This window comes from Prauserella rugosa (assembly GCF_000719975.1).
Lineage (GTDB): Bacteria > Actinomycetota > Actinomycetes > Mycobacteriales > Pseudonocardiaceae > Prauserella > Prauserella rugosa.
The window spans coordinates 1-53,292 of record NZ_JOIJ01000022.1; the positions used below are offsets into that span (position 1 = coordinate 1).

The 53,292-nt window shown below is 67.2% G+C and carries 41 protein-coding genes, 1 tRNA gene, 2 pseudogenes and 2 riboswitches; of the genes and pseudogenes, 29 read left to right on the forward strand and 15 right to left on the reverse strand.

The window, feature by feature from the left end:
* Nucleotides 1-278: 278 nt before the first annotated feature.
* Nucleotides 279-905 (forward strand): annotated as a pseudogene (locus IF64_RS0121770) (class I SAM-dependent methyltransferase); the annotation flags it as partial.
* On the opposite strand, the gene IF64_RS27305 reads toward IF64_RS0121770, so the two are convergent.
* Together IF64_RS27305 and IF64_RS26750 are read right to left on the reverse strand one after the other, a co-directional pair.
* Nucleotides 883-1,302, reverse strand: coding sequence for a DDE-type integrase/transposase/recombinase (locus IF64_RS27305; protein WP_145600405.1), 420 nt, complete (start codon nt 1,300-1,302; stop codon nt 883-885). The pseudogene IF64_RS0121770 and the gene IF64_RS27305 sit on opposite strands and share 23 nt — an antisense overlap.
* A 234-nt stretch (nt 1,303-1,536) precedes the next feature.
* A complete protein-coding gene (locus IF64_RS26750; RefSeq protein WP_345968979.1) occupies nt 1,537-1,896 on the reverse strand; it encodes a transposase in 360 nt (119 codons plus the stop codon).
* Between the two features lie 321 nt (nt 1,897-2,217).
* Between IF64_RS26750 and IF64_RS0121775 the strand changes: the two genes are divergently transcribed.
* The 9 genes from IF64_RS0121775 (at nt 2,218) to IF64_RS0121815 (ending at nt 14,407) form a co-directional block, all read left to right on the forward strand.
* Nucleotides 2,218-3,492 carry a hydroxymethylglutaryl-CoA reductase, degradative gene (locus IF64_RS0121775; RefSeq protein WP_030534023.1) on the forward strand — a complete coding sequence of 425 codons (1,275 nt, stop codon included), beginning with the start codon at nt 2,218-2,220 and terminating at the stop codon, nt 3,490-3,492.
* 53 nt (nt 3,493-3,545) lie between these two features.
* Nucleotides 3,546-5,600, forward strand: a complete 2,055-nt coding sequence (locus tag IF64_RS0121780; protein ID WP_030534024.1) for a hydantoinase/oxoprolinase family protein — start codon at nt 3,546-3,548, stop codon at nt 5,598-5,600.
* Between the two features lie 59 nt (nt 5,601-5,659).
* Complete coding sequence (locus tag IF64_RS0121785) at nt 5,660-7,825, forward strand: hydantoinase B/oxoprolinase family protein (protein ID WP_030534025.1); 2,166 nt, start codon at nt 5,660-5,662, stop codon at nt 7,823-7,825.
* Nucleotides 7,822-9,069 carry a CaiB/BaiF CoA transferase family protein gene (locus tag IF64_RS0121790; RefSeq protein ID WP_051758060.1) on the forward strand — a complete coding sequence of 416 codons (1,248 nt, stop codon included), beginning with the start codon at nt 7,822-7,824 and terminating at the stop codon, nt 9,067-9,069. The genes IF64_RS0121785 and IF64_RS0121790 overlap by 4 nt, the downstream gene beginning before the upstream one ends.
* Nucleotides 9,069-9,872 (forward strand): enoyl-CoA hydratase/isomerase family protein, encoded by an 804-nt coding sequence (locus tag IF64_RS0121795; RefSeq protein ID WP_036877517.1) that lies wholly within the window; start codon nt 9,069-9,071, stop codon nt 9,870-9,872. Before IF64_RS0121790 ends, IF64_RS0121795 begins: the two co-directional genes overlap by 1 nt.
* Before the next feature lie 75 nt (nt 9,873-9,947).
* Nucleotides 9,948-10,913 (forward strand): hydroxymethylglutaryl-CoA lyase, encoded by a 966-nt coding sequence (locus tag IF64_RS0121800; protein WP_030534028.1) that lies wholly within the window; start codon nt 9,948-9,950, stop codon nt 10,911-10,913.
* Entirely contained in the window at nt 10,910-11,677 is a 768-nt protein-coding gene (locus tag IF64_RS0121805; RefSeq protein WP_030534029.1) for a CoA transferase subunit A, read from the forward strand. The genes IF64_RS0121800 and IF64_RS0121805 overlap by 4 nt, the downstream gene beginning before the upstream one ends.
* Entirely contained in the window at nt 11,677-12,330 is a 654-nt protein-coding gene (locus IF64_RS0121810) for a CoA transferase subunit B (RefSeq protein WP_030534030.1), read from the forward strand. The genes IF64_RS0121805 and IF64_RS0121810 overlap by 1 nt, the downstream gene beginning before the upstream one ends.
* 130 nt (nt 12,331-12,460) lie before the next feature.
* Nucleotides 12,461-14,407, forward strand: coding sequence for a helix-turn-helix domain-containing protein (locus tag IF64_RS0121815; protein ID WP_030534031.1), 1,947 nt, complete (start codon nt 12,461-12,463; stop codon nt 14,405-14,407).
* A 454-nt stretch (nt 14,408-14,861) separates the two neighbouring features.
* Here the strand turns inward: IF64_RS0121815 and metE are convergent, their stop codons facing one another.
* The 3 genes from metE to IF64_RS0121830 form a co-directional block, all read right to left on the reverse strand.
* Nucleotides 14,862-17,147 (reverse strand): 5-methyltetrahydropteroyltriglutamate--homocysteine S-methyltransferase, encoded by a 2,286-nt coding sequence (gene metE / locus IF64_RS0121820; RefSeq protein WP_030534032.1) that lies wholly within the window; start codon nt 17,145-17,147, stop codon nt 14,862-14,864.
* A gap of 133 nt (nt 17,148-17,280) precedes the next feature.
* Nucleotides 17,281-17,510: riboswitch (cobalamin riboswitch) on the reverse strand.
* Nucleotides 17,511-17,721: 211 nt separating this feature from the next.
* The gene (locus IF64_RS0121825) at nt 17,722-18,801 is read right to left on the reverse strand and encodes a ribonucleotide-diphosphate reductase subunit beta (protein WP_051758061.1); all 1,080 of its coding nucleotides are present in this window, start codon (nt 18,799-18,801) and stop codon (nt 17,722-17,724) included.
* A 50-nt stretch (nt 18,802-18,851) separates the two neighbouring features.
* A complete protein-coding gene (locus tag IF64_RS0121830) occupies nt 18,852-21,410 on the reverse strand; it encodes a ribonucleoside-diphosphate reductase subunit alpha (RefSeq protein WP_281292241.1) in 2,559 nt (852 codons plus the stop codon).
* 130 nt (nt 21,411-21,540) lie between these two features.
* A riboswitch (cobalamin riboswitch) is annotated at nt 21,541-21,757 on the reverse strand.
* Between the two features lie 476 nt (nt 21,758-22,233).
* Here IF64_RS0121830 and IF64_RS28325 point away from each other — a divergent pair.
* Nucleotides 22,234-22,299 (forward strand): mannosyltransferase YkcB-related protein, encoded by a 66-nt coding sequence (locus tag IF64_RS28325; protein ID WP_484266851.1) that lies wholly within the window; start codon nt 22,234-22,236, stop codon nt 22,297-22,299.
* A gap of 308 nt (nt 22,300-22,607) precedes the next feature.
* Here IF64_RS28325 and IF64_RS26755 read toward each other — a convergent pair whose 3' ends face one another.
* From IF64_RS26755 to IF64_RS26295, 5 genes and pseudogenes are all read right to left on the reverse strand, one after another.
* Nucleotides 22,608-22,961: a CoA transferase gene (locus IF64_RS26755; RefSeq protein ID WP_145600400.1), complete on the reverse strand. Its 354-nt coding sequence runs from the start codon at nt 22,959-22,961 to the stop codon at nt 22,608-22,610.
* A gap of 13 nt (nt 22,962-22,974) precedes the next feature.
* A pseudogene (locus IF64_RS0121835) lies at nt 22,975-23,457 on the reverse strand (hypothetical protein); the annotation flags it as partial.
* The gene (locus IF64_RS0121840; RefSeq protein ID WP_030534036.1) at nt 23,454-23,780 is read right to left on the reverse strand and encodes a hypothetical protein; all 327 of its coding nucleotides are present in this window, start codon (nt 23,778-23,780) and stop codon (nt 23,454-23,456) included. The gene IF64_RS0121840 and the pseudogene IF64_RS0121835, both read right to left, overlap by 4 nt.
* Nucleotides 23,777-24,145 carry a WhiB family transcriptional regulator gene (locus IF64_RS0121845; RefSeq protein ID WP_084706029.1) on the reverse strand — a complete coding sequence of 123 codons (369 nt, stop codon included), beginning with the start codon at nt 24,143-24,145 and terminating at the stop codon, nt 23,777-23,779. The genes IF64_RS0121840 and IF64_RS0121845 overlap by 4 nt, the downstream gene beginning before the upstream one ends.
* Nucleotides 24,142-24,456: a helix-turn-helix domain-containing protein gene (locus IF64_RS26295; RefSeq protein WP_051758062.1), complete on the reverse strand. Its 315-nt coding sequence runs from the start codon at nt 24,454-24,456 to the stop codon at nt 24,142-24,144. Before IF64_RS26295 ends, IF64_RS0121845 begins: the two co-directional genes overlap by 4 nt.
* 79 nt (nt 24,457-24,535) lie before the next feature.
* On the opposite strand from IF64_RS26295, the gene IF64_RS28165 reads away from it, so the two are divergent.
* From IF64_RS28165 to IF64_RS0121860, 3 genes are read left to right on the forward strand one after another with little or no spacing between them, the layout of a single operon-like run.
* Nucleotides 24,536-25,147, forward strand: coding sequence for a helix-turn-helix transcriptional regulator (locus IF64_RS28165; protein ID WP_342779922.1), 612 nt, complete (start codon nt 24,536-24,538; stop codon nt 25,145-25,147).
* Nucleotides 25,148-25,149: 2 nt separating this feature from the next.
* Nucleotides 25,150-26,730, forward strand: coding sequence for a hypothetical protein (locus IF64_RS0121855; protein ID WP_030534039.1), 1,581 nt, complete (start codon nt 25,150-25,152; stop codon nt 26,728-26,730).
* Nucleotides 26,715-27,074, forward strand: a complete 360-nt coding sequence (locus tag IF64_RS0121860; protein ID WP_246134750.1) for a DUF4198 domain-containing protein — start codon at nt 26,715-26,717, stop codon at nt 27,072-27,074. Before IF64_RS0121855 ends, IF64_RS0121860 begins: the two co-directional genes overlap by 16 nt.
* Before the next feature lie 12 nt (nt 27,075-27,086).
* On the opposite strand, the gene IF64_RS0121865 is transcribed toward IF64_RS0121860, so the two are convergent.
* Together IF64_RS0121865 and IF64_RS0121870 are read right to left on the reverse strand one after the other, a co-directional pair.
* A complete protein-coding gene (locus IF64_RS0121865; RefSeq protein WP_157575531.1) occupies nt 27,087-28,637 on the reverse strand; it encodes a tyrosine-type recombinase/integrase in 1,551 nt (516 codons plus the stop codon).
* A 112-nt stretch (nt 28,638-28,749) separates the two neighbouring features.
* Nucleotides 28,750-28,822: transfer RNA gene (locus IF64_RS0121870), tRNA-Arg, on the reverse strand.
* Nucleotides 28,823-29,000: 178 nt separating this feature from the next.
* Here IF64_RS0121870 and IF64_RS0121875 point away from each other — a divergent pair.
* Nucleotides 29,001-29,921 carry a cation diffusion facilitator family transporter gene (locus IF64_RS0121875; RefSeq protein WP_030534042.1) on the forward strand — a complete coding sequence of 307 codons (921 nt, stop codon included), beginning with the start codon at nt 29,001-29,003 and terminating at the stop codon, nt 29,919-29,921.
* A gap of 3 nt (nt 29,922-29,924) precedes the next feature.
* On the opposite strand, the gene IF64_RS0121880 is transcribed toward IF64_RS0121875, so the two are convergent.
* A complete protein-coding gene (locus IF64_RS0121880) occupies nt 29,925-30,746 on the reverse strand; it encodes a DUF305 domain-containing protein (RefSeq protein ID WP_030534043.1) in 822 nt (273 codons plus the stop codon).
* Nucleotides 30,747-30,801: 55 nt separating this feature from the next.
* Nucleotides 30,802-31,611: a thioredoxin-like domain-containing protein gene (locus tag IF64_RS0121885; protein ID WP_030534044.1), complete on the reverse strand. Its 810-nt coding sequence runs from the start codon at nt 31,609-31,611 to the stop codon at nt 30,802-30,804.
* Between the two features lie 191 nt (nt 31,612-31,802).
* On the opposite strand from IF64_RS0121885, the gene argS reads away from it, so the two are divergent.
* The 6 genes from argS (at nt 31,803) to rho (ending at nt 40,680) form a co-directional block, all read left to right on the forward strand.
* Nucleotides 31,803-33,464, forward strand: coding sequence for an arginine--tRNA ligase (gene argS / locus IF64_RS0121890; RefSeq protein ID WP_030534045.1), 1,662 nt, complete (start codon nt 31,803-31,805; stop codon nt 33,462-33,464).
* A 7-nt stretch (nt 33,465-33,471) separates the two neighbouring features.
* Nucleotides 33,472-34,911, forward strand: a complete 1,440-nt coding sequence (gene lysA / locus IF64_RS0121895) for a diaminopimelate decarboxylase (RefSeq protein WP_030534046.1) — start codon at nt 33,472-33,474, stop codon at nt 34,909-34,911.
* 70 nt (nt 34,912-34,981) lie between these two features.
* Nucleotides 34,982-36,277 (forward strand): homoserine dehydrogenase, encoded by a 1,296-nt coding sequence (locus IF64_RS0121900; RefSeq protein WP_030534047.1) that lies wholly within the window; start codon nt 34,982-34,984, stop codon nt 36,275-36,277.
* Nucleotides 36,274-37,377: a threonine synthase gene (thrC, locus tag IF64_RS0121905; protein WP_051758063.1), complete on the forward strand. Its 1,104-nt coding sequence runs from the start codon at nt 36,274-36,276 to the stop codon at nt 37,375-37,377. The genes IF64_RS0121900 and thrC overlap by 4 nt, the downstream gene beginning before the upstream one ends.
* The gene (gene thrB, locus IF64_RS0121910; RefSeq protein ID WP_030534049.1) at nt 37,374-38,285 is read left to right on the forward strand and encodes a homoserine kinase; all 912 of its coding nucleotides are present in this window, start codon (nt 37,374-37,376) and stop codon (nt 38,283-38,285) included. Before thrC ends, thrB begins: the two co-directional genes overlap by 4 nt.
* A 388-nt stretch (nt 38,286-38,673) precedes the next feature.
* Nucleotides 38,674-40,680, forward strand: a complete 2,007-nt coding sequence (rho, locus tag IF64_RS0121915) for a transcription termination factor Rho (RefSeq protein WP_030534050.1) — start codon at nt 38,674-38,676, stop codon at nt 40,678-40,680.
* A 75-nt stretch (nt 40,681-40,755) separates the two neighbouring features.
* Here rho and IF64_RS0121920 read toward each other — a convergent pair whose 3' ends face one another.
* Nucleotides 40,756-41,388, reverse strand: a complete 633-nt coding sequence (locus IF64_RS0121920) for a GntR family transcriptional regulator (protein WP_030534051.1) — start codon at nt 41,386-41,388, stop codon at nt 40,756-40,758.
* Nucleotides 41,389-41,514: 126 nt separating this feature from the next.
* Here IF64_RS0121920 and IF64_RS0121925 point away from each other — a divergent pair, with 126 nt between their 5' ends.
* From IF64_RS0121925 to IF64_RS0121960, 8 genes are all read left to right on the forward strand, one after another.
* Entirely contained in the window at nt 41,515-43,266 is a 1,752-nt protein-coding gene (locus tag IF64_RS0121925) for an IlvD/Edd family dehydratase (protein ID WP_030534052.1), read from the forward strand.
* Between the two features lie 57 nt (nt 43,267-43,323).
* Complete coding sequence (locus IF64_RS0121930; protein ID WP_030534053.1) at nt 43,324-44,679, forward strand: GntP family permease; 1,356 nt, start codon at nt 43,324-43,326, stop codon at nt 44,677-44,679.
* 213 nt (nt 44,680-44,892) lie between these two features.
* The gene (rpmE, locus tag IF64_RS0121935; RefSeq protein ID WP_030534054.1) at nt 44,893-45,120 is read left to right on the forward strand and encodes a 50S ribosomal protein L31; all 228 of its coding nucleotides are present in this window, start codon (nt 44,893-44,895) and stop codon (nt 45,118-45,120) included.
* A 129-nt stretch (nt 45,121-45,249) separates the two neighbouring features.
* The gene (gene prfA / locus IF64_RS0121940; RefSeq protein WP_030534055.1) at nt 45,250-46,320 is read left to right on the forward strand and encodes a peptide chain release factor 1; all 1,071 of its coding nucleotides are present in this window, start codon (nt 45,250-45,252) and stop codon (nt 46,318-46,320) included.
* A gap of 239 nt (nt 46,321-46,559) precedes the next feature.
* Nucleotides 46,560-49,313: an AAA family ATPase gene (locus IF64_RS0121945; RefSeq protein ID WP_051758064.1), complete on the forward strand. Its 2,754-nt coding sequence runs from the start codon at nt 46,560-46,562 to the stop codon at nt 49,311-49,313.
* 65 nt (nt 49,314-49,378) lie between these two features.
* Nucleotides 49,379-50,629 carry a class I SAM-dependent methyltransferase gene (locus tag IF64_RS0121950; protein ID WP_030534057.1) on the forward strand — a complete coding sequence of 417 codons (1,251 nt, stop codon included), beginning with the start codon at nt 49,379-49,381 and terminating at the stop codon, nt 50,627-50,629.
* Nucleotides 50,626-51,597 (forward strand): NAD-dependent epimerase/dehydratase family protein, encoded by a 972-nt coding sequence (locus IF64_RS0121955; RefSeq protein WP_246134749.1) that lies wholly within the window; start codon nt 50,626-50,628, stop codon nt 51,595-51,597. Before IF64_RS0121950 ends, IF64_RS0121955 begins: the two co-directional genes overlap by 4 nt.
* A gap of 142 nt (nt 51,598-51,739) precedes the next feature.
* Entirely contained in the window at nt 51,740-53,197 is a 1,458-nt protein-coding gene (locus tag IF64_RS0121960; protein WP_036877521.1) for an NDP-hexose 2,3-dehydratase family protein, read from the forward strand.
* The last annotated feature ends 95 nt before the right edge of the window (nt 53,198-53,292 follow it).

Genomic DNA, 53,292 nt, shown 5'->3' on the forward strand with positions numbered 1-53,292 from the left:
CGATATCGTCGGGGTCGGAGGCGATGCTGTCCGGTGCGGAGCTGTCCGCTGTGGACGTGGACGGAGTTGCCATCGGGGTGACTTCCTTTCCGCAAGCCGTCGAACCCGGTCTTGAGATTTAGGCTAGCCTAGCCTAAGCTTCTGTCGAGTTGGGGGCGGTTGGTGCGAGGAAGGCTTCAGTCGAGCTGACGACCCCGCGTAAGCGGTGGTAGGGGCGCCGGTCGGTGTCGCCCCACGGGGCGACACCGACCGGACCATGACGCGAATGGTGGTGTCGGCGTGGGTGCATCGACGAGTGGGTCCGGCAATTTCTGAGTGAGCATCCAACGGGCACCGTCGTCGAGTTGGGCGCGGGCTTGAGCACGCGTTCCACGAGATTGGACAACGGGCGAGCGTGCTGGTTCGACCTCGACTTGCCTGACGTGATCGCGTTACGCAGGCGGTTCTTCGACGACACCGCTCGTGTGAGGATGTTTGAGGGGTCGGTTCTGGACATCGACTGGTTTGACGTCGTCGGAAGGTTGCCGGGTCCTTACCTGTTCGTCAGCGAGGCCGTGTTGCTATACCTCGTGGAGGGTCAAGTGCAGGAGGTTCTGCGCAACCTTGTCGACAGATTCCCCGGTATGACGATGCTGTTCGACACGGGTGGCCGTGACATGATGAACAACCAGGACATGAATCCGGTGTTCCAGGCCATTCCGGCGCGTATGCGGTGGGTATGCGATCACCCGGCCGACCTGGAGCGTTGGGGGCTACGTTGGGTCGAGAGCAGGACGCTTGCTCAGCCTCAGCCCAGAATCGCACGCACCTGGCCGCGTCGTTATCGGGCCGGGCTTCCATTATTGGCGCGGATCGCACCGGCGATCGTCAACACCTACAAGCTCAACCGATTCGAACTGCGATGAACCGACTCCATGGCGGCGTTGTCACCGGCGCGCCGGCCTGGCCCATCGAGCCGCGCATGTGGTGGCGCCACAGGGCTTGTTGCAGTTTCTTGCTGCGAAACTGGCCTCCACGATCGCTGTGTAGCCGACAATCGGCGACGGTGCCGCCCCGTCGGGCGATGGCGGGCTCGAGTGCGTCGAGGCCGAGTTGGGAGGTCGATGGAGTAGCCCATGATCCGGTTCGAGAACACGTCCTTGATCGCACAGAGTAGATCTTGCCCTCGCCGGTGGGGTGTTCGGTGATATCGGTCAACCACAGGCGATTCGGTGCCTCCGCGGTGAACTCGCGGCGCACCAGATCCTCGTGCGCCGACTGGCCGGGCAGGGCCTTGCGGGAACGGCGTTTCTTGCCGAACATGCACCACCATTGGTTGTCCGGGCAGATCTTCCACACCGTCCGACCCGAAACCTCGATCGCCGTGGCGGCGACCTCGTCGTGTAACAGTCGGTAACCGGAATTCGGGGCCCTCGCGGTGAGCGTCGACGAGTGCGTTCGCCAGGTACGCTTCGGCGAGTTCGGTGTCGGTGACCGGCCTGCGCAGCCAGGCGTAGTAGTGATGGTGGTGGAGCTTGAACACCCGGCACGAGGCCGCTACCGGCACCGGTTCGGTGCGTCGGGGCGGCCAACTCCTTCACGAGCCGGGGAATCTTTTCCCAGCAGATTGCCTTGCGACAGATACGCCGCAGCCCGCCTCAGGGCCTCGTTCTCCTGTTCCAACAGACGATTACGAGTCTTGAGCTCCCGCAACTCAGCAGCCGCGTCTGAAGACAGACCCGGCTTGGTACCGTCCTCGACCTCGGCCTGACGCAGCCACTTCTGCAACGTCATCGGGTGCACCCTGAAGTCCCTGGCGAACTGCCCGATCGTCACACCAGGCCCGCGGTTACGCGCGTCCCGGAGGAACTCACGCGGGTAAGACTTGGACACGATGGCATCCTTCCACGCCTGCACATCAGCAAGTGAACTCAGATGTCACACATCCCTACAGCAGCCCCTCCTTGCCGGTGTTGGGGTGGATCAAAGCGAGTGGCGCTGGGTGAACGTGCCGCGGCGGGAGCCCTGCCCGGACAGCCGCAGCGGCCCATGGCCAGGGAAGCGAAGTACACATGCTGACCCTGAAATTTACGTGTGATTTAGCCGTGTTGCTCGGCTCACTTGCTTCCTAGGGTTGGTTGCAATTGAGCGCAGCGCTGCACCAGGCGGGGGACCTCGTCCGACTGCCGGTCAGGCGCAGTCCTGAGCGACGTCGCTCGGGAGTGAGTGGAGGTATCGGTGGCGGCACAGAGCAGGATTCCCGGTTTCCGGGACGAGTCCCCGAGTGGTCGGCGGGCTTTGGCGGCCGAGTGTGCGGGTGTTCCGTCGGATGCCCTCGAGGCTTGGGAATCAGGTGGGCTGGGTCTGGAACAGGCCGATCATATGATCGAGAACGTGGTCGGGACGTTCGGCATGCCGATCGGAGTGGCCACGAACTTCACCGTTAACGGGTCAGATGTTCTGGTTCCGATGGTCACCGAGGAACCTTCGGTCGTTGCGGCGGCCAGCAACGCGGCTCGGATTGCGCGCGAGCGGGGCGGGTTCCGCACCAGCAGCTCCGCGCCGATCATGCAGGCACAGGTCCAGGTGCTGGATGTGGCCGACCCGGACGGTGCCCGGGTGCGGCTGCTCGAGGCTGCCGAAGAACTGATTCTCTTGGCCAACGACCAGGACCCGAAGTTGGTCTCTCTCGGCGGCGGAGCACTGGATCTCAAGGTGCGCACGGTCGAAGGACGCAACGATCGGTACGTCGTTGTGCACCTCGTGGTCGACGTGCGCGATGCGATGGGTGCGAACGCCGTGAATACCATGGCGGAAGCTGTGGCCGATCGAGTCGGGCAGATTGCCGGCGGCCGAGTGCTGTTGCGCATACTGACCAACAAGGCTGATATGCGGTTGGCCCGAGCGCGAGCGGTGTTCAGTGCCGAGGCACTGGGCGGTGCGGAGGTCGTAGGCGACCTCGTGCACGCGGCGAAGCTGGCCGAGATTGATCCCTACCGTGCCGCGACGCACAACAAGGGCATCATGAACGGAGTCACCGCCGTAGTGCTGGCTACCGGCAACGACACGCGGGCAGTCGAGGCAGGAGCGCACTCCCACGCGGTCGGAGCGCGGGGTCAGTACACCGCTTTGTCCCACTTCGAAGTCGATAGAGACGGTGACCTCGTCGGCACGCTCGAACTGCCGATGCCGGTGGGACTGGTCGGGGGAGCGACGACCGTCCACGCGGCAGCACAAGCGGCAGTCCGGATGCTCGGAGTCGGCAGCGCATCCGGCTTGGCTGAGATCATCACCGCCGTCGGATTGGCCCAGAATTTCGCCGCGCTGCGGGCCTTGGCCACCGAGGGGATCCAACGCGGCCATATGTCACTGCACGCCCGCAACATTGCGATCTCGGTGGGCGCCACCGCGGAAGAGATCCCTGAGGTCGTGGGCCGGTTGATTGCCGACCGAGCTATCCGGACGGACAGGGCAGAGCAGGTACTCGCCGATATTCGATCTTCCGGCAGCTGAACCGTCCAGTCAGCCGGCCAACCGCATCGAACGTCAAAGGAGACGGAGCAATCATGACCCTGCATGTGGGAATCGACGTGGGTGGCACGTTCACGGACGCGGTCGCCGTTCACGACGGCCGCGCCGTGCGCGGCAAGGCGTTCTCCACCCCCGATGTTACAACCGGCATCCTTGATGCCCTCGCCGTTCTCGAGAATCGGCTCGAGGTCGGCGAGCGCGCCTTCTACCCGCAGATCGACCGGTTCGTGCTCGGGAACACGATCGTCACTAACGCCGTCGACGAACACAAGTACTCGGCTGTCGGCCTGCTGACCACGCAGGGTTTCCGTGACACGCTGCGGATTGCCCGTTCCGCGCGGGACGACGAGCGGGATCCACACCGCATGACGCCGCCACCGGAGATCGTTGATCGCAATCGGATCGTCGAGGTTCCTGAGCGCGTCGATGCTCACGGTGAGGTGCTGGTACCCCTGGACGAAGACGCCTTGGGCCAGGCTGTCAATCGCGTCGTGCAGGCGGGAGCTGAATCGCTGGCCGTGTGCCTGTTGTGGTCGTTCCGCAATCCTCAGCATGAGCAGGAGGTCGGCAAGTACCTGGAGATCCACCATCCGGGACTGCCCTACACGTTATCCAGCTCGCTGACGCCCGTGTACCGCGAATATGAGCGGATGGTCACGACCACGTTGGATGCGGCGGTCAAACCGATCGTGGCGAAGCACTTCGATCATCTCGCCAACGAACTCGCCCAGCGGGGCTTGCGCACCCGCGTGCAGATCATGCAGGTCCACGGTGGTTTTCTGTCAGTTGAGGAGACCAGCAAGGCGCCGATTGGCATGTTCAACTCCGGACCAGTAGGCGGCGTGACTGGCGCGCGCCTGCTTGGTCATCACCTGGGTCGGCAGCGGGTGCTTACCGCGGACATGGGCGGTACAAGCTTGGACGCTGCCGCCATCATCGACGACGAGTTCCGCGTGCTGCCGCGTGCCGAGATCGGCTCCTTGCCCACGAGCCTTACCGCGGTGGATATCGAGACGATCGGCGCTGGCGGGGGGAGTCTTGCGTGGGTCGACAAACGAGGCGTCTTGCGGGTCGGCCCGCAAAGCGCTGGGTCGGTTCCGGGGCCCGCGTGTTATGGAAAGGGTGGTGAGCTGCCCGCCGTGACGGACGCGACGCTCGCTATGGGCTTGCTCAATCCCGACTACTACCTTGGCGGCACGGTCACGCTCTACGAGGAGAAGGCCCGTGAAGCGGTGCTGCGCCACCTCGCCGAGCCGCTGTCGTTGACTGTCGACGACGCGGCCCACGGTGTCTATCGCCTTGCCGTGTCGCAGATGGCTAATGCGGTCCGCAAGATAACTGTCAACCGCGGGCACGACCCTCGCGAGTTCACGCTCGTCGGGTTCGGTGGGGCGTGTGGGCTGTTCGCGGCTGCTATCGCCGCCGAGATGGGCGTGGGAGAAGTGATCATCCCGCGGGATGCCGCGGTGTTCTCCGCTTACGGCCTCATGCACGCCGACTCCGTGTTCTCTGCCGTGCAGACCACGCCGTGGACGTTCGCGGATCCGGCGTCGGACTTGGAGAAGGAGTTCGCCTCGCTGGAAGCACGTGCGGAGGAATGGTTCGAGTCCGAGGGCATCAGCGAGCAACAGCGTGAGGTCTACCGCGAGGCGGACATGAAGTTCGTGGGCCAGATCTTCGAGGTCACCACGCGGTTGCCCAGCAAGAACTTCAAGGAGCAGGACAAGGACCTGCTGCGCCAGCGCTTCATCGCGGACTACGAAGCGGAGTTCGGCTCCGGCACGGCCTGGACCGAAGCCGAAATCTTGCTGGTCAATTCCCGTGTCCAGGCGATCGGACGTACGGAGGCTCAGCAGATCACCGACAACGGTCGCGGCGGTGAACAACACAGCACCGACCGAAGGGACTGCATTGACCCTGCGACCGGACAACGGCGCAGCATCGAGGTACACCGAGGTTTTGCCGCCCTCGGCAAGGCTCAAGGACCCTGTCTGCTGGAGGAGCCCGACACCACCGTGTACGTGCCCGCAGGGGCGGATGTGGAAATGGTCGACGGTGGCCACTTCCTGATCCGCCAGAACGCCAGCTGAGGCGTTCTGGTCATCCCGCCGCCCGCTGAACCCGTCGCCCTCATTTCCTGGAGACAGCCATGACCATGAGTTCCTCCTACGTTCCCGCCGGCTACGACCCCGTCACGCTCGAAGTGCTCCGGATGCGCCTGGATTCCATCGTCGAGGAGATGGGGAGTGCGATGATCCGCTCCTCCGGGTCACCGGTGATCACCGAGTCCGGTGACTACAACACGGCCCTGTTCGATCCCGAAGGACGGATTTACTCGTACTCGGATGCCGTGCAGTTCCACATCGGCTCCGGCAGCGTCGCAGTGCAGAATCTGGTCGCTGAGATCGCGAACGAACCGCTGCATCCCGGTGATGCGTTCATCTGCAACGACCCGCACACTGCCGGTTCGGCACACCCACCGGACACCAACATCATCTCGCCGATCTTCCACGGTGACGAACTCATTGGTTGGGCCCAATCGCAGGCTCACCTGGTCGACGTCGGAGGGATGACGCCGGGTGGCTTCGCCCCGGGCGCTTACGACTGCTACAGCGAGGCGTTGCGGCTGCCGCCCGGAGTGAAGGTCTTCGAACGCGGTGAGCCCGTCGAGTGGGTTCGCCGGATCCTGCTGAACAACGTGCGTGTGCCCACGCTGTTCTGGAATGACGTGCGTAGCCTGGTGGCCAGCAATAACACAGGAATTCGTCGCCTACAGAGCACGGTCGACGAGTTCGGGCTGGAGGAATTCCGGGACTACACGCGCGTCAACTTCGAGATCGCCGAGCGCGTGGTCCGTGAACGGATCGCGCTGTTGGCTGACGGCGTCTACGAGGCTGACGAGTGGACCGAGCACAACGGTCACGCCAACGACCTCTACCGAGTGCATTGCACTATGACGGTCGCCGACGATCAAATCACGATGGACTTCGCCGGTTCTAGTCCACAGACTGACGGTTTCATCAACCTCAGCTACGGCACGTTGGTGGGCAGCGTCGCTAGCGCGCTGGTGCCGATCCTTGCCTGGGATGTTCCGTTCAACGAGGGGGTGATGACCGCCTGCGAGGTACTGGCGGAACGTGGATCGCTGGTCAATCCCGAGCCGCCGGCACCCATCAGCAACGGTCACCTCACCACAGGTGCCCGGGTGAGCCGTTTGGTCACCAAGCTACTCAACGAAGCGGCGCGGTCCAGTGATAGCGAGGTGGTGTGGGCCCGCACGCAGGGCGTATGGGCAGATTCCTGGACCGGTGGCATCTCCGCAGGTACCCGAGACAATGGTGAGTATTTCGTCCTGTTCAACATGGACGGTGGCGGTATGGGTACCGGCGCACAGCCGGTGACCGACGGGCTCGACTGCGGCGGAATGATGACTCAGGTCAACAATTCGTTGCCGGACGTCGAGATGAACGAGATGCTCTACCCGGTGCTTTACCTGTGGAAGCGGCTCAACACCGCCAGTGCTGGACACGGGGCCTACCGGGGCGGGCAGGGGCACGAGTTCGCTTGGACATTGCATGGTGCTCATGAAGTGACCCAAACGGTGTTTGCCCCGAACGCTCAGGTGGTGGCGGACGGTTTTGGCGGCGGTATACCCGGTGGCGGCAGCGGGCACGCGCTGTGGCGGGACACCAACGTCAACGAGCTGATCAGCCGGGGGACGGTTCCGTCCGACGGCACGCTGACGGCCGGTACGCGAGACTTGTTCGAGATCAACCAGCAGGGCGTCACGATCGGTGCCGACGATGTGTTCGTCGAATGGATAGCCGGTGGCGGCGGCTATGGTGATCCGCTGCTGCGTGATCCGGCGTCAGTTGCCCGCGACGTGGCCGATGGATACGTGGCTGCGGATATTGCATCGCGAGTGTATGGAGTACAGGTCGTTGATGGCGACGTCGACATCCACGGGACCGAGGTCCAACGTGCAACTTTGCGTAGCGACAGGCTTGGCGGAAAGGTACCGCGACAGCCAGTCGCGCCCGATGCAACGCCCGACAGTTCAGCGCCTCGCCGAGACGAGCACGGCTGGTACTGCCCCGCGAGTGGTGTTCGATTGAGCAGCAGGGAGGACTGGCGAGCGGACGTTCTCGTGCGCACCAGCGTTGCCGCGGAGCGCTTGTCGGAGCTCGGCGTGAACGTACGTCCACGCGACACCAAGCCGGCTGTACTTCTCGATGAGTGGATCAGCCCGGAGTGCGGCACGCTGCTGGAGACGCGTATCCGCGTCGCGGCGCAAGAGGAGGTCGGAGCCCAATGACTAAACATTCCATGTTTGCGGGCCGTGAAACCACTCCACGGGGCCCCCTGGCGGGGGTGGTTGTCCTCGACATCACCCGCGTGGTGGCCGGACCGTTCTGTTCGATGATCCTGGCCGATCTCGGCGCGACGGTAATCAAGATCGAACGCCCCAGCGATCCGGACTACGCCCGGGACTTCCCGCCCTTCCTCGAATCCGCCGACGGCGATCGGTTCAGCGCGTTCTTCGGCCAGTACAACCGCAACAAGCTCGGCCTTACACTCGATCTCGCCGCCGAGGACGGCAAGGAGGTGCTAAAGACGCTCGTCGAACGTGCTGATGTGCTCGTCGAGAACTTCCGTCCGGGCACGATGGACAAGCTCGGCCTTGGCTACGAGGAGCTACGACAGGTCAACCCGAGACTCGTTTACACCGCCATCTCTGGATTCGGACAGACAGGACCGAACCGACGGCGCCCGGCGTTCGACAACAGCGCACAAGCTGCCGGCGGTCTGTGGTCGATGAACGGGAGTCCGGATCAGCCTCCGATGCGAGTCGGGACGATCATCGGAGATCTCGCGGCCACGATGTACGGCGTCATCGGAACACAGGCGGCGTTGAGGCATGCTGAACGAAGCGGTGAGGGTCAGCTCGTTGACGTGGCGCAGCAGGACTCGGTTCTCTCGCTGACCGAGAACGCCGTCGTCTCCTACACCGTCGACGGCACTGTTGCCAAACCCTTGGGCAACGCCCACCCGTTCGTCCGGCCGTACGAGCTGTACCCGTGCAAAGACGGGTACGTGTTCTTCGGTGGCTACACGGACAAGTTCTGGAGACTTACCTGCGCTATGTTCGGCGAACCAGACACGGCCGATGACCCCGAGATCGACACGATGGCCAAGCGCTTCGACTCAGAGGTCTACGAGCGACGTGTCCGACCGTTGCTGCACCGGTGGATGGCGCAGCGGACACGCGCCGAGCTCGAGGAATTGGCTGGTGACGAAGTTCCCCTGACCGCGATCAAGGACATCGGGGATGTCGTCAATGACCCGCACATCGACGCTCGCGACATGATCGTCGACGTCGAGTATCCAGACTTCGGTGCGCTGGAGATGTTCGGCCAGCCCGTCCATCTCAGCGCCACACCGGCAGACCCTCGCGGTCTTGCGCCCAAACTTGGTGAGCACACCGACACGATCCTGCGCAGCATGGCGGACAAGTCCGACGACGAGATCGCGGCGCTGCGCGAATCCGGAGTGGTGTAATGAGCATCAACCTGGAGCGAGAAGGTTCCGTGGCGGTCATTCGGATAAACCGCCCGGACAAACTCAACGCCCTGACTCTGGCGATGTACGACGAGCTGGCCGCCGCGTTTGCCGAAGTACGCGACGACCCAGCCATCGATTCCGCAGTGCTGACCGGCGCCGGCGATCGAGCGTTCTGCGTCGGGGCGGATCTGGGTGAGTCCATCCCGGCTCTGGCCGAGGGGCGGTTCGACATCTCCCGATGGGACGGCGCGCACCAGAAGCACACCAACCTGCACAAGCCCGTCATCGGTGCGGTCAACGGTCTTTGCCTAGGTGGTGGATTCGAGATCCTGCTGTCGACGGACATGCGGATCGCTTCGGAACACGCCGAGTTCCAGCTTCCCGAACCCCGAGTGGGCGTCGTTCCCGCCGGGGGGACGCTAGTTCGGCTCACGCGCCAGATCCCGTATGCCTGGGCGATGCGTCTGCTGTTGCTCTCGGAACGCATTGGCGCGCACGACGCGCTTCGTTACGGGTTGCTGAATGCCGTGACACCAGCCGACGAGGTGCTGCCAACAGCAATGGAGTGGGCGGAACGGCTCTCGACGCTGAGTGGGACTGCTCTGGGCACGATCAAAGAAGCGGTCCTGCGACTGAGTAATCTGCCTCCTGAGGAGGCCTTTCACAGCGAGGCGCTTTATGGGCAGCGGGCCTTCACCTCGCCGGATGCCGAGGAGGGGCTGGCAGCCTTCAATCAGGCACGTGACCCGGTGTTCCCGTCTCGCACATCGCGGACGGACACCAGCAACGCCGAGCACTGACGACACTGCGCCGCAGAAGGCCATCGCGCGATTCGCGCCGTTGGTCGAACGGCCCCTGCGCACGGACAGGAGAACATGACCCCCTCGCCCAGCGCGTGTCCCGAGGACGGCTTGCCTGCTTCAGTGACGGTCTACGAAGTTGGCCCCCGGGATGGCCTCCAAGCTGAACAGCACGTTATCGACACAGCGACCAAAGTCGAACTCATCCGGAAGCTCGCCGCCTCAGGCCTGGACACGATCGAGGCCACCAGCTTCGTCTCCGCTCGCTGGGTGCCCCAGCTCGGAGACGCTTCCGACGTGCTGGCCGAACTCGATCTCGATGACTCGGTGCGTTACCCCGTCCTGGTACCCAACGAGCGGGGGATGAGCCGCGCCTTGGAATCCGGGGCCCGAGAGGTCGCTGTGTTCGCAAGCGCAACCGAGAGCTTCGCCCACAGCAACCTGGGACGAGGCGTGGACGAGGCCCTGGCGGCGTTCGCCCCGGTCGTTGCCGAAGCCCGACGACGCGACATGCCGGTACGCGGTTACATCTCGATGTGCTTTGGTGACCCGTGGGAGGGCCCGGTGTCGTTCGACGCCGTCGTGGCGGTCGCGCGAGAGCTGGTCGAGCAGGGCTGCTCGTGCATCTCGCTCGGCGACACTATCGGCGTCGCTACTCCCGGACATGTCAAGGCACTGGTCGCGGCTCTCGACGAGGGCGGTGTTCCGCCCGTCATGCTGGCCCTGCACTGTCACGATACTTACGGGCAGGCCCTGGCTAACGTGTACGCGGGCCTGCAGGTCGGCATCGGTCAGTTCGACAGCTCCGTGGGCGGTATCGGTGGATGTCCGTTCGCCAAATCGGCCACCGGGAACCTCGCGACAGAAGACCTGGTGTGGATGTTGCATGGACTTGGATACAACACCGGCATCGATCTGGACGCCCTCGTGTGCACGAGTTCATGGATGTCCACGATCTTGCAACGCCCCAGTCCCTCTCGTGTTGTCGCAGCGTTGAGCCGACCTGAGGATCAGTCAGCACAGATCGGGGGTACTCCATGACCCTGTCGAAGGTCGTGCTCACCGCGGCGGAAGCCGTCGCGGACATACCGACGGGCGCGAGCCTGGCCGTAGGTGGATTCGGGTTGTGCGGCATCCCCGCAGCGCTCATCGACGCCATCGACCAACAAGGCGTCAGCCACTTGGAAGTGGTATCCAACAACTGCGGTACGGATGACGCAGGATTGGGGATTCTACTTTCGGCCGGCAGACTGGACAGAGTCACAGCATCTTACGTCGGCGAGAACAAGGAGTTCGCACGCCAGTATCTCACCGGGGAGTTGGAAGTCGAGCTCTGTCCGCAAGGAACGTTGGCTGAACGCCTCCGTGCAGGAGGTATGGGTATACCTGCTTTTTACACCCCTGCTGGCGTGGGCACGCCCATCGCCGACGGCGGCATGCCGTGGCGTCACGGTCAGGACGGAAGCATCGCAGTGGCCTCACCCGCCAAGGAAACCCGCGACTTCAACGGCGCCGAGTATGTGCTCGAAACTGCGATCACCGCGGACTTCGCCCTCGTGCACGCTTCTGTCGGAGATACCCACGGCAACCTCGCCTTTGCCAAGGCGTCAAGCAACTTCAACCCGCTCTGCGCCATGGCAGGACGCACCACCATCGCTGAGGTCGAAACCCTCGTGGAACCAGGAGAACTCGACCCCGAGGCGGTCGACCTGCCGGGTGTATTCGTTCAACGCGTCGTTGCTGTCGGCCATACCGGCAAGCACATCGAGAAGCGCACCACCCGCATCGTCGACAAGGACACCTGATGGCTCGGACCCGCGAGCAGATGGCAGCACGCGCCGCCGCTGAGCTGCGCACTGGTCAGTACGTCAACCTCGGGATCGGACTGCCCACGCTCGTACCCAACCACCTCCCGGCTCATGTCGATGTGGTCTTGCACAGCGAGAACGGGATTCTCGGCACTGGTCCGTATCCCACCGACGACGAGGTCGACCCCGACTTGATCAACGCGGGCAAGGAGACCGTCACGGTGTTGCCCGGCGCTTCGTTCTTCGATTCCGCGCTCTCGTTCGGCATGATCCGCGGTCGGCACCTGGACGTGGCGATCCTCGGCGGCATGCAGGTCTCAGCGACCGGGGACCTTGCCAACTGGATGGTTCCGGGAAAGACCGTCAAAGGCATGGGCGGCGCCATGGACCTCGTCCATGGCGCGCGCACCGTCATCGTGCTCATGGAGCACTGCACTAAGGATGGGAGTCCCAAGATCATCAAGCAGTGCGATCTGCCACTGACCGGCAGAGCTGTCGTTGACACAGTGATTACTGACCTGGCGGTGCTGGATATCACGCGCGAAGGCGTAGTGCTCCGCGACCTCGCGCCTGGTGTCAGCGAGACCGAGGTCCGCAACGCAACCGAAGTGGACCTGCTGCCATCCACCCCTCATCTCGAAAAGCCGTGACCCGCCATCGTATTGGTTGGGCAACACGTTCGCCGCCTGACTCCAGCGGACTTTACGGTCGTGTGCTCACTGGACCGCTTCGTTGGGGTGGTCTTTACCGGGTGCTTTGCGGAGGAGCATCCTGGCGGGCGTGGTGACGAATGCCGACAACCAGGGTGCGAGTCTTGCGGTGACACAGGTGGTGGAGCTGCTCGACATTGTGGCTGAAGGTTCCGACGATGAAGCTGTTGACGCGTTCGAGAAGCTGACAGCAGAGTTGTCGGGCAGCCAGTCTGCAGAGCTGGTGAGCAGCCTCCGGAACCTTCGCTCCCTGCTGACGCGCTGGCGTCGTCGTGGACAGGAGCTGTCGGCGCTGTTCTCCAGTGCGCGCGAACTGGCTGAGCTGCGCGATACGGACGCGTTGCTGCACCGTCTGGTCGAGCGAGCGCACGCCCTGATGGGTACGGACGTCACGTACTTGTCCGAGTTCCACGAGGACGCCGACGAACTACGAGTGCGGTCGACATTGGGGACTGTGGCGTCGTCGTTTCGCGACTTGCGCGTACCTCCGGGCATGGGGCTGGCGAGCAAGGTGGTGCGCACCCGGTGCCCGCAGTGGACACCGGTCTACCAGGCCAACCACTCGATCCCGCACGAACAGGAGATCGACGCGGCTGTGGCTGCAGAAGGCCTCGTGTCGATGCTAGGTGTTCCACTGGCGGCAGGAGAACGAGTGCTTGGCGTGTTGTTCGCAGCCAACCGCAACAAGCATGAGTTCACACCCGATGAGATCGCCCTGTTAAGCGCATTCGCCGACCACGCAGCGGTGGTGCTGCAAACGACAAGGTTGCTGGAGCAAGCGCGTACCGCGGCTCAGCAAACTGAGCAGGCCAATTCCGTGTTGGCGAGCAACATCACGGCCATGGAACGCGCCAGTGCGGTGCACGAAGATCTCACGACGGTCGTGCTACGGGGAGGCAGTGTGGAGGGCGTCGCCGAGACGCTGGGAAAAGCGCTGCAACGTCCGGTGGTGATCTTCGACCGGGATCTCGCACCTGTGGCTCACGAGCCAGCCGAGGCCAGCGGGTGCCATTCCGCTGCAGACGATGGCCTTGATCCCGCCGTGCGTGAAGCGATCAATGCGAGCCGGCGTTCGGGGCGATGCGTATTCGTTGGCGATGGCCCCCCGCGTCCGGAGGTTTCTGTTGCCGTTGTGGCCGGAGAGACCTTCCTGGGCGCGGTCGTGGTCGGTTACGGCGAGTTGGAGCTCCGCGAGGTCGAGCAGCGTACTATTGAACGCGCCGCACAGATTGCCGCCTTGGTCGCGGTCAAGCAGGAAGCGGTCGCCGCCGTTGAGGATCGGGTCCGAGGGGAGTTGGTGGCCGACGTCCTGCGCGGTGGGCAGCACCGCTGGGGGGAGCTGCTGCTCCGGGCACGGGCGCGGGACGTGCGGCTGGAAGACTTGCGCTCGGTGATCGTGGTCGGAGTTTCCGCGGACGCTCGCAAAGGTGCTACCGAAGCGATGCGCAGGTCAGTTCCCGGAGGCCTGGTCGGGGAGCGGGATGGTCTGTTGGTGTTGCTCGCTCCGAGCGAGGATTCCATGTCGGTCGCTCGGGCAGCCTGGGATGCGATCTGCGCATCCCAGCGAGGTTCGGTACTCGTAGTAGCCGGCCCGCGTGCCGGATCGATGCAGCAATTGGGACAGTGTTTCGAGTCGGCGCGTCGGTGCGTTGAGGTTGTGCGGAAGCTGAATACCTCGGAAGAGGTCGTCGATTCACGGGCGTATGAGCCATACATGGCAATGTTCGGCACCGGTGGCAAGTACCTGCCCGAATTCATCGAATCGACCATCGGCCCGGTGCTGCGGTGGGACAGGGAGCGTCGCACGGAGCTGTTCCAAACGTTGTGCGCGTTCGTCGACTCTTACGCCAGCCCGAGCCGAACGGCGCGTGCTCTGCGCGTCCATATCAACACCGTCAGTCAGCGGCTCGAGCGGATTGGTGCGTTGCTCGGCTCGAGCTGGCGCGAGCCGGAATCTCTGTTCCGCATCTCGGTGGCTGTCCGTTTGCACTCCTTGGCTAGAACGTCGGAGGAGTAACTCGGCGCCTACGTGTCGCTCAAGAGATCGGAACGGATCAGCGGCAGCGGGTGACAAGGCCGTACATCGGCTCTTCCTTCGATCTGCGACCGCGCAGGTTCAGGTCACGAGCGACGGCCGTTGCCGGTCGATGTCGTCGGCCGGGCGCTCACCGAAGCCGGCTGTGAGCTGGGCGACTGACGGCGTTCGGTGACCGAAAGAGCGTAGGACAAGCGGTGGGCAACGAAGCCCCGGCACGACGAGGGCTCCGGCACATCGCGACGTTCTGTGGGAACTGCAACTGCGGCTACCCGGAGGGTGTACGTGGATTCGAACGCGGACGAGGGGTGGAGATAAGTCGGGAGCAGCTCGCCGTGCTCGTGTCCGATGTGAAGTCCGCTGTGGTCGAGCCGGCGGTGTGGGGCCGCCGATCGGTTCGGCGGCCCCACACCGGTGCTCCCGGGTGCTGGAGTGGTCAGCTCAGAGTTGCGCGTGCGCGTGTGGTCGCGGCGAGCATGTTCCGCAGCGCGTGGCCGACCTCGGTGTAACCGCGGGTCTTGAGTCCGCAGTCCGGGTTGACCCACAGCCGTTCGGCGGGCACGGCCTCCAGGGCTGCCCGCAGCAGTTCGGTGATCTCGGAGGATTCGGGCACTCGCGGGGAGTGGATGTCGTAGACGCCCGGTCCGATGCCCTTGGCGTAGCCGACGTCGCTCAGGTCGCGGAGGACCTCCATGCGCGAGCGAGCGGCCTCGATGCTCGTCACATCGGCGTCGAGCGCGACGATCGCGTCGATGACGTCGCCGAACTCCGAGTAGCACAGGTGGGTGTGGATCTGCGTGCCGTCGGTGACGCCGGAGGTGGCGAGCCGGAACGACTCGACTGCCCAGTCCAGGTACTCCTGCTGCCGTGCGGCCCGCAGCGGCAGGAGTTCCCGCAGGGCCGGCTCGTCGACCTGCACCACCCTGATCCCCGCCGCTTCGAGGTCGCGCACCTCGTCCCGGATCGCCAGCGCGACCTGTTGAGCTGTGTCCCCGAGTGGCTGGTCGTCGCGCACGAACGACCACGCCAGGATCGTGACCGGGCCAGTGAGCATGCCCTTCACCGGCTTCGACGTGAGGCCCTGGGCATAGGTGGTCCAGTCGACCGTCATCGGTTCCGGCCGGGACACGTCGCCGAACAGGATCGGCGGGCGAACACACCGGGATCCGTAGGACTGCACCCAGCCGTGGTGCGTGGAGGCGAACCCCTCCAGATACTCGGAGAAGTACTGCACCATGTCGCCTCGCTCGGGCTCGCCGTGCACGAGCACATCCAGGCCGAGATCCTCCTGTAGGCGGATCACCCGCTCGATCTCCTCGCGCATCCGCCGGCGGTAGGTGGCTTCGTCGATGCTGCCGCGGCGCAGCTGCGCACGAGCCTTGCGGACGTCTGTGGTTTGCGGGAACGAGCCGATCGTCGTGGTGGGCAGCGGTGGCAGCGCCAGCGCCGCGGCCTGTGCGTCGCGGCGCACCGGATATTCGGCGCGCCGGGAATTCTCGGGGCGCAGCGCCGCCACTCGTGATCGCACGTCGGAGTCGCGTACCCGATCCGCGGTGGCGCGGTCGGTGATGGCAGCGCGGGCGACGGCGAGGTCGGTGGCCACTGCGTCCCGGCCTTCGCGCAAGGCCCTGCCGAGGGTGACCACCTCGCGCACTTTCTGCGTCGCGAACGCCAGCCAGGATTTGACTTGGGGATCGATGTCCTCGGGCTCGACGTCGTAGGGCACGTGCAGCAGCGAGCACGAGGTGCCGACAGCCAGCTCGCCAGCACTGCCCAGCAGTTTCGCCGCCGTGGCGAGCGCCTTGTCGAGGTCGGTGCGCCAGATGTTGCGGCCGTCGACCAGTCCTGCGACCAGGGTCTTGTCCAGCAGGCCGGTCAGTGTCGGCAACGCGCCGACGGTGGCGGGGTCGGTGACGAGGTCGACGGCGACGCCGTCGACGGGGGAGGAGATCAGTATCTTCAGGGCGTCGCCGAGGTCGCCGAAGTAGCCCGCGACGAGGAGCTTCGGCCGTTCGGACAGGCCACCGAGCTGGCGGTAGGTTTCTCGGAGCGCGTCCAGCTCGGCCTGCGTGCGGTCGGCCGCGAACGCGGGTTCGTCGAGCTGTACCCACTCCGCCCCGGCACGCCGGAGCTCGGCGAGCAGGGCGGCGTAGACGTCGACGAGATCGTCGATGCGGTCCAGCGGTCGGAACCCGTCCGGTGCATCGTCGTCCGGTTTGGACAGCAACAGAAACGTGAGCGGGCCCACCAGCACCGGGCGAGTCGTGATGCCGAGTTCGGCGGACTCGCGGAACTGTTCGACCGCTGTCCGGTCGGAGAGCGAGAACGCAGTGTCGGGTCCGATCTCCGGAACGAGGTAGTGGTAGTTGGTGTCGAACCACTTCGTCATTTCCAGCGGCGGCGTCGATTCCACGCCGCGTGCCATGGCGAAATAGGTGTCCAGCGGGTTCAGGCCCAGCTCGCGGTAACGGTGCGGGACGGCGCCGACCGTGACGGCGGTGTCCAGGACCTGGTCGTAGTAGGAGAACGTGTTGCCGGGTACCGAGTCGAGCCCGGCGTTGTGCAGTGCGTGCCAGGAGTCGACGCGGAGTTTCCGCGCGACGTCACGCAGGTCGGCTTCGTCGGTCTCGGCCGACCAGTACTTCTCCAGGGCGCGTTTGAGTTCCCGGTTGGGTCCGATACGGGGATATCCCAGGACGGTGGATCCGATGGTGCCGGTCAAGGCTCTCTCCTCGCGAGCTCGACGATACGGACGCCGAGGTCTTCGAGAGGACACGCCGACCGGAGAGCGGCACACTTCGCCGCCAACCGGTCGTCCGTCAGGTCCTCCCGCGAGACCTCGGACCACGCGCGCCACGGCGCACGTACCGGTGGCAGGTCTTCGGACTCGCGGGCGTTGCCGGCGCTGCACGCCGGAATTCCTACCGGCCGTCGCTTCCCGGATCGCATCCAGTGCTTCTGACGGCTGTCGTTCCCGCTCACCGCTGCGGGGCAGTCCCGGATTCGCACCGGGTTCCCTCTTGCCTCGTCCGAACCCGACGCGACCGGGTCGTGATGGGGCACGGACGAACCACCAGCACCATCAGGCTAGTCGTGGTCAGCTCCATAACAAGCCCGCACGGCTCATCGGAGGGAACTTGCAAGGGCCTCGCTCGGGTCCGGCACGGCGCACGACGTCGGCTTTCCCGACCATCGGGCGGCGCCGGAGATGTCGATCACAACGACCCGTCGGTCCGGCGTGCGCCGAGGGACCCGGACCGGACACCGTGGCGACCGGCCCGGGTCGCGGGCGGGTGTCAGTCCCAGTCGAGGGTCGAGCCCGATTGGTACTCGATCACTCTGGTCTCGAAGAAGTTCTTCTCCTTCTGCAGGTCCATCGCCTCCGACATCCACGGGAACGGGTTGTCGACCTCGGCGAACACCGGTCGCAGTCCCAGTTGGGCACACCGGCGGTTGGTGATGAAGTGCATGTACTGCGCGCACAGCTCGGCGTTGAGCCCCAGGATGCCGCGGGGCATGGTGTCGCGGCCGTAGGCGATCTCCAGCTCGCATGCCTCGGTCAGCATCCGCCGCACTTCCTCCTGGAACTCCGGGCTCCACAGGTGCGGGTTCTCGAGCTTGATCTGGTTGATGCAATCGATGCCGAAGTTCAGGTGGATCGACTCGTCACGCAGGATGTACTGGTACTGTTCGGCGATGCCGATCATCTTGTTGCGCCTTCCCAGCGACAGGATCTGCGCGAAACCGGTGTAGAACCACATGCCTTCGAAGATCACGTAGAAGGCGACGAGGTCACGCAGGAACGCCTGGTCGGCCTCGGGGGTGCCGGTCGTGAAGTCGGGATTCTCGAGGTTCTGGGTGTAGTGCAGTGCCCACGAGTCCTTGTCGGCGATCGACGGGATCTCCCGGTAGGCGTTGAACAGCTCTCCCTCGTCGAGCCCGAGGCTCTCACAGATGTACTGGAACGTGTGCGTGTGTACGGCCTCCTCGAAGGCCTGCCGCAGCAGGTACTGACGGCACTCGGGGTTGGTGATGTGGCGGTACACGGCGAGCACGATGTTGTTGGCCACCAGTGATTCCGCCGTGGCGAAGAATCCCAGGTTGCGCGTGAGCATCAGGCGCTCGTCGTCGGTCAGTCCGTCGCGCGACTTCCACAGTGCGATGTCAGCCTGCATCGACACCTCGGTCGGCATCCAATGGTTGGCACAGCCGGCGAGGTACTTCTGCCACGCCCAGCCGTACTTCATCGGCAGCAGCTGGTTGACGTCGGCACGGGCGTTGAGCATCGACTTCTCGCCGACCTCGACGCGACCGGCGCGTCGGTCGATCGCGCCGAGTCCGGTCATCGCCGTGCCGGAGGTGGGTTTGACGGTCATGGAGCTCGCTTCCGTGGTCACGTGCGGTGTCTTGTGGTCTCGGGTGCCCGTCACTGGCAGACCTCGCACTCGGGGTCGTCGACCGAGCAGGCGCCGTTCGAGACCGCAAACGAGCCGGGTGGGTCCACCGCCGGAACGGCGTTGAGCCTGCCGTCCGTGCCGCGCAGCGTGCTCTTCTCGACGTGGGTGGCCCCGGTGGATCGCAGGTAGTACGTGGTCTTGAGCCCGTGGCGCCATGCGAGCCGGTACAGCTCGTCGAGTTTGCGGCCGCTGGCGCCCGCGACGTAGAGATTCAGCGATTGTGCCTGGTCGATCCATTTCTGCCGGCGCGCGGCGGCGGCGATCAGCCACGACGAGTCGATCTCGAATGCGGTCGCGTAGAGCTCCTTGAGCTCGGCGGGGACACGGTCGATGTCACCGAGACGGCCGTCGAAGTATTTCAGGTCGGCCACCATCGCCTCGTCCCATAGGCCACGTTGCCGAAGGTCGTCGACCAGCGACGGGTTGATCGAGGTGAAGTCGCCGGACATGTTCGCCTTGACGTAGAGGTTCCGGTAGAGTGGCTCGATCGACTGGGCGACGCCGCAGATGTTGGAGATCGTCGCCGTCGGCGCGACGGCCATGACGTTCGAGTTGCGCATCCCCTGTTCGCGCACGCGATCTCGCAGCGTGTCCCAGTCCAGAGTGGATGAATGGTCGAGCTGGACGTCGCCGCCACGGGCGTCCTCCAGTAGGCGCAGCGAGTCCAGTGGCAGGATCCCTCGGCTCCACAACGATCCTTCGAAGGACTCGTAACGGCCGCGCTCCTTCGCCAGTTCGGCCGAGGCCGCGATCGCGTGATACGAGATCAGCTCCGTACTGTGGTCGGCGAAGGTCACCGCTTCCGACGAGGACATCGGGATCCGCTGCCGGAACAGCGCATCGGCGTAGCCCATGAGCCCGAGCCCGATCGGGCGGTGTTTCAGATTCGACCGACTGGCCTCGGGAATAGTGTAGAAGTTGATGTCGATGACGTTGTCGAGCATGCGAACGGCCGTGCGGATGGTGCGTTCCAACCGGGCGTGGTCGAGGCCGTCGGCGGTGACGTGCGCGGCGAGGTTGATCGAGCCGAGGTTGCAGACGGCGACCTCGTCGGCAGTCGTGTTGAGGGTGATCTCGGTGCACAGGTTCGACGAGTGTACGACTCCGGCGTGTTGCTGCGGGGAGCGGAGGTTGCACGGATCCTTGAACGTGATCCAGGGATGTCCGGTCTCGAAGAGCATCGTCAGCATCCGGCGCCACAGTTCCACTGCACGCACGCGGCGAAACACCGCCACTTCGCCGCGATCAGCTGCGGCCTCGTAGGCTCGGTAGCGTTCGTCGAACTCGGTGCCGTAGACCTCGTGCAGGTCGGGCGTTTCGTCCGGTGAGAACAGCGTCCAATCGTCGTCAGCCTCGACGCGGCGCAGGAACTCGTCCGGTACCCAGTTCGCGGTGTTCATGTCGTGGGTGCGCCGTCGATCGTCGCCGGTGTTCTTGCGCAGGTCCAGGAACTCGTCGATATCGATGTGCCAGGTCTCCAGGTAGGCGCACGCCGCGCCCTTGCGTTTGCCGCCCTGGTTGACCGCGACCGCGGTGTCGTTTGCGATCTTCAGGAACGGCACCAGGCCCTGTGAGGTCCCGTTGGTTCCTTTGATGTGGGCGCCCAGTCCGCGAACCGGGGTCCAGTCGTTGCCGAGGCCGCCCGAGTACTTCGCGAGCAGTGCGTTGTTGCGGTATGCCCGGAAGATCGAGTCCAGATCGTCGTCGACGGTAGTCAGGAAGCACGAGGAGAGCTGCGGTCGGGTGGTGCCCGCGTTGAACAGCGTCGGTGTCGAGCACATGAAGTCGAACGACGACAGTAGCAGGTAGAACTCGATCGCCCTCGCTTCGCGGTCGTCCTCGCGCAGCGCAAGTCCCATCGCCACACGCATGAAGAACGCCTGCGGCAGCTCGAACCGGGTGCCGCCGTGGTGCAGTAGGTATCGGTCGTAGAGCGTCTGCAGTCCGAGGAAGTCGAACTCGAGGTCCCGATCCGCGTCGAGCGCGGCGCCGAGGCGTTCCAGGTCGAACGTGGCCAGCTCGGGATCGAGCGCCTCCAGTTTGACGCCGCGCCGCACGTAGTCCGCGAAGTAGTCGGGGTAGCGGCCACGGATCTGTTCCTGATCCGCCTCGGCCGGTTCGCCCGCGACGAACGACAGCGCTTCGCGTCGCAGCGTGTCCAGCAGCAGTCGCGCGCTGACGCGCGAGTACTCGGGGGCGCGCTCGACGAAGGTGCGTGCGGCCATGACGAGCGCTTGGTCGAGCTCGGCTGTGGTCATCCCGTTGTAGAGACCGCGCCGCAGCTCCTGCAGCACGGCCGGAACATCTACATCGGACAGGCCGGAGCTCGCCTGTTCGACCAGCGTGCACACGCGCGTCCAGTCGAGTGGGCGGGTTTCGCCGGCTGCATCGGTGATCGTCAGACGGGGAGCGAGAGCCGGGTCGGATTCGGTGGTGCCGTCATACGGCGGCTCGTGGTGTGGCCGGTGTCGAACGGCCGGCGGCGATTCCGGTGCGGTGGGGGATACGGCGGTCGCGCGTTGAGTCACGTCACTCTCTCCTCGCGAGTCGTGGACGGCGCTCGCGAGCAGCTGGACGTGCGACGAATCGGAGCACGGATCGCTGCCGTTGTTCGTCGTCCGCGTCAGCCTTCCCGCGAGGCCCGGGACAGCGCGCACGGGTGTGCGCGCGCCGATGGCAGGTCTTCGGACTCGCGGGCACCGGCACCGTGTGCCGACCTACCGGCCATCGCTTCCCGGACCCCTGTCGTGTCCAGTGCTTCTGACGGCTGTCGTTCCCGCTCACCGCTGCGGGGCAGTCCCGGATTCGCACCAGGTTCCCTCTTGCCCCACGAAGGCTATTGCAGACTCCGTGGACCACCAGCGGAAGCAATACTACATCTTGTGATCCACACTTCCGCATCACCCAAGATGGGCGTGTCGTAGCGGCACTCGCGGTCACCGCGGCGTGGGCGTTGGTACTGCTCGAGCGCACCCTGGACGGGCGTCCCGCGTTGCGGTGGATCGTGCTGGCACTGGGGTGTCCTCGCCGGGACGGCGATCGCCGTCGGCGTGCACCGATTCCGGAAGGCCGTCGTCGTGGTGGCTGTGGTGACCGCGTTGGCGGGACTGTCGGCGACCGGAGCCTATGCGCAGACGACAGCGTCGGTTCACACACCGGCTCACTGCCGACGACCGGCCCGGCCGGCGACGGCACCGACCCGATGGGCCCCCAGGGCGGCCAGGGCGGCCAAGGAACGGGAACGACCGACGCCGAGCTCACTGCGGCGCTACAGGACACCGACACCGGCTGGCCGCGGCCGCCATGGGAGCACAGGGGCAGGGAAGTCTGTAGCTCGCCTCCGGACGTCCGGTGATCGCCGTCGGCGGATTCAACGGCGGCGACCCCGCACCGACGCTCGCTCAGTTCAAGCAGTGAGTGTCGGAAGTCGCAGCGTCGCCGGATAGGTGCGAGTTTGGGTGCGAAATGGTTCGCCATGGTGCCTTGTTCGCACCCATCGTGACGTCTCGAGTGAGCGTTTCCGCTGGTGACGCTGCTGTGCGACGGTTGCCGGGTGCCTCATAATCCCTTGGCCGTCGGTTCAAGTCCGACCCGGCCCACCCTCCTGAACTGCATGTTGCCCGATCGTCCATCTGGGTTTCGGCTCGCGGGTGCGGGTTTGGATTCGGGAGGCCTCCGGGTATGGCTCGCACTCGTTCCGCAGGCGACTCGTGTTGTCGTGTCGGTCATACGGCGCCAGCGGCTCGTAGGTGATCTAGCTGGTCGGGTGTGATTCCGAGCAGCTCAGTAAGGATCTCGGCGGTATGCTCGCCGACTCTTGGCGCCGAGCGGCGGATCCGGCCAGGGCTCGCGCTGAGTTTGACGGGAAGTCCGATGTGGGTCACCGAACCTAACGCTGTGTGCGGGGTGTCAACAACCATGTCGCGCGCTCGCAGTTGCGGATGTTCCGCAGCGTCTTCGATCGAGAGGATCGGGCCGAAGGGGATTCCCGCCTCCTCTAGACGGGCGGACAGCTCTTCGGTCGTGAGTGAGCTCGTCCATGCTGCGACGACACGTTCGAGTTCATCGATATCGGCCATGCGGCCCGCCACGTGCGATAGAGGCAACGACGGTGAGCCGGTCGCGGAGGTCGGTCACAGCTTCCGCGGCCATGAACACCAGCAGCGGTGGCACCGAATGGAGAACGATGCCGGACCATGAACCGGCCGCGAACGACGACCACGTGTTCATGACGTAGGTCGCGCCGAGCGTGAACCACTTCGCACGGCGCACCCACGGGCCCATCGGGACGCCGTACCTGGCCGTCACCTGCTCGGCGCGCAGGATCGCAATGAGTACGAGCGACACCGTCGGGTCGAGCAGCCACGCAGCGAGCCATGGAAGCGACCATGTCGATGAGCCCGCTGCGGCGAAGTGCTGGACGTTGGTCATCGTGAACGCCAGGCCGAGCGTGATGCCCGCCCAGCACAAGCGATCCACCTGAACGCGGACACGTTCGATACGTGCCACTTCCGTGGGGGTGGCGGGTGGCCGCCCGGAGGCGGCCGCCCTGTCCCCATCCTGTCGGCGGATCATCGCCGACCACCCCGTGTCCGGGGAGCATCTGCGGTCGTCACCGTCACGGCCTTCGTGATCGCGTGAGCCGCAAAGAGCGCCGGAACCGCGAGTATGCCCAGCAGCAGGCCGTGGTTATTGGGGGCGGCCACGAGCACCGCCCACTGGACACCCACGATCAACAGGGCTGTGACGACAACCCGGCCGAATAGCGACAGCAGACGAGCGCTCGGGCGTTCGTCCTCCCGCCGCTTCCGGCGCTTCATCGCCGCCACCTTCCACAGGACGACCACGCTGAGCGCCGCTCCGATGGCGACCAGCGGCTGTACGAGCGACGCGTTCATTCGTCGTCACCGCCCTCGCGCTGGTCGTGCCGATCCCGCCAGATCAGGTACAGCGCTCGTCGGTCCTGTTCAGGCAGAGCGCCCCACACTCCGGTCGTGAAGGGGCCCGACTGTCGGAGTTCCAGTTCGAGGCACATCTCCTGCACCGGGCAGTCCCGGCAGATCTCCTCGGCAAGCCGGCGATCGGTGGCGTCGTCGCCAGTCCATTCGGGGATATCGCCGAAGGTGTAGAGCCACATGCACGAGCCGTCGCGGCGCACGACGTGCTCGAGCACGTTCTCGGGCACATCGGCATAGTGGCCGAGGTCTTCCGCAAGGGCTGACAGGAAGTCGTCGAAGTGATCGAAGTCCTTGGGGTTCCTCATCGCGCACCCCCATACCGCGCGACTTCCCGGACCATGCGTCGCTGTTCGGCGATGCGGCAGGGGTCGACGACGCTGCCCGTGGCCTTCGCCTCTTCGAGGAGCTGGTCGAGAGCCTCCGCGGGGACGACGTAGCGCGAGCGGAGCCGGACGGCCGGGAAGTCGCCCTCGCGGATGATGCGATACAGCGTCGATGCCCCGACTCGGAGGAGCTCCGCGGCTTCCTTGACGGTGTAGAACGCTGGTTGGGGTTTACGGTTTCCTGTGGTTTCCGGGCTGCTCTCTCGAGGCGTTCCGTTCTGGTTTATTTCCATGACTTCGATTCAAGGAAAAATCGATCCCACCAACCATGCACGACCAGTGCGGAACAAATGCAGAACCAATGCAGGACCCATGCGGGTCGGCATTTTTCTGCCTTTTTCGGCAAGGTTCTCGTCGCGTCGGTGGATGCGTCTGCGTGGGCTGTTCGTTCTCGGTTCTGCACCCGATGTCGATTATTTCATCTTTGTAGAGATGAAATCATCGATGGTTCGGTTGAAGTGTTCTCTGTATGGCGGTCGGTCCGGCGGCGGCGCGTCTTCGTCCGCTACGGTGTGGCGCGGGAACGGGAACACGGAGGAGTGCGTGTCGGAAGACTGGGCCGCGGTCGCGAAAGCCATCAACGATCGCGTCAAAGAGCTCGGCTGGCGCCAGCGTGAATTGGCGGAACGGTCGCAGGTGTCCTCCGCAATCGTTCGTGAAATCCAGCGGAACACGGTCAACCGCAAACGTAGCCCGCGGACGCTCGAATCATTGTCGATAACTTTGGGCTGGCATCCCGATTACCTCGACGCGGTTCTGAACGGTCGTCAGCCGCCCGAGGGGAATCTCGAAACGCCAGATACCGCGGCGGAGCGGCTCGAAAAGCGCATGGATTCGCTCGATAGTCGCCTCTCACGGATAGAAGCCGGACTGGCGGCCGTGGTCGAACAGTTGCGGGAGCTGACGAGCCGGCGGGAGCGTTGACGATGCCGACGGAGTCATGGACCGGACGTACCGCCTGCGCTCTTCAGCGTGCTTTCCGCTTCAGCCACGAGAGGTTTGCCGCACACCTCGACATCGGTGTCCGGACGGTCGCCTCGTGGCATCAAAACCCTGGTATCACCCCGAAGTCCAATATCCAGCAGCTGTTGGAAACCGCCTACGAGCGCGTATCAGCGTCGGTTCGCCAGCGGTTCTCCGACGAGCTGGGCGGAGCCGCTGACGCGGACTCGGGCCCCACGGACACGGCAGCACACGCGGACGCCGAAAGGCGGCTGACAGCGGACCCGAACATGAGTGCTGCGCTCGAATGGCTCGATACGTACAGCGACAGGGAAGCGGGCGCACACCGCCAGCAGGTGGCGGAGCGCCTGGCCGCGATCGACGCCCGCGAGCTCCGTGACCGCGGAACCCGGCGAGGCGGAGTGACCTCGGCGCAGGTCGCTTACGCGCTGGAGCAGTACTACGGGCGGGCCACCGGCGGCTACGGCCGCTACACCGCGAGCGTCGCTGGTAAGCACGTCAGCACGACGATCCTGACCCGGCCGGAATGGCTCGACCTCGCATGCCCCCTCGCGACGACGTCAGACGGCCTGGTGTTCGACGAGCAGGATCGAGGAGCCTTGACGGTCATCGATGAGCTGACCACGGACGCAGCCGTGACACGTCTTGCGGAGACGCTCGAGCTCGGAATGCGGCTCGTGAACATGCCGCTGTACGGGCTCGAGAGTGTCCAGGTCGGCGCCGATGGCATCGGCGGCTGTGTCGGAGTAGTGCCGTTCGTGGAGTACGCGCTGACGATGGACCTGCTCGAAGGGGAGCTCCTCGACGCGCTCGCAAGTGGCAACGGCCTGGCCGCCGGCGAACTGCCACTGCGGGACCGTTTCCTGCCCGAACTGTCGTCCGTCGCCGACCCCAGCAGCCGAGTGTGCACGGGCGGGGCGCTTGCGCTCTGCGCCATTGCGCGCCCGGCGGGGCTGCACGGTGACGCCGACTACCTGCTCCTCGTTCAGCAGCGGTCCGGCAACGTCCTCAACGCCAACCGTCAGCTTTCGGTCATTCCCAAGGGGTTCCACCAACCGATGGCGGACCTGCGCGGCGATACTCGGCTCGGACTGACGCTCTTGCGGGAGGCCGAGGAAGAGCTGTTCGGGCGCGACGACATCGACAACACCCTCGGCGACCAACGAAGCGCTGATCCCATGCATCCCAGCCGGTTAACCGCTCCGATGCGGTGGCTTCTCGAACGCCCCGTCGGCGAGCGGATCAGGATGGAGTGCACCGCGTTCGGCTTCAACCTCGTCAGCGGAAACTACGAGTTCCCCAGCCTGATCGTCATCGAGGACGAGGAGTTCTGGGTGCAGTACGGCGGACAGGTTGAGGCGAACTGGGAGGCGTCCAACCTACGTCGATACTCCACGCGCGACCCGGAGCTCCTGACCGAGCTGATCAGCGAGGTAACGTGGAGCAACGAAGGACTGTTCGCGTTCCTGCAGGGCCTCCGGCGGCTTTCCGAGATCGGCGGACAGCGAGTCAAGCTGCCGTCCATCGCATGGGAGACACGGTGACCGAAAGCTGGCACACCGGCAACGCAGCCGAAGACGGCGTCGACACCCGAGGCTGGATCGTGGGTCACTTCCTCGACCCATCGCACGGCGTCCGCTCCACCAGTGATGTCGAAGTCAAGTGGGCCACCCACCCTGAGGGTGACAAACGCGCCGGCTGGACCACTGACGACCAGCGGACCACCCTCGTCATGCTCATCAGCGGCCGCTTCCGAGTCGAGTCAACGCAGGGCGACGCGACGTTCACGAAGCCCGGCGACTACGCGACCTGGGGGCCGGGCGTGGACCACACCTGGGAAGCTCTCGAAGAGTCGGTCGTTCTCACGGTGCGGTGGCCGTCGGTCTGACCTCCGGGTACCTCAGCTCGGTCGTCTCGTGCCGATGTCCGTGACTCCTGTGGCTGAGCCTTCCGATTGCTCGACGACAGTCGCGCGCTTGCCGCGACTCGCCGTTACGAGGCCGTCCGACTGCAGCTGTGCGATCGCGCGGTGCGCCGTTCCTGTTGACACGTGATAGCGGCTCGCCAACTCGGTGACAGTGGGGAGCGTCGAGCCTGGCGGTAGGAAGCCTGCCGAGATCGCGCCGCGGATGTCGGCTGCGATCTTCTGGTACGGGTTCGATGTGTCGGGCTCGAGCGGAGACCGCGGGTTGCCTTGGTGGTCGATCGCAATTGGCGCGCTCGGCATGCGACCGGTGAGTTTCCCCGCAGCTTTCTGATCGGCTTCCGCGACCCACGCGGAGTACACACGGAGGGTGGTCGTGCCACCGCCTCCGTGTCCCAGGCGCCCTGCGACGGTCCGTACGTCCACGCCGGCGGCAATGAGTTCGGTCGCCGAGTAGTGCCGAAGTTGGTGCAGGTTCATCTTCCAGCCGAGGGATGCGCACATGCGCCGGTAGCGTTGCGTCACGCTGCTTGGTTTCAACCACGTCTCGTGATCGACGTCGCGGGAGAAGACGCGGCTGTCGGCGTCGAGGATCACGCCAACGCTTCGGGCTTCTTCTTCGCAGTGCTGTCGGTAGATGCGGAGCAGGGCGACGGTCTCCGGATCGAGCGTGATCCGCCGCTGTTGGTGGGTCTTGGTGTCCTTCTCCCACGTGTGCCCGTTTTCTTGGGCGATGCTGGTGCGGACGGCCATGCTCGCGTTGTCGAGATCGAGGTAGTCCCAACGCAGCGCGCAGAGTTCGCCTCGACGCGCTCCCGTTGTCATCGCGACCCACACGAGCATTCCCCACGGCAGGTCCTTGAACGCTTCGTTGATGATCGCGGTCGCCTGCTCAAGTGTCGGTGGGTGTGGATTGGATGGTGGTCGTTTCGGGGGCTGCGCCTGTTCGAGCGGGTTGACCGCGATCCACTGCCACCGGATGGCGGCCTTCATCGCGCCGCTGAGGCAGGTGTGGATCTTGCGAATCGACGCAGGTGCGAGCGGCTTGCAGGTGTGCGGTCGGCAGGAGTCGTCGCACGTGTGCGGCCGGGCCGTCTTGTGTTCGACGAACGGCTTCCCGCCGCAGTGGTCGCGGCACGTTCGGAGAGTCCGGTAGAAGGAGTCCAGGACCTCGCCGTTCAGACGCGCCAGCGGTGTGACCCCGAGCAACGGCTTGATATGGGTGTCGATCGCGATGCGATATCGCGTCCGCGTGCTCTGGTCGACGTCCACGTACTCGAGGTATCGATCCATCAGCTGGCCGACTGCCGCGTTGGTCCGCGGGTTCCGGCTCTCGTTGACCTCGTTGACCAGCCGCGTGAGGACCTTCTGAGCTTCCTTCTCCGCCTTCGGCCCAGCGGGAACGGTCTCGCGGAGGTAGTGACGCTTCCCACTGAGAGGGTCGATGCCGGCGTAGACCTTCACCCGCAGTGCGCCACTGCGGAGTTGCTCGATCGAGCCTCGGGAGCGCCCCTCACGCTGCTTCATGGTGCGAGCGTAACGCGACTCGCACCACAACCCGCACCACGCGAAACTGGTCGCGATCATGAAAAACGGCCCGCGACTGGCATTTCTGCTGCTCACGGGCCGTTTGATCGGGCGCCCTCGGCAGGATTCGAACCTGCGACACCTGCCTCCGGAGGGCAGTGCTCTATCCACTGAGCTACGAGGGCCCGCCACCTCTCGGTGACGTCAGCAGCCTATCGCATCCCCTTCTCGCCCCGTGCGCGTGGTCCCCGATTACTCCCGTGTGAGCTCCACCGCCGCGTCTGTCGTGCTACGCCAATTTCGGGTTAGGGTTACCTGTAGTGCACACATGCGTATGTCGCTATATGTCTGGAGAGGGGACCGATGGGGCACGGTCATGGACACGGCCACGGGCACGCCGGCCTGTCGGCGTCCGGCGCGCACCAGGGCAGGCTCGCCGCCGCCCTCGCTATCAGCGCCGGGTTCATGGTCCTCGAGTTCGCCGTCGGCTTCGCCACCTCGTCGCTGGCGCTCATCTCCGACGCCGCGCATATGTTCACCGACGTCCTCGGTCTCGGCATGGCCCTCGTGGCCGTCGTGCTCGCCCGCCGCAGCGGCCCGACGTTCACCCGCACCTTCGGCCTGTACCGCGCCGAGGTGCTCGCCGCGCTCGCCAACGCCCTCCTGTTGTTCGGCGTCGGCGGATACGTCGTCTACGAGGCGATCAGCCGCATCGGCGACGCCCCCGAGGTGCCCGGCCTGCCCGTGCTCGTCGCGGGCACCGCAGGCCTGGTCGCCAACATCGTCGCGTTCGCGCTCCTGCGCTCCGGCGCCCAGGAGAGCCTCAACCTGCGCGGCGCCTACCTCGAAGTCCTCGCCGACCTCGTCGGCTCCGTCGCCGTCCTGATCAGCGCAGCCTTGACGCTGCTCACCGGCTGGCGCTACGCCGACCCCATCGCCGGTGTGGCCATCGGCGTGTGGATCCTCCCGCGCACCGCCGTCCTGGCCGCCCGCTCGCTGCGCATCCTGTTCCAGCACGCACCTCGTGGCGTCGACGTCGCGGGGATCAGTGCCCGCCTCGCCGAACTCGACCACGTCGACGACGTGCACGACCTGCACGTGTGGACGCTGACGTCCGGCATGGAGGTCGCCTCGGCCCACCTGACCGTCGGGCCGCAGGCCGACACCTCCGACGTGCTCGCCTCGGCCAGGGACGTGCTGTCGGCCGACTACGGCATCGAACACGCCACCCTGCAGGTCGAACCCCGCGAACACGCGCGCCGATGCGAACAGCTCACCTGGTGAGCCTCAGGGGAACGGCAGCGGCTCGGCGTCCCGCTCGGCCAGCATGTGCCGCATCGTGTCGGCCTCGGGCCGCTGCGAGGCCAGCATGCTCGTGGCCAACGTGCTGACCGCCGTGATCCGGGCGTGGTTGCGGCCGTACTCGGCCATGCTCACGCCGCCCTCGTGGTGTCGCAGCATCAACTGCAGGAAGTAGACGTCCAGGCGCTCGCCCGACAGCGACCGCATCTTCGCCAGCTCCTGCTCGGTCGCCATGCCCGGCATCGCCCTGCTGCCCCCGACCTGACCGCCGGACGGGCCCGACGGCGCGGCCTCCGACTCCGAGGCCGCCGTCGAGTTCTCCTCGGAGCTCGAATCGTGGTCGTGGCCGCCCATCGGCTCCGACATCCAGGTCATGTACTCGCCCGCGGGCTCCTCGGGTTTGCCCCACAGCATCAGCCAGCCCTTCATGCGGCCGATCTGCTCGGTCTGGGTGCTGGCGATGTCGAACGCCAGCTGCTTGACCGCCGGATCGGTGCTGTGGTCGCGGGCCCAGTTGGCCATGGTCACGGCCTGCAGGTGGTGCACCGACATGTCCTGCGCGAACCCGACGTCCACCGGCCCCGGCATCGCCGACTCCTCGCCCTCGGTGCTGCGCGCCACCAGCAGGCCGACGGTCGCGCCGACCAGCAGCAACGCCAGCGCCGCCGCGCCGAAGATGACGTACCTGGGCCACTCCCGCTGCCGCGGAGGGCGGCTCTCGTCCCGTTCCGGCGAATCCGGCGGATCCTGGCCGTCGGATTCGGTCGTGGGCTCGGTGGAACGCGGTTCGTCTGGCTTGTCGGTCATGTGCGCTGCGGAATCCCTGGAACGGTCGGGTCGGGCTGGCGGAGTGACCGAAAGGTTACTGCCCGCCGCCCATCGACTCGTCGACGGCGTTCTGCGAACCCTGGTAGTCCATCGGCTTGGCGTCCTTGCCCGGCTCGCTCGGGTCGAACTTCGGCGGGTTCTCCGGGTCGAACTGGCCCGGGCCGAGCGCGTCACAGGAGGCGCCGACCTCCGGATACGTGTTCGCGTTGCGCTTGAGGGCGGCGATGAACTGGTCGATGCGCTCGTCGTCGACGTCGTCGACCTTCAACTGGTGGCCCCACGACTGCAGCGACACCGGCTTGTCGAGGTTCGGGTACGGGGAGAGCATCATGAACGGCTTGTTCTCGACCCGGATCCGCAGCGCCTCGAGGTCCTCGCCCTTGACCTGCTCGGGGTCGTAGGCGATCCACACGGCGCCGTGCTCGAGCGCGTGCACCATGTTCTCGTTACGCACCGCCTCGTCGTACACCGTGCCGGTGCACGAGGCCCAGAACCCGTCGTGCGGGCCGCCGAACGGCGGCGCCTGGTCGTAGGCGACGCGCTCGTTGGGCAGCACGTGGGCACCGGCCTGGTACTCCGCGGTCTGCACGCCGCGGATGTTCGTCGACGGGTCCGGGTTGTCCTTGCTCGGCGTGAACTGCTCGGCCGCGGCCTGCTCCCGGTCTTTCTGTTCCCTGGAGTCGCTGGATGCGACGTAGTAGTAGCCGAAGACGCCGCCCGCGAGCAGCACGATCGCCACGACGGCGATGATGGTGCCCCACGGGATGTTCTTCGTGCCGACGGCCGACCCGCGTGCCGCCTTGACCGCGTTCGGCTTGCGGTTGCCCTTCTTGCCGCTGGCCATGGCTCCAGTTGTCTCCTTCGGGACCGAGTACCCCGTCGGGGAGTGTAGGGATACGAAAACCGACACCGGGTGGCGCCTCGGTGAAGTGCCGCACAACCGCACCCGGGCCGTCCCCGAGCGCCTATGCGCCCGCGCACATCGAGGGAGAGCCGGTGACAGAGCGTCGTCGCCCCCGAACGTACACTCGCCGGGTGACTCCCTCCGCCCTTGCTGACCTCGTGCGTTCGTCCGCCGTCACGGTTCTCGAGGCCCGCGGCCTCGACACCGGCGTGCTTCCTGAGCAGGTGACGGTGGAGCGACCCCGCAACCCGGAACACGGCGACTACGCGACCAACGTGGCGTTGCAGGTCGCGAAGAAAGTAGGGATGGCGCCGCGCGAGCTGGCCGACGCCCTCGCCGCCGAGCTGGCCGCCGCCGACGGCGTCGAGTCCGCCGAGGTGGCCGGACCCGGGTTCCTGAACCTGCGTCTCGCCGCCGACGCCCAGGGCGAGATCGTGAACCGCGTGCTCGCCGAGGGCGAGGCGTTCGGCCGCGGCGACGCGCTCGCCGGAACGCGAATCAACCTGGAGTTCGTCTCGGCCAACCCGACCGGGCCCATCCATCTCGGCGGCACCCGCTGGGCCGCCGTCGGGGACGCGCTCGGGCGCGTGTTGTCGGCCCAGGGCGCCGAGGTCACCCGCGAGTACTACTTCAACGACGCGGGTGCGCAGATCGACCGTTTCGTCTCCTCGCTGCTGGCCGCCGCGCAGGGACAGCCTGCGCCGGAGGACGGCTATGCGGGTGCCTACATCGACGAGATCGCCAAGGCCGTCCTCGCCGAGGAACCGGGGGCGTTGTCGCTGCCCGAGAACGAGTGCAGGGAGACGTTCCGCCGGATCGGCGTCGGCCTCATGTTCGAGGAGATCAAGCAGAGCCTCCACGAGTTCGGCACCGATTTCGACGTCTTCTTCCACGAGGACTCGCTGCACTCGAGCGGCAAGGTCGCCGCGGTCGTGGAGGAGCTGAAGGAAACCGGCGCGCTGTACGAGTCCGAGGGCGCCTGGTGGATGCGTACGACCGACCAGGGCGACGACAAGGACCGCGTCGTCATCAAGAGCGACGGCGACCCCGCCTACATCGCGGGCGACATCGCCTACCTGCGCGACAAGGTCGAGCGCGGCTTCGGCCTGTGCATCTACATGCTCGGTGCCGACCACCACGGCTACATCGGCAGGCTCAAGGCCACCGCGGTGACCCTGGGTTACGACGCGGACGTCGTCGAGGTGCTGATCGGCCAGATGGTCAACCTGGTCAGCGGCGGCAAGCCCGTGCGGATGAGCAAGCGCGCCGGAACGGTCGTGACGCTCGAGGACCTGGTGGAGGCCGTCGGCGTCGACGCGGCGCGCTACGAGCTGACGCGCTACTCGGTCGACTCCAGCATCGACATCGACCTCGACCTGCTGCGTAAGCACACCAACGAGAACCCGGTGTTCTACGTGCAGTACGCGCACGCGCGGCTGGCGTCGCTGCAGCGCAACGCGGCCGAGCTGGGCATCGAGCGCAAACCCGCGGACGAGGTGGACCTCGGGCTGCTCTCGCATCCCCGCGAAGGGGACCTCATCCGCACGATCGGCGAGTTCCCGAGCGTGCTGGCCAAGGCGGCGGAGTTGCGGGAACCGCACCGCATCGCCCGCTATCTCGAATCGCTGGCGTCGGCGTACCACAAGTTCTACGACGTCGCGCGCGTGCTCCCTCAGGGCGATGAGGAACCGACCGACCTCACGTTCGCCCGGTTGGCGCTGTGCGAAGCAGCGCGCCAGGTGCTCGCCAACGGACTGTCCCTGCTCGGGGTATCCGCCCCGGAACGGATGTAAGCAAGGAATGTGTGCACACCCCGCGGGGCCCCGGCACGCCGAGGTCTACCCGCACGCCGATCAGGCAGGTTTCCCGCCGTCCAGTTCGGACGAGATCGACCGGCTGCACGCGAAGGTGTGGCCCCGCAACACGTTCCGCGGTCCGGACGGCGTGGTCCGTATCGCCGGAGTGGACGTGCGCGAGCTCGCCCGCACCTACGGCACGCCGCTGTTCGTCATCGACGAGGCCGACTTCAAGTTCCGCTGCGCCGAGTACGCCGCCGCCTTCGAGGACCCGGCGCTCGTGCACTACGCGGGTAAGGCCTTCCTCTGCACCGAGGTCGCCCGCTGGGTCGCAGGCCAGGGGCTGAGCCTGGACGTGTGCAGCGGAGGAGAACTCGAGGTCGCCAGGCGCGCCGAGTTCCCGCCGGAGCGGATCACGTTCCACGGCAACAACAAGTCGGTCGACGAACTCGAGGCCGCCGTCGACGCGGGGGTCGGCACGGTCGTGCTCGACTCGTACTACGAGATCGCCCGCCTCGCCGAGATCGCCGCGCGCAAGGACGTCGTGCAGCAGGTGCTGGTGCGCGTGACGGTCGGCGTCGAGGCGCACACCCACGAGTTCATCGCCACCGCCCACGAGGACCAGAAGTTCGGCTTCTCGCTCGCGTCCGGGGACGCGGCGGAGGCCGTGCGCCGGGTGCTGAACGCGCCGTCGTTGCAGCTGGTGGGCCTGCACAGCCACATCGGCTCGCAGATCTTCGACGCCGACGGTTTCGAGGTGGCCGCGCGGCGCGTGGTCGGCCTGCTCGTCGAGTTGCGCAAGGAACACGGCGCCGAGGCGCTCGAGAGCCTCACCACCGTCGACCTCGGCGGTGGGTTCGGTATCGCCTACACCGAGAAGGACAACCCGCCGCCACCCGCGCAGCTGGTCACGCAGATCCGCGACATCGTGCGCAAGGAGTGCGCGTTCGCCGACATCCCGGTGCCGCGGATCGCGGGGGAGCCGGGGCGCGCCATCGCCGGTCCCGGCACGGTCACGCTTTACGAGACCGGCACCATCAAGGACGTCGTGCTCGGCGACGAGGGGGTGCGGCGGTACGTCAGCGTCGACGGCGGGATGAGCGACAACATCCGCACCGCGCTGTACGACGCGGCCTACGACGTGCGCCTGGTCTCCCGCGCCGGTGACGACGGCCAGCCGGAGCCGGTGAACGCCGTCCTGTCCCGCGTCGTGGGAAAGCACTGTGAGTCCGGTGACATCGTCGTCCGTGACTGCTGGTTGCCGGAGACCCTGGCACCGGGCGATCTGCTCGCGGTCGCCGCCACGGGTGCGTACTGCTACTCGATGGCCAGCAACTACAACCGTCAGCCGCGGCCGGCGGTGGTCGCCGTGCGGAACGGCTCCCACCGGCTGCTGCTGCGCAGGGAGACGTACGACGACATGCTGCGGCTGGAGGCGTCATGAGCGACCCTTGTGCGCTTCTCGCTCGTGTAAGCCGACCGGGTGCGGGTGTCCCGCAGGTTCTGGAGGTGTCATGACGGAGCCGGTCAAGGTGGCCCTGCTCGGCTGCGGGACCGTCGGCAGTGAAGTGACTCGCATGCTGCTGGACGACCCGGGCGAGCTCGCCGCGCGCGTGGGCGCGCCGGTGGAGCTGGCGGGCATCGCGGTGCGGAGGCCGGACAAGCACCCGGAGCTGCCGCAGGAGCTGGTGACGGCCGACGCGACGGCGCTCATCGACTCCGATGTGGACATCGTGGTCGAGCTGATCGGCGGTATCGATCCGGTGCGCGGTTGGTTGCTTTCGGCCCTGCGTAAGGGGAAATCGGTCGTCACGGGTAACAAGGCCTTGCTCTCGGAGCATGCGGGCGAGCTGGCCGACGCCGCCGCCGAGTCGGGTGCCGACCTGTACTACGAGGCCGCCGTCGCGGGGGCCATCCCGTTGCTGCGCCCGGTGCGCGAGTCGCTGGCCGGTGACCGCATCACGCGGGTGATGGGCATCGTGAACGGCACGACCAACTTCATCCTGTCCGCGATGGACTCGACGGGTGCCGGCTACGCCGAGACGCTCGACGAGGCCACGCGGCTCGGGTATGCCGAGGCCGATCCGACGGCCGATGTGGACGGTTACGACGCCGCGTCGAAGGCGGCCATCATCGCGTCGCTCGCCTTCCACAGCCGGGTGACGGCGGCCGACGTCTACCGCGAGGGCATCGCGGGCATCAGCTCGTCGGACATCACGGCCGCGAAGTCGTTGGGGCGTACGGTCAAACTGCTGTCCATCTGCGAGCGGGTGACCGAAGAGGACGGTTCGGAGTCGGTGTCGGCCCGCGTGCATCCGGTGATGATCCCGCGCTCGCATCAGCTCGCCGGCGTCAGCGGTGCCTTCAACGCCGTGTACGTCGAGGCCGAGGCCGCGGGGCAGCTGATGTTCTACGGCCAGGGCGCGGGCGGTGCCCCCACGGCCAGTGCCGTGCTCGGCGACCTGGTGTCGGCCGCCAGGAACAAGGTCGCCGGAGGGCGTGGTCCGCGCGAGTCCGCGCACGCCGCGCTGCCGGTGCGCCCGATGGGGCAGACGCCGACGCGTTATCACGTGAGTCTCGACGTGGCCGACAAGCCTGGCGTGCTCGCGCAGGTGGCGCAGGTCTTCGCGGCTCACGGCGTGAGTATTTCCACCGTGCGCCAACGGGATCGGCGTTCCACCGCGAGCCTGGTCGTGGTCACGCACCAGGCTCCCGACGCCGCGTTGCGGTCCACTGTGGATGAGATCGACAAGCTCGACGTCGTGCGCGAGGTCGTGAGTGTGATGCGTGTGGAAGGCGAGGCGGAGTGAGCAGCGAGAGCGCGGTGGGCGCGGTGGGTGCGAGCGGCGCCGTGAAGGCGGGCTGGCCGGGGATCATCAAGGCGTACTCGTCGCGGATCCCGATTCCCGAGGGCGCCGAGGTCGTGACGCTCGGGGAGGGCAACACGCCGTTGCTGCCCGCCCCGCACCTGTCGGAGCTGACCGGTGCGTCGGTGTATCTCAAGGTCGAGGGCGCGAACCCGACCGGGTCATTCAAGGACCGGGGGATGACCGTCGCCATGACGCACGCGAGGGCGAGCGGGCTCAAGGCCGTCATCTGCGCCTCGACGGGTAACACCTCGGCGTCGGCGTCGGCGTACGCCGCGCGGGCCGGTCTCGCCACGGCCGTGCTGGTGCCACAGGGCAAGATCGCGCTCGGCAAGATGGCGCAGGCGGTGCTGCACGGCGCGCGGATCCTGCAGATCGACGGCAACTTCGACGACTGTCTCGAACTGGCGCGCAAGACTGCGGCCGACTATCCGGTGACGCTGGTGAACTCGGTCAACCCGGTGCGCCTGGTCGGCCAGAAGAGTGCGGCGTGGGAGATCTGTGACGCGCTCGGGTACGCACCGGACATCCACTGCCTGCCCGTCGGCAACGCGGGCAACATCACCGCCTACTGGGCCGGCTACACCGAGTACGCCGCCGACGGGATCGTCGAGGCGACCCCGCGCATGTTCGGATTCCAGGCGGCGGGGGCAGCTCCGCTCGTGCGGGGTGAGCCCGTGACGGAGCCGGAGACGGTCGCCACGGCCATCCGCGTGGGCAGCCCGGCCTCGTGGGAAGGCGCGGTGAAGGCGAAAACGGCCAGCGGGGGACTGTTCGACGCCGTGACCGACGAGAAGATCCTGGCCGCCTACCGGCTCCTGGCGAGCAAGGAGGGCGTGTTCGTCGAGCCGGCCTCGGCGACGAGCGTCGCCGGATTGCTCGCGACCGCCGACGACGGCCGGATTCCCAGCGGTGCCACCGTTGTCTGCACGGTCACCGGGCACGGCCTGAAGGACCCCGGCACGGCCCTGGAGGGCAACGTCGAGGTCGAACCGCTCGCCGTCGACCCGCGTGCCGTGGCGTCCGCATTGGAGCTCTCGTGAGGTTCACCGTCCGGGTTCCGGCCTCGACGGCGAACCTCGGGCCGGGATTCGACTCGCTCGGTCTTGCGTTGGCACTGCACGACATCGTGGAGTTCGAGACCACCGAGTCCGGTGTGGACATCGAGGTCCTCGACGCGGGTGCCGGCGACATGCGCAAGGTGCCGCGCGGGCCGCGGCATCTCGTCGTACGGGCGTGGGAGGCGGCGTGCGCCCGGCTGGGCATCACGCCGCCTGGGCTGCGGTTGCGGTGTCACAACGCGATTCCGCACTCGCGCGGGCTCGGGTCGTCGGCGGCGGCGATCGTCACGGGAATCGCGGCCGCCTACACGGTCGCGGGCCGCGAGCTCGACGCCGACGCGCTGCACCTGGCTGCCGAGTTCGAGGGACACGCCGACAACGTGGCCGCCAGCCTGTACGGCGGGTTCGTCGTGGCGTGGTCGTCGGGGGAGCGGTTCCACGCGGAGCGGCTGACCCCGCACGAGTCGATCCGGCCCGTCGTGGCGGTGCCGCCCACGCAGTCCTCGACCCACGAGACCCGCGGACTCCTGCCCGACCGGGTACCGCTGGCCGACGCCGTGTTCGCGGGCAGCCGCACCGCGCTGGCCGTGCACGCCATGACCCGGCGGCCGGACCTGCTGCTCGACGCCACCGACGACCGTCTCCACCAGGGGTATCGCAGGCCCGCCTACCCCGACACGATGCGGCTGGTCGACGGACTGCGGGCCCGCGGCGTGGCTGCGGCGGTCTCCGGTGCCGGACCGACCGTGCTCGCGCTGCCCTACGGTGACGGCACAGATGACGGCCGGGGGAACGCGGCGGGAATATTCCCCCCGGACCTCGACGTTGACGGATACGACGTCACCGAGCTGGCGATCGACCTGGACGGAGTGCAGGTCACCCGGGCCTGAGCGGCCCCGGTGCGCGGCCTCGTCCCGGCTCTCGTCCCCACGAGCGTGTGCCCACCGGTAGTGAGGCACGCCACGGGGCGGGGTGGTTGTTGCACCCACAAGGTGGGCGGTCTACGCTCGGGGGCGTTCGGTCACCGTGCTCGATATCCGCACCCGGTGATGGTCTCGGGAACATCTCCCGGATACATCTTCCGTTGTCTCTGAGGTCAGCGGGGGTACCCGGTATCACGGTGGTCGGCCCCACCTCTTGCAAGCGGCGTCGCCGCTGCGACACCCACGTCTCAGCGCCGGCCGCATGCAGAGAGCCGAAACGCCGTCTCGCAATTCGGACGCGGGCGGCGGTCCGCTGGTTCACCGACAAGGCGTGGACCGGTCAGGAAGGACATGTGTGAGCAACACCGATCTTTTGAGCGGCGACGCGAACGCCCAGGCAAGCGCGCCGGGTGACGGGGAGTCGCAGGCAGGCGGTGCAGCATCGACGCCGAAGCGGCGTCCTGGTGGGCTGTCCGGCATGGTCATCGCCGATCTTCGTGCTCTCGCCACCGAACTCGGCATCGGCGACACCACGGGCATGCGCAAGGGGGACCTGATCGCCGCCATCCGCGAACGGCAGGGCAAGACCAAGAAGCCCCGCGGCGGCGAGACGCAGTCCGCCGAGGCGACCCTGCCTCTCGACACCGAGAGCAAGCCAGCCAGGTCGAACGCCAGGACGGCGCAGAAGAGCACCGACGAACAGGCCGGGGCCGAGCAGAAGGTTCAGACCGGTTCGGACGGTGACTCCACCGCGAAGGCCGACGGCACCGCGAAGGCCGACGGGTCTGCGAACGGCGCGGCCAAGGGCGACAAGGCTGCGAAGGCCGACAAGGCCGAGACCCGGGGCGGCGCGAAGCAGAAGCCCGAGGGCGACGCCGAATCCGGTCAGTCCGGTGAGGGTGGCGGACGCCGTCGCCGTCGCGGCGGTGCCGGTCGGGGCACCGACAACGGCAACGCTGGCAACGCTGGCAACGGCGGCAGCAACGCCGGCGGCCAGGACCGTTCGGACGACGAGTCCGGCGACCGCAAGCAGAACAACCGTGGCGACAACAACCGTGGTGACAACCGCGGAGACAACAACCGCGGAGACAACAGCCGGGACGGCGGCAAGGACAACCGGGACGACGACGAGCGCGGCGGCCGCCGCGGACGTCGCTACCGGGACCGTCGCCGTCGCGGAGGCGGTCGTGGCGAGGGCGACACGGAGATCCGCGAGGACGACGTGCTGCTGCCCGTGGCCGGCATCCTCGACGTGCTCGACAACTACGCGTTCGTGCGCACGTCGGGGTACCTGCCGGGACCGAACGACGTCTACGTCTCGCTGTCGCTGGTCCGCAAGCACGGCCTGCGCCGCGGTGACGCGATCACCGGTGTCGTCCGCCAGCCGCGTGAGGGCGAGCAGCAGCGGCAGAAGTTCAACCCGTTGGTGCGTGTCGACTCGGTCAACGGACTCGACTCCGAGGTCGCCAAGAAGCGCCCCGAGTTCACGAAGCTGACGCCGCTGTACCCCAACGAGCGGCTCCGCCTCGAGACGCAGCCCACCAAGCTGACCACCCGCGTCATCGACCTGGTGATGCCGGTCGGCAAGGGCCAGCGTGCACTCATCGTCTCGCCGCCGAAGGCCGGTAAGACGACGATCATGCAGGACATCGCCAACGCGATCACGACGAACAACCCCGAGTGCCACCTGATGGTCGTGCTCGTGGACGAGCGTCCCGAAGAGGTCACCGACATGCAGCGGTCGGTGAACGGCGAGGTCATCGCCTCGACGTTCGACCGCCCGCCGTCGGACCACACGACGGTCGCCGAGCTGTCCATCGAGCGGGCCAAGCGGCTCGTCGAGATGGGTCACGACGTGGTCGTGCTGCTCGACTCGATCACCCGCCTCGGCCGTGCCTACAACCTGGCGGCCCCGGCGTCCGGCCGGATCCTCTCCGGTGGTGTCGACTCGACGGCGCTGTTCCCGCCGAAGCGGTTCCTCGGCGCGGCCCGCAACATCGAGGACGGCGGTTCGCTGACCATCTTCGCCACCGCGATGGTGGAGACCGGTTCCACCGGCGACACGGTCATCTTCGAGGAGTTCAAGGGCACCGGTAACGCCGAGCTCAAGCTCGACCGGAAGATCGCCGAGCGCCGCGTGTTCCCCGCGGTCGACGTCAACCCGTCCGGCACGCGCAAGGAGGAGCTGCTCCTCTCGCCGGACGAGCTGGCCGTCACGCACAAGCTGCACCGAGTGCTGCACGCGCTCGACTCGCAGCAGGCGATCGACCTGCTCATCGACCGGCTCAAGAAGTCGAAGACGAACATCGAGTTCCTGATGCAGATCTCGAAGAGCACCCCGGGCGCCGACGAACAGCAGTAGTCCTCGCCCGAGACACGCGTGTGGCCCCCGTCGAACGCCGGCGGGGGCCACACGCGTGTTCGGGGTGCAGTGCCCTCAGGCGGGCCCTGCGCTGGTGAGCCGTGTCAGGTACGCGTCGCGCGAGGGCAGCAGGTGCTCGCGGCACAGGTCGGCCAGCGTCTCGCTGTCGCCCGACCGGAGGGCGTCGATCATCGCCCAGTGCTCGTTCCTGCTGCGCGACAGATACTCCGGCGACGTGACCGTCACCGACCGGATCGCGTGTGCCATCTGGGCGTGCCGCTGGATCGCCTCCACCAGCACCGTGTTGTCGGACAGGCCGAACAGGGTGCGATGGAAGGCCGTGTTCGCCTTGGTGACGTCCCGCAGCTGTCCCGCGTCGACGCCGGCGTCGTGCCTGCGCTGGATCTCCACGAGCTCCTCCAATCGCTCCCCGTCGACCGGCACCGGGATCAACCGTGCACAGTGGACCTCCAGCAGCTCGCGGACCGCGTACAGGTCACGCACCTCCTTGGCCGTGTACGCCTTCACGAAGGCGCCCACGTTGGGTTTGCGCTCCACGAGTCCCCGGCTCTCGAGCTCCTGCAACGCACTGCGCACGACGTGCCGCTTCGCGGAGAACGCCCGCATGAGCTCGTCCTCGACGAGTCGTTCCCTCGGGAATCGCAGGCCGAGGACGATCTCCTCCTCCAGCTGCTCGAGCAAGGACAACGCGCTGCTACCTCCATGACGTCCGGGGTGGGTGAATCAGTTTCGCACGGGCGTTGCGCATGCTTCCACAACCGTGGTTAGATGTCGCCGTTTTCATCGGAAAGATTATTGATAATGAGGTCGATAATGGCTGACGGCGTGCGTGACGCGGACGACCCCACCCAGGGCATGACGCGAGGCCTGCCGAACTACGGCGACTCTGGGTTCTCGTTGTTCCTGCGCAAGGCGTTCATCAAGGGTGCGGGTTACACCGACGAGGCGCTCGACCGCACGGTCGTCGGCATCGTCAACACCGGCAGCGGGTTCAACCCCTGCCACGGCAACATGCCGCAGCTCATCGAGGCCGTGAAGCGGGGCGTGATGCTCGCGGGCGGACTGCCCGTCGACTTCCCGACGATCTCGTTGCACGAGAGCTTCTCCAACCCGACGAGCATGTACTTGCGCAACCTCATGTCGATGGACACCGAGGAGATGATCAACGCGCTGCCGCTGGACGCGGTCGTGCTCATCGGCGGTTGCGACAAGACCGTCCCCGCGCAGCTGATGGGCGCCGCATCGGCCGGCATCCCCGCGATCCAGCTCGTCACCGGCTCCATGCTCACCGGCGGCCACCGCGGCGAACGCGTCGGCGCCTGCACCGACTGCCGCGCCTTCTGGGGCAGGTACCGCGGCGACGAGATCGACGACCAGGAGATCTCCGAGGTCAACTCGAGCCTCGTCGGCAGCGTCGGAACGTGCTCGGTGATGGGCACCGCCAGCACGATGGCGGGGATCGCCGAGGCGATGGGCATCGCCCTGCCCGGCAGTGCCACGCCGCCCGCCGTCACCGCCGACCGCATGCGCATCGCCGAGCAGACCGGCACGCGCGCCGTCGGCATCGCGCGCGAACGGCTCACGATCGACCGGATCCTCACCGAGTCGTCGTTCGAGAATGCCCTGCGCGTGCTCCTGGCACTCGGCGGGTCGACCAACGGCATCGTGCATCTGGCCGCCGTGGCCGGCCGCCTCGGCTTCGACCTCGACCTCGAGCGTTTCGACCGGCTCAGCAGAGAGACCCCGGTGCTGGTCAACCTCAAGCCCGCAGGCACGCACTACATGGAGGACCTGCACCGGGCGGGTGGCATCCCGATGCTGCTGGAGCGCCTGCGCGACCTCATCGACCTCGACGCACTCACGATCACCGGGCGCACGCTGGGGGAGGAGCTCGCCGAGCGCGACACCTCGTTCCCGCAGGAAGTCGTCCGCCCGCGCGAGGACCCGATCTACCCGGCGGGCAGCATCGCCGTGCTGCGCGGCAACCTCGCACCCGGCGGCGCGATCATCAAGCAGGCCGCCGCGACCCCGGAGTTGCTCGAGCACACCGGACGCGCCGTAATGTTCGAGAACTCCGCCGACATGGCCGAGCGCATCGACTCCGAAGACCTCGACGTGCGGGCCGACGACGTCCTCGTGCTCAAGAACATCGGGCCGACCGGCGCGCCGGGCATGCCCGAGGCCGGCTACATCCCGATCCCCAAGAAGCTCGCCCGGCAGGGCGTCAAGGACATGGTGCGCATCTCCGACGGCCGCATGTCCGGCACGGCGCGCGGCACGATCGTGCTGCACGTCTCTCCGGAATCGGCGATCGGCGGTCCGCTCGCCTACGTCCGCGACGGCGACACCGTCCGGCTCAGCGTCACCGACCGCGTGCTCTCGCTCGAGGTGAGCGACGACGAGCTCGCACGGCGCGCCGAGGGCCAGCCCGTGACGCGACCGGCGACCCCGGCGCGCGGCTACCGGAAGTTGTTCGTCGACGAGGTCACCCAGGCCGAGGAGGGCGTCGACTTCCGCTTCCTGCAGGCCGAGTCCAAGCGCGGCGCCGTTCCTCGCGCCCGCTGACCCCGAGTTCTCCCCGCAAACCCCACTCTTTCCCTTTCGACACTCAATGGTGATGTCATGACACAGACGACGTGGACCCTCATCGCAGCGGCCCTGTCGATCGGTCTGCTGCTCGGCCTGGTGATCTGGGTCAAGCTGCAGGCCTTCATCGCGCTGCTGATCGCGAGCATCGGTTTCGGGCTCGCGACCGGCACCAACCCCACCGACCTCGTCGAACTCGTCGTCGAGGAGATGGGAGGCGGACTCGGCCAGGTGGCGCTCGTCGTCGGGCTCGGCGCCGTGTTCGGCCACGTGCTCCAACGCGCGGGCGCGGCCGAACAGCTCGCGTCGACGCTGATCAACCGGTTCTCCGAACGGAACGTCGCGTGGGGACTGGGCTTCGCCGGGTTCCTCGTGTCGATCGCGGTGTTCATCGACGTGGCGATCGTGATCCTCGTACCGATGCTGTACACGATCGCCAAACGGACCGGGAAATCCCTGCTGTACTACGGAATCCCGTTGTGTGCGGGCGTGAGTGTGACCCACACGTTCATCCCGCCGACGCCGGGACCGATCGCCACCGCCGGCGTGATGAACGCCGACCTCGGCCTGGTGATCCTGTTCGGTGTGCTGTGCGGCCTTCCCGCCATGGCGGTGGCCGGCCCCATCTTCGGCCGCTGGATCTCGAAGAAGATCTTCGTGCCGGTGCCGGAGGAACTGGACGCCTCGCGCGAGGACGGCGAGCGTGACCCGAACACCCTGCCGCGCTTCGGTGCCGTCGTCGGGGCACTGCTGCTCCCGCTGGTGCTGATCCTGGCGGGCACGACCAGCGAGGCGGTGCTCCCCGAGGGCAACACCGCGCGCACTGTCATCGCCTTCATCGGCCACCCGGTGATCGCCCTGCTGCTGACGTGCCTGTACACGCTGTACTTCTTCGGCGTCCGCCGGGGCTCCACCAGGGAGGACCTGCAGAAGATGACCACGTCGGCCCTGGGCCCGGCAGGCGTCATCATCCTCATCACCGGAGCGGGCAGCGTCTTCGGCGGTCTGCTCGTCGACTCGGGGATGGGCGACGTGCTCGCCGACTGGATGAGCGACATGAACATGCCGCTCGTGCTGTTCGGCTTCATCACCGCGTCGATCATCCGCATCTCGCAGGGCTCGGGCACCGTCGCCATGATCACCGGCGCGACGCTGACCGCACCGGTGGCGTCGACGATCGGCGCCAGCGACTCGGTCGTCGCGTTGACCTGCATCGCCATCGCCAGCGGTGCGGCCGCGTTCTCCCACGTGAACGACTCGGGCTTCTGGATGGCGAACCGCTACTTCGGGATGTCGGTGGCCGACACGCTCAAGTCGTGGACGGTGATGAAGACGATCGTGGGCGTCACCGGCTGTGGTGTCGCGCTCACCCTGAGCGCCTTCGTCGGCTGATACCCCGAAGCTCCCAAGGGCCCTATGGTCGCGTTCAACGCGACCATAGGGCCCTTGGGAGCACCTTCACGGGGTGGGAATGCCTGGTGGGGGTGGTGCGTTGAAGTGCGTGTCGGGCCGTCTGGCAGAATTAGCCCGCTGACGTCCGGCTCCGGTTCACCTTCGCCCGCAGGAACGACGCGGGAGGACCCGGAGCCACAGAGAGAGGACACCATGAAGAGCGGTATTCACCCGAACTACGTCGTGACCGAGGTCGTGTGCGGCTGCGGCAACACCTTCAGCACCCGGAGCACGCGCGAGTCCGGCCACATCTACGTCGAGATCTGCTCGGCGTGCCACCCGTTCTACACCGGTAAGCAGAAGATTCTGGACACCGGTGGCCGCGTCGCCCGCTTCGAGGCGCGCTACGGCAAGCGGGACAAGAAGTCCGGCGCCAAGTAGCTTCACCGACGGCGCCCGTGTCCGCCCCTGTGGCGGATGCGGGCGCCGTTCTCTGTTCCGGCGGACGCTCCGCCGGCAGGGTCCGCCGGGCTCGTCCCGGTAGTCGGTGATCGAACAAGGAGCAGTGCAGTGGAATCAGCGTCCCTTCAGGGGCTGCTCGACGAGTACGCCGAGCTCGAGACCGCCCTCGGCGACCCGTCCGTGCACGCCGACCAGACGCGGGCGCGCAAACTGGGCAGGCGTTACGCCGAGCTGTCGCCGGTCGTGAAGACCGTGAACGAGCTCGAGGGTGCCCGGTCCGACCTCGCCGCGGCCAAGGAGCTGGCCTCCGACGACCCCTCGTTCGCCGAGGAGGCCGCCCAGCTGGAGCAGCGGATCCCCGAGCTCGAAGCGAAGCTGACCGAACTGCTCCTGCCGCGTGACCCGCACGACGGGGCCGACGTCGTCATGGAGATCAAGTCCGGTGAGGGCGGCGAGGAGTCGGCGCTGTTCGCGGGCGACCTGCTGCGCATGTACCTGCGCTATGCCGAACGCTACGGCTGGAAGGCCGAGGTTCTCGGCTCCACCGAGTCCGACCTGGGCGGCTACAAGGACGTCACCGTCTCGATCAAGACCAAGGAACCGACCGCCGACGGCGTGTGGTCGCGGCTGAAGTTCGAGGGCGGGGTGCACCGGGTGCAGCGCGTGCCCGCGACCGAGTCGCAGGGCCGCATCCACACCTCGGCGGCGGGCGTGCTGATCTATCCCGAACCGGAGGAGGTCGAGGTCGAGGTCGACCCCAACGACCTGCGCATCGACGTCTTCCGCAGTTCGGGGCCCGGCGGGCAGAGCGTGAACACCACCGACTCCGCCGTGCGCGTCACGCACCTGCCGACCGGCATCGTCGTGTCCTGTCAGAACGAGAAGTCGCAGATCCAGAACCGGGCTCGCGCGATCCAGGTGCTCCAGGCCCGGCTGCAGGCGATGGCCGAGGAGGAGGCCGCGGCCAAGGCCGCCGACGCCCGCCGGTCACAGGTGCGCACGGTCGACCGTTCCGAGCGTGTGCGCACCTACAACTTCCCCGAGAACCGCATTTCCGATCACCGCGTCAACTACAAGGCCTACAACCTCGACCAGGTGCTGGACGGCGACCTCGACGGCGTGCTCGACGCGCTGCAGTCGGCCGACCGCGAGGAGCGCCTCGCCGAATCGCAGTCCTGAGGCGACGACGAACGTAGGGTTGACGAAACGGTTTTCGTCTTTCCTTTTCCCGGAATTCCTTGCGCCGCAACGAAAATCCTGTTAGCTGCCGTATTCTCCCGGTCTGGCCAGGTGCCGATGGTCACGACTCGATTGTCGTCGTCGATCGAATTGCACCGTTTCCCGCACTTTCCGGCGCTGCCTCGTGCATTCTGTCGCCGGAAGGGTCGTTGCCGGAATCGAGTGGAGGAGCGGTGTGCATGGCCCCGCGGGATCGCCGGGCTCAGCTCGACGAGCTCGCACGGCTGCTGTCGGCCTGTGGCGAGGGTACGGGCGGTCTGTCCGTCGTCACCGGTTGCCTCGGCAGCGGCAAGACGGATCTGGTGCAACGATTCGCCGACGAGGCAGCGGGCAGCGGCGCGCTGACCCTGTACGCCACAGCCGTGTGGAGCGAGGGTTCGTTACCGGGCGGCGTGCTGGACCAGCTCTTCCGCGGAGCTCGGCTGCCACCCGACCTTGCCGATCGCGTAGCCCGGTTGCTGACCTCCCACGCCGAACGCCGAGAGCCGAGCGCTCCGGTGCGTGGGGTGGGCGCCGAGACCCGGTTCCTGAACGACCTGGCGAGCCTGCTGCTCGAGCTGTCCCGTGACCGGCCCGTGGTGGTCGTGGTGGACGATCTGCAGTTCGCCGACTCGCTGTCGCAACAGTTCGTCCTTCACCTGCGGCGCCGACTCTCGTCCGCGCGCATCCTGCTCGTACTCGGCGAATGGGACCTGCCCTATCCGCTGTCGCCCGGTCTCCGCGCAGGAGGGGGCGCGGTAACCCGCATACGCTTGCGGCGGCTCAACGTCGAGGAGATCACCGAGCAGCTGGCCGAACGGTGGGGCACCGAGCGTGGCCGGCAGCTGGCCCCCGCCTGGCACGATGTCACCGGAGGTAACCCCGCGCTCGTCGAAGCTCTGCTCGCCGATGCCGCGGCGGACCCTCCGTCCGTCCCTCCACAGCCGGGGGAGGCCACGACCGCCGCTGTTCTGGCTGCGTTGCAGCATGTCGGCCTCGTGACCCGCCGGATCGCGCAGGCCATGGTGATCCTCGGTGAGGACGGGGAACCGGAGCTCATCGCCCGGCTGGCCGAGGCACGTGTCCATCAGGTCCGGCACGCGATCGAGTTGCTCGGCGCGGCCGGGATCACGTGTGGTCTCCGCCTGCGTCATCCCGCGCTGGCCGCTGTCATCGCCGACGGCATGGAGGCGACCGAGCGGGCCGAGTGGCATCGGCGAGCGGCCCGCGAGCTCTACCGTCGGGGCGGGGAGGCCCGCGACATCGCGCGGCACCTGCGCGCGCTGGGCGGTGCGAGCGCCGCCGAGCTGCCCTGGGCGGTGGAGGTGCTGCGGAATGCGGCCGAGCAGGACCTGCGCGGCGATCGGATCACCGCGGGGATCGCCTCGTTGGAACTGGCCTCGGCACTGGCCGGCGAGCACGATCGGCTCGACACGACCAGGGAACTCGTCCGCGCGCTGATGCTGACCAGCCCCTCGGCGTCGTCGGCGGTCGTGTTCCCGGTGCGGCGTGAACTCTGCGACGGGGCGCGGCGCGGTCGTGATCTGCTGATCCTGCTCTGGCTCGGTCTCGGGACGGGCGACGGGGAACTCGTCGATCGGGTGCTCACGCGCTGCCGCGAGATTCCCGAGGCGTTCGACCCACAGACCACGGCGGAACTCAGAGTGCTGTGCCGGTTCCACGGTGTCGAGGCTGGTGTCGATCTTCCGGCGGGCTGCGATGATGCCGGACTGCCCGACGACCCGTGGGTGGAGGTGGCCGAGGCGCTCGGCGGATTCTGGGCCGGGCGGATCGACGTGCGGTCGGTCGATGCCGCGGAACACGTCCTCCGCAGCAGCCGACCCGGGGAGACCCCACCGGAAGTGGGGGCGACGGCATTGCTCGTGCTCCTCTATGCCGATACCGATGCCGATACGGATGCCGAGACCGGCGCCGAAACCGGCGCCGACCGCGATGCCGGTGCCGATGTCGGCCCCGGGGGTCGGGGAGCGCGGGCGGAGCGCTGGTGCCGGCACGTCATCGACAGTGCCGCGGGCCGCGGAGCGGTGACCTGGCAGGCGGTGTTCGAGGTCGTGCGCGCCCATCTGGCTCTGCGGCGAGGAGCTCCTGCCGAGGCAGAAGCGCTCGCGACCTCGGCGCTGACGTTGCTTCCGGCGCAGAGCTGGGGAGCATCGGTCACCTACCCCGTCGGGGTCCGGCTCCTGGCCGCCGCGCAGCTCGGCGACACCGAACGCATCGAGGAGGCGCTGCGAATCCCGGTTCCCGAACCGGTGTCGGTCAATGCCATGTCGCTGTTCCATCTGCGTGCTCGCGGACACGCGCAGCTTGCACAGGGCCGGGTCCTGGCGGCCGTGAGTGACTTCCGTGAGTGCGGCAGGCAGATGGAGAAGTGGGGTGCGGACGTGCCGCTCGTCGCCGCATGGCGCGTCGATCTCGCCGAGGCCAGTGCCGCACTCGGTCGGTACGACACCGCACGGGATCTCCTGATCCGTCAGCTCGAGCATCCGAACACCGACCGCCGAACGCGAGACGTTGCGCTGCGAATGCTGGCCGGGCTGCCGGAGGGCGATGCCGTTGCCGGGCTGCCGGCCGGGCCGGCCGGCCTGGTGCCGGAAGCCGGTGTCCGGGCCGAAGGGCCGAAGCTCCGAGACGCGGCGGCGTGCGTCTGTCCGCTTCACGGCGGGCACGCGGACGAGCAGGAGCAGGCCGGGCCGTCGTTGAGCGAGTCCGAGCGGCGGGTGGTCGAACTGGCCGTGGCCGGGCGGACCAACCGGGAGATCAGCCGTGAGCTGTACATCACCGTGAGCACGGTCGAACAGCATCTGACGCGGGTCTACCGCAAGTTCGGGGTCGCCGGCCGGGCGCAGCTCGCCGACGTGCTGGGGCCGGACGTGCTGGGGCCGGACGTGCTGGACCGCGATGCCGCTGCCGGCGATCCGGCCGTGCGGATGTGAACGTTGCGAGACGTCGATCGCCTGTCCACAGGAGAAGGACGCGACCAGAGAAGAAGGAGCTGCCCGTGACATCCGAGTCCAGCTGTCGCATCTGCGGTGAGGCGGTGGCCGAGTTCCTCGACTTCGGAATTCAGCCGTTGTCCGACGCGTTCCGGGAGCCGTCCGACCCTGCCGAGGAGTTCACCTATCGGCTGGCGGTGGGACGGTGCGCCGGCTGTGGCATGGTCCAGCTCGTCAACGAGGTGCCTCGGGAGGCCATGTTCCACGACGACTACCCCTACGTCTCGCGGGGTTCGGCCGTGATGCGCGAGCACTTCGGTGCGCTCGCGCGCCGATTCCTGGAGACGGAGTTGGCCGGTGAGGACCCGTTCATCGTGGAGCTGGGCTCCAACGACGGGACGATGCTCGCGACCGTCGCCGCCGCGGGGGTACGGCATCTCGGGGTGGAGCCCTCGGGCGATGTCGCCGACCTGTCCGCGGCCGAAGGTGTCCGCGTGCGCAAGGACTTCTTCGAGGAGTCGACCGCGCTGCAGATCGCCGAGTCCGACGGCCTGGCCGACGTCATCTACGCGGCCAACACGCTGTGCCACATCCCCTACATGGATTCCATCCTGGCCGGTGTGCGGGCGTTGCTGAAGCCGCACGGGGTGTTCGTGTTCGAGGATCCCTACCTCGGCGACATCGTCGAGCGGACCTCGTTCGACCAGATCTACGACGAGCACTTCTTTCTCTTCAGCGCCCGCAGTGTCGACGAGATGGCCCGCAGGCACGGGCTCGAGCTCGTGGACGTCGAGCACCTGGAGGTGCACGGGGGCGAACTGCGCTACACCCTCGCGCTGCCCGGGGCGCGGCGGCGTTCGGAGGCCGTCGGCCGGTGGCTGTCCACCGAGGACTCGGCGAGGCTGGGCGAGCAGGACGTGTTGGAGGAGTTCGCCGCGCGAGTGCATGCCGTGCGCGACGATCTCGTGTCCCTGCTGAGCCGTCTGCGCGACGAGGGCAGTCGCGTCGTCGGCTACGGTGCCACGGCCAAGAGCGCCACCGTCACCAACTTCTGCGGTATCGGGCCCGAGCTCGTCGAATTCGTGTGTGACACGACGCCGGCCAAACAGGGCAGGCTGACGCCCGGCTCGCACATCCCGGTCCGGCCGCCGGAGGCGTTCCGCGGCGGTGACGGTGGTGCCGGAGGAAACGGATATCCCCCGTACGCGTTGCTGTTCGCGTGGAACCACGCCGAGGAGATCATGGCCAAGGAGCAGGCCTTCCGCGAAGCCGGGGGCCGCTGGATCCTGTACGTGCCGACGGTGCGTGTGGTGTGACCGCCCCGGACATGACCGGACTGCGCGTCGTGGTGCTCGGCGGGACGGGGTTCGTCGGGTCGGCGGTGGCGGACCGGTTCGTCAGGGCGGGAGCAACGGTCCGGTCGGTGTCCAGGGGCGGAGCGGCATCGGTGTCCGGAGTGGATGTCGTCGCCGCGGATCTGACCCGGCCCGGTGCGGTAGCCAGGGCGGTCGCGGGCGCGGACGTGATCGCCTCGCTCGTGCTCTACACCGGCAGCGGAAGCTACCGGGTGGGCGCCGAGCACGCCGAGGCGGCCGCGGAGGTGAATGTCGAGGTCGCGCACGCGGTGTCGGGCGCGGTGGGCTCCGGCGGTGGGCCGACGGTCCTGTGGGCCGGGTCGACCTCCCAGGTCGGCGCGGGTGCGGGTGAACGGATCAGCGTCGACGGCAGCGAGCCCGACCGGCCCACCACCGAGTACGACCGGCAGAAGTGCGCCGCCGAGGCGCATGTACTCGGCGCGGGCGGGATCAGCCTGCGGCTGCCGACCGTGTACGGCCGTTCCCCCGGCGGTCTGGACCGCGGCGTGGTCACGGCGATGATCCGCAGGGCCGTCGCAGGTCAGGCCCTGACCGTGTGGGGCGAGGGAGGCATGCTGCGGGACCTGGTGGCGGTCGACGACGTGGCGCGGGCGTTCGTCACGGCCGCGGCGCACGCACCCCGCCTCGCAGGCAGGAAGTGGGTGCTGGGCTCGGACCGCGGCGTCAGTGTGCGGGACCTGTTCGAGAGGATCGCCCACGCTGTCGCCGCGCACGCGAACAGGGCACCGGTTCCGGTCGTGTCCGTGCCGCCCCCGGCTCACGCTACGGACATGGATCTGCGCGGCCTCGTCGCCGACCCGTCCGCGTTCCGCGCAGTGACCGGCTGGCGCACCGACGTCGACCTCGACGACGGGCTGGCCGAGACCGTTCGAGCGGCGGCACCGGACGGTACGGTCCGGGACCCCTAAACCCGCGGATAGGGGGAACGTACGGATTGACCGGCCCGGGTACGCCTCGTGAAGCTGGCAGACACCGGTCCCTCGCACGTCGGCGCCGCCTCGGGCCGGCTCCACTCGGCGGAGGAGTAGTTCTGTGGTCGCCCCTTCCCGCATGTCGACTGCCCGTGCGCTGCGCAGCGGCGTCGACGCGCGGGTCACCGCGTCGCTGTTGGCACGCAAGGGGAGGTTCGGCGGGGTCGACGATGCGCACGGGTGGCTCGCGGACGCGGCCCGCGGACGTCGGATGGAGACGACTCGCGTGCCGATCGACGAGCTCGCGGGCTGGCGCAGGGACGAGTCCAACGGCTACCTGAGGCACGAGACCGGTCGCTTCTTCAGTGTCGAGTCGGTGGCCGTCGAGGTGCGCGGCAGTGGCGCGGCGTCCGACGCCGCTGAGTCCAGCGGCGTGACGCGGTGGTGTCAGCCGATCATCAACCAGCCGGAGATCGGGATTCTGGGCATCCTGGTCAGGGAGATCGACGGGGTCCTGCATTTCCTCATGCAGGCGAAATCCGAACCGGGCAACCCCGGGGCTGCGGTCCAGCTGTCCCCGACCGTGCAGGCGACCCGCAGCAACTACACGGGAGTCCACAAGGGACGTTCCATCCCGTACCTCGACCACTTCCGGGATCCGGTCTCCGGCGCGCTCGTCGACATTCGCCAGTCGGAGCAGGGCGCCTGGTTCTATCGCAAACGTAACCGGAACATGGTCGTCGAGGTCGGCGACGAGGTCGACGTGCTGGACGGATTCCGCTGGCTCACGTTGGGTCAGATCGCCGCCCTGCTGGCCGTCCCCGACCTGGTCAACATGGACACCAGAACCGTGCTTGCCTGCTTGCCCGGCGGTGGAACGGCCTTGAGCGGGGCGCTGAGCTCGGCGTCCGCGGGAGGCTTCCGCGACGCACTGGGGCGGTCGGCCGACCCCGGGGCGCCCGCCGTGCACACCACGGAGGAAGTGCTCAGCTGGATCACCGCCGCGCGCACGCGCACCGATCTGAGCGTCGAATCGTGCCCGTTGCACGGTCTACCGGGATGGCAGGAGCACGACGGCGTCATCTCCCACCACAGTGGACGGTTCTTCTCCGTGGTGGGAGCACACGTGCGGGCCGAGGGGCGCGAGGTCGCATGCTGGTCGCAGCCGATGATCGAGCCGGCGGGAACGGGCGTCATCGCGTTCGTCCTGAAGCGGATACAGGGCGTACTGCACGTGCTGGTCCACGCTCGCTCCGAACCGGGATACGCCGATGTCGTGGAACTGGGACCGACGGTGCAATGCGACCCCGGCAACTACGCAGGACTGCCCGCATCGGCGCGGCCGCGGTACCTCGACACGGTGCTGTCCGCACGCGACGTTCGGTTCGACACCGTGCTGTCCGAGGAGGGCGGCCGGTTCCTGGGCGCACGTAATCGATACCTGGCCGTGGAGGCCGACGTCGAGCCGGCAGCCGACGACCCGGACTACCGGTGGTTGACGTTGGCGCAGCTCGACGAGCTGCTGCGGCACAGCTTCTACGTCAACATCCAGGCCAGGACGTTGGTGCTGTGCCTGCGCGCGGCTGCGGTCGGCTAGGGCGTGTCTGACAAATTTAGTGTTTGGCGGCTGGGATGCTGCTGGTCGTGTCGCGGTTTCAGTTGCTCTCGGATGCTCAGTGGGCGTTGATCGAG

What these genes read in the sequence shown, in the direction of transcription:
- IF64_RS27305 (WP_145600405.1), bottom strand. Translation starts at nt 1,302, where the DNA reads ATGTTCGGCAAGAAACGCCGTTCCCGCAAGGCCCTGCCCGGCCAGTCG.
- IF64_RS0121780 (WP_030534024.1), top strand. Translation starts at nt 3,546, where the DNA reads ATGACCCTGCATGTGGGAATCGACGTGGGTGGCACGTTCACGGACGCG.
- IF64_RS0121785 (WP_030534025.1), top strand. Translation starts at nt 5,660, where the DNA reads ATGACCATGAGTTCCTCCTACGTTCCCGCCGGCTACGACCCCGTCACG.
- IF64_RS0121790 (WP_051758060.1), top strand. Translation starts at nt 7,822, where the DNA reads ATGACTAAACATTCCATGTTTGCGGGCCGTGAAACCACTCCACGGGGC.
- IF64_RS0121795 (WP_036877517.1), top strand. Translation starts at nt 9,069, where the DNA reads ATGAGCATCAACCTGGAGCGAGAAGGTTCCGTGGCGGTCATTCGGATA.
- IF64_RS0121800 (WP_030534028.1), top strand. Translation starts at nt 9,948, where the DNA reads ATGACCCCCTCGCCCAGCGCGTGTCCCGAGGACGGCTTGCCTGCTTCA.
- IF64_RS0121805 (WP_030534029.1), top strand. Translation starts at nt 10,910, where the DNA reads ATGACCCTGTCGAAGGTCGTGCTCACCGCGGCGGAAGCCGTCGCGGAC.
- IF64_RS0121810 (WP_030534030.1), top strand. Translation starts at nt 11,677, where the DNA reads ATGGCTCGGACCCGCGAGCAGATGGCAGCACGCGCCGCCGCTGAGCTG.
- IF64_RS0121825 (WP_051758061.1), bottom strand. Translation starts at nt 18,801, where the DNA reads ATGACCGTCAAACCCACCTCCGGCACGGCGATGACCGGACTCGGCGCG.
- IF64_RS26755 (WP_145600400.1), bottom strand. Translation starts at nt 22,961, where the DNA reads ATGGCCGATATCGATGAACTCGAACGTGTCGTCGCAGCATGGACGAGC.
- IF64_RS0121840 (WP_030534036.1), bottom strand. Translation starts at nt 23,780, where the DNA reads ATGAACGCGTCGCTCGTACAGCCGCTGGTCGCCATCGGAGCGGCGCTC.
- IF64_RS0121845 (WP_084706029.1), bottom strand. Translation starts at nt 24,145, where the DNA reads ATGAGGAACCCCAAGGACTTCGATCACTTCGACGACTTCCTGTCAGCC.
- IF64_RS26295 (WP_051758062.1), bottom strand. Translation starts at nt 24,456, where the DNA reads ATGGAAATAAACCAGAACGGAACGCCTCGAGAGAGCAGCCCGGAAACC.
- IF64_RS28165 (WP_342779922.1), top strand. Translation starts at nt 24,536, where the DNA reads ATGCGGGTCGGCATTTTTCTGCCTTTTTCGGCAAGGTTCTCGTCGCGT.
- IF64_RS0121855 (WP_030534039.1), top strand. Translation starts at nt 25,150, where the DNA reads ATGCCGACGGAGTCATGGACCGGACGTACCGCCTGCGCTCTTCAGCGT.
- IF64_RS0121860 (WP_246134750.1), top strand. Translation starts at nt 26,715, where the DNA reads ATGGGAGACACGGTGACCGAAAGCTGGCACACCGGCAACGCAGCCGAA.
- IF64_RS0121865 (WP_157575531.1), bottom strand. Translation starts at nt 28,637, where the DNA reads ATGAAGCAGCGTGAGGGGCGCTCCCGAGGCTCGATCGAGCAACTCCGC.
- IF64_RS0121875 (WP_030534042.1), top strand. Translation starts at nt 29,001, where the DNA reads ATGGGGCACGGTCATGGACACGGCCACGGGCACGCCGGCCTGTCGGCG.
- IF64_RS0121880 (WP_030534043.1), bottom strand. Translation starts at nt 30,746, where the DNA reads ATGACCGACAAGCCAGACGAACCGCGTTCCACCGAGCCCACGACCGAA.
- IF64_RS0121885 (WP_030534044.1), bottom strand. Translation starts at nt 31,611, where the DNA reads ATGGCCAGCGGCAAGAAGGGCAACCGCAAGCCGAACGCGGTCAAGGCG.
- lysA (WP_030534046.1), top strand. Translation starts at nt 33,472, where the DNA reads ATGTGTGCACACCCCGCGGGGCCCCGGCACGCCGAGGTCTACCCGCAC.
- IF64_RS0121900 (WP_030534047.1), top strand. Translation starts at nt 34,982, where the DNA reads ATGACGGAGCCGGTCAAGGTGGCCCTGCTCGGCTGCGGGACCGTCGGC.
- IF64_RS0121925 (WP_030534052.1), top strand. Translation starts at nt 41,515, where the DNA reads ATGGCTGACGGCGTGCGTGACGCGGACGACCCCACCCAGGGCATGACG.
- IF64_RS0121930 (WP_030534053.1), top strand. Translation starts at nt 43,324, where the DNA reads ATGACACAGACGACGTGGACCCTCATCGCAGCGGCCCTGTCGATCGGT.
- rpmE (WP_030534054.1), top strand. Translation starts at nt 44,893, where the DNA reads ATGAAGAGCGGTATTCACCCGAACTACGTCGTGACCGAGGTCGTGTGC.
- IF64_RS0121945 (WP_051758064.1), top strand. Translation starts at nt 46,560, where the DNA reads ATGGCCCCGCGGGATCGCCGGGCTCAGCTCGACGAGCTCGCACGGCTG.
- IF64_RS0121960 (WP_036877521.1), top strand. Translation starts at nt 51,740, where the DNA reads ATGTCGACTGCCCGTGCGCTGCGCAGCGGCGTCGACGCGCGGGTCACC.